52 protein-coding genes (1 of these 52 cut by a window edge) are annotated in these 56,698 nt (G+C 71.3%); 32 read left to right on the top strand and 20 right to left on the bottom strand.

Going from position 1 to position 56,698, the window contains the following annotated elements; translation table 11 throughout:
• From GY24_RS08035 to purF, 3 genes are all read left to right on the top strand, one after another.
• The coding region annotated (locus GY24_RS08035) for an HtaA domain-containing protein (RefSeq protein WP_193953536.1) crosses the window boundary (this coding region is incomplete at its 5' end): on the top strand, nt 1–102 show 102 of its 3,285 nt. 3,183 nt of the annotated region lie to the left of the window's left edge.
• Between the two features lie 124 nt (nt 103–226).
• Nucleotides 227–610 carry a hypothetical protein gene (locus tag GY24_RS08030; protein WP_133161146.1) on the top strand — a complete coding sequence of 128 codons (384 nt, stop codon included), beginning with the start codon at nt 227–229 and terminating at the stop codon, nt 608–610.
• Nucleotides 611–621: 11 nt separating this feature from the next.
• Nucleotides 622–2,181, top strand: coding sequence for an amidophosphoribosyltransferase (gene purF / locus GY24_RS08025; RefSeq protein ID WP_104475161.1), 1,560 nt, complete (start codon nt 622–624; stop codon nt 2,179–2,181).
• Between the two features lie 166 nt (nt 2,182–2,347).
• Here purF and GY24_RS08020 read toward each other — a convergent pair whose 3' ends face one another.
• A complete protein-coding gene (locus GY24_RS08020) occupies nt 2,348–3,079 on the bottom strand; it encodes a zinc-binding alcohol dehydrogenase (RefSeq protein ID WP_104475160.1) in 732 nt (243 codons plus the stop codon).
• Between the two features lie 132 nt (nt 3,080–3,211).
• On the opposite strand from GY24_RS08020, the gene purM reads away from it, so the two are divergent.
• Nucleotides 3,212–4,315: a phosphoribosylformylglycinamidine cyclo-ligase gene (purM, locus tag GY24_RS08015; protein ID WP_104475159.1), complete on the top strand. Its 1,104-nt coding sequence runs from the start codon at nt 3,212–3,214 to the stop codon at nt 4,313–4,315.
• Nucleotides 4,316–4,479: 164 nt separating this feature from the next.
• On the opposite strand, the gene GY24_RS08010 is transcribed toward purM, so the two are convergent.
• The gene (locus tag GY24_RS08010; RefSeq protein ID WP_083362832.1) at nt 4,480–4,704 is read right to left on the bottom strand and encodes a DUF3073 domain-containing protein; all 225 of its coding nucleotides are present in this window, start codon (nt 4,702–4,704) and stop codon (nt 4,480–4,482) included.
• 146 nt (nt 4,705–4,850) lie between these two features.
• Between GY24_RS08010 and GY24_RS08005 the strand changes: the two genes are divergently transcribed.
• A complete protein-coding gene (locus GY24_RS08005; RefSeq protein ID WP_104475158.1) occupies nt 4,851–5,921 on the top strand; it encodes an NAD(P)-binding domain-containing protein in 1,071 nt (356 codons plus the stop codon).
• Nucleotides 5,922–6,321: 400 nt separating this feature from the next.
• Here the strand turns inward: GY24_RS08005 and GY24_RS08000 are convergent, their stop codons facing one another.
• From GY24_RS08000 to GY24_RS07990, 3 genes are all read right to left on the bottom strand, one after another.
• A complete protein-coding gene (locus GY24_RS08000; protein ID WP_233279265.1) occupies nt 6,322–8,400 on the bottom strand; it encodes an APC family permease in 2,079 nt (692 codons plus the stop codon).
• 88 nt (nt 8,401–8,488) lie between these two features.
• Nucleotides 8,489–9,745, bottom strand: a complete 1,257-nt coding sequence (locus GY24_RS07995) for a glycoside hydrolase family 1 protein (protein WP_104475167.1) — start codon at nt 9,743–9,745, stop codon at nt 8,489–8,491.
• Nucleotides 9,746–9,826: 81 nt separating this feature from the next.
• Nucleotides 9,827–10,297 carry a MarR family winged helix-turn-helix transcriptional regulator gene (locus GY24_RS07990; protein WP_233279264.1) on the bottom strand — a complete coding sequence of 157 codons (471 nt, stop codon included), beginning with the start codon at nt 10,295–10,297 and terminating at the stop codon, nt 9,827–9,829.
• Nucleotides 10,298–10,378: 81 nt separating this feature from the next.
• Between GY24_RS07990 and GY24_RS07985 the strand changes: the two genes are divergently transcribed.
• Entirely contained in the window at nt 10,379–10,609 is a 231-nt protein-coding gene (locus GY24_RS07985) for a hypothetical protein (RefSeq protein WP_083362836.1), read from the top strand.
• 222 nt (nt 10,610–10,831) lie between these two features.
• On the opposite strand, the gene GY24_RS07980 is transcribed toward GY24_RS07985, so the two are convergent.
• Together GY24_RS07980 and GY24_RS07975 are read right to left on the bottom strand one after the other, a co-directional pair.
• Entirely contained in the window at nt 10,832–11,467 is a 636-nt protein-coding gene (locus tag GY24_RS07980) for a PadR family transcriptional regulator (RefSeq protein ID WP_083362837.1), read from the bottom strand.
• Nucleotides 11,464–12,330 (bottom strand): DUF4097 family beta strand repeat-containing protein, encoded by an 867-nt coding sequence (locus GY24_RS07975; protein ID WP_104475156.1) that lies wholly within the window; start codon nt 12,328–12,330, stop codon nt 11,464–11,466. The genes GY24_RS07980 and GY24_RS07975 overlap by 4 nt, the downstream gene beginning before the upstream one ends.
• A gap of 211 nt (nt 12,331–12,541) precedes the next feature.
• Between GY24_RS07975 and GY24_RS07970 the strand changes: the two genes are divergently transcribed.
• From GY24_RS07970 to GY24_RS07960, 3 genes are all read left to right on the top strand, one after another.
• Nucleotides 12,542–13,300: a MerR family transcriptional regulator gene (locus GY24_RS07970; RefSeq protein ID WP_104475155.1), complete on the top strand. Its 759-nt coding sequence runs from the start codon at nt 12,542–12,544 to the stop codon at nt 13,298–13,300.
• Between the two features lie 175 nt (nt 13,301–13,475).
• Nucleotides 13,476–14,222, top strand: coding sequence for a DUF4097 family beta strand repeat-containing protein (locus tag GY24_RS07965; RefSeq protein ID WP_161498708.1), 747 nt, complete (start codon nt 13,476–13,478; stop codon nt 14,220–14,222).
• Between the two features lie 430 nt (nt 14,223–14,652).
• Entirely contained in the window at nt 14,653–15,219 is a 567-nt protein-coding gene (locus GY24_RS07960; protein WP_233279263.1) for a GNAT family N-acetyltransferase, read from the top strand.
• Here the strand turns inward: GY24_RS07960 and GY24_RS18165 are convergent.
• Nucleotides 15,216–15,344, bottom strand: a complete 129-nt coding sequence (locus GY24_RS18165) for a hypothetical protein (RefSeq protein WP_267892608.1) — start codon at nt 15,342–15,344, stop codon at nt 15,216–15,218. The two genes, GY24_RS07960 and GY24_RS18165, sit on opposite strands and share 4 nt — an antisense overlap.
• A 54-nt stretch (nt 15,345–15,398) precedes the next feature.
• Nucleotides 15,399–16,061: a membrane protein YczE gene (gene yczE / locus GY24_RS07955; RefSeq protein ID WP_202972928.1), complete on the bottom strand. Its 663-nt coding sequence runs from the start codon at nt 16,059–16,061 to the stop codon at nt 15,399–15,401.
• A 61-nt stretch (nt 16,062–16,122) separates the two neighbouring features.
• On the opposite strand from yczE, the gene yczR reads away from it, so the two are divergent.
• The 7 genes from yczR to GY24_RS07920 all read left to right on the top strand — a co-directional run bounded on the left by yczR (nt 16,123) and on the right by GY24_RS07920 (nt 25,366).
• Nucleotides 16,123–17,595 carry a MocR-like transcription factor YczR gene (yczR, locus tag GY24_RS07950; RefSeq protein ID WP_104475152.1) on the top strand — a complete coding sequence of 491 codons (1,473 nt, stop codon included), beginning with the start codon at nt 16,123–16,125 and terminating at the stop codon, nt 17,593–17,595.
• A 75-nt stretch (nt 17,596–17,670) separates the two neighbouring features.
• Nucleotides 17,671–20,952 (top strand): efflux RND transporter permease subunit, encoded by a 3,282-nt coding sequence (locus GY24_RS07945; RefSeq protein WP_104475151.1) that lies wholly within the window; start codon nt 17,671–17,673, stop codon nt 20,950–20,952.
• A gap of 77 nt (nt 20,953–21,029) precedes the next feature.
• Nucleotides 21,030–21,710: a class I SAM-dependent methyltransferase gene (locus GY24_RS07940; protein WP_104475150.1), complete on the top strand. Its 681-nt coding sequence runs from the start codon at nt 21,030–21,032 to the stop codon at nt 21,708–21,710.
• 39 nt (nt 21,711–21,749) lie between these two features.
• Nucleotides 21,750–22,703, top strand: coding sequence for an L-lactate dehydrogenase (locus GY24_RS07935; RefSeq protein ID WP_104475149.1), 954 nt, complete (start codon nt 21,750–21,752; stop codon nt 22,701–22,703).
• A 9-nt stretch (nt 22,704–22,712) separates the two neighbouring features.
• Nucleotides 22,713–23,201, top strand: coding sequence for an NUDIX hydrolase (locus tag GY24_RS07930; RefSeq protein ID WP_104475148.1), 489 nt, complete (start codon nt 22,713–22,715; stop codon nt 23,199–23,201).
• Nucleotides 23,202–23,222: 21 nt separating this feature from the next.
• Complete coding sequence (locus tag GY24_RS07925) at nt 23,223–24,218, top strand: NAD-dependent epimerase/dehydratase family protein (protein WP_104475165.1); 996 nt, start codon at nt 23,223–23,225, stop codon at nt 24,216–24,218.
• A 287-nt stretch (nt 24,219–24,505) separates the two neighbouring features.
• Complete coding sequence (locus GY24_RS07920; protein ID WP_104475164.1) at nt 24,506–25,366, top strand: arginase family protein; 861 nt, start codon at nt 24,506–24,508, stop codon at nt 25,364–25,366.
• Nucleotides 25,367–25,373: 7 nt separating this feature from the next.
• Here GY24_RS07920 and GY24_RS07915 read toward each other — a convergent pair whose 3' ends face one another.
• Entirely contained in the window at nt 25,374–26,192 is an 819-nt protein-coding gene (locus GY24_RS07915; RefSeq protein ID WP_104475147.1) for a dienelactone hydrolase family protein, read from the bottom strand.
• A 270-nt stretch (nt 26,193–26,462) separates the two neighbouring features.
• Here GY24_RS07915 and GY24_RS07910 point away from each other — a divergent pair, with 270 nt between their 5' ends.
• On the top strand, nt 26,463–27,026 hold the full coding sequence (locus tag GY24_RS07910; protein WP_104475146.1) for a SixA phosphatase family protein: 564 nt from the start codon (nt 26,463–26,465) through the stop codon (nt 27,024–27,026).
• On the opposite strand, the gene hutI is transcribed toward GY24_RS07910, so the two are convergent.
• Both hutI and hutU read right to left on the bottom strand, forming a co-directional pair.
• A complete protein-coding gene (gene hutI / locus GY24_RS07905; RefSeq protein ID WP_104475145.1) occupies nt 27,023–28,225 on the bottom strand; it encodes an imidazolonepropionase in 1,203 nt (400 codons plus the stop codon). The genes GY24_RS07910 and hutI overlap by 4 nt on opposite strands.
• 4 nt (nt 28,226–28,229) lie before the next feature.
• Nucleotides 28,230–29,909, bottom strand: coding sequence for a urocanate hydratase (gene hutU, locus GY24_RS07900; RefSeq protein WP_104475144.1), 1,680 nt, complete (start codon nt 29,907–29,909; stop codon nt 28,230–28,232).
• Between the two features lie 213 nt (nt 29,910–30,122).
• Here hutU and GY24_RS07895 point away from each other — a divergent pair, with 213 nt between their 5' ends.
• Nucleotides 30,123–30,893 carry an IclR family transcriptional regulator gene (locus GY24_RS07895; RefSeq protein WP_104475143.1) on the top strand — a complete coding sequence of 257 codons (771 nt, stop codon included), beginning with the start codon at nt 30,123–30,125 and terminating at the stop codon, nt 30,891–30,893.
• A gap of 21 nt (nt 30,894–30,914) precedes the next feature.
• Here GY24_RS07895 and GY24_RS07890 read toward each other — a convergent pair whose 3' ends face one another.
• The 4 genes from GY24_RS07890 to GY24_RS07875 all read right to left on the bottom strand — a co-directional run bounded on the left by GY24_RS07890 (nt 30,915) and on the right by GY24_RS07875 (nt 35,560).
• Nucleotides 30,915–32,540: a M23 family metallopeptidase gene (locus GY24_RS07890; protein ID WP_104475142.1), complete on the bottom strand. Its 1,626-nt coding sequence runs from the start codon at nt 32,538–32,540 to the stop codon at nt 30,915–30,917.
• Nucleotides 32,541–32,687: 147 nt separating this feature from the next.
• On the bottom strand, nt 32,688–34,346 hold the full coding sequence (gene hutH / locus GY24_RS07885) for a histidine ammonia-lyase (RefSeq protein WP_104475141.1): 1,659 nt from the start codon (nt 34,344–34,346) through the stop codon (nt 32,688–32,690).
• 85 nt (nt 34,347–34,431) lie between these two features.
• Nucleotides 34,432–35,004: an antibiotic biosynthesis monooxygenase gene (locus tag GY24_RS07880; protein WP_104475140.1), complete on the bottom strand. Its 573-nt coding sequence runs from the start codon at nt 35,002–35,004 to the stop codon at nt 34,432–34,434.
• A 79-nt stretch (nt 35,005–35,083) separates the two neighbouring features.
• A complete protein-coding gene (locus GY24_RS07875; protein ID WP_104475139.1) occupies nt 35,084–35,560 on the bottom strand; it encodes a MarR family winged helix-turn-helix transcriptional regulator in 477 nt (158 codons plus the stop codon).
• Between the two features lie 150 nt (nt 35,561–35,710).
• Between GY24_RS07875 and GY24_RS07870 the strand changes: the two genes are divergently transcribed.
• On the top strand, nt 35,711–36,931 hold the full coding sequence (locus tag GY24_RS07870; RefSeq protein ID WP_104475163.1) for an MFS transporter: 1,221 nt from the start codon (nt 35,711–35,713) through the stop codon (nt 36,929–36,931).
• Between the two features lie 8 nt (nt 36,932–36,939).
• Entirely contained in the window at nt 36,940–37,785 is an 846-nt protein-coding gene (locus GY24_RS07865) for an aldo/keto reductase (protein ID WP_104475138.1), read from the top strand.
• On the opposite strand, the gene GY24_RS07860 is transcribed toward GY24_RS07865, so the two are convergent.
• Together GY24_RS07860 and GY24_RS07855 are read right to left on the bottom strand one after the other, a co-directional pair.
• Nucleotides 37,782–38,828, bottom strand: coding sequence for an alpha/beta hydrolase (locus GY24_RS07860; protein ID WP_161498707.1), 1,047 nt, complete (start codon nt 38,826–38,828; stop codon nt 37,782–37,784). The genes GY24_RS07865 and GY24_RS07860 overlap by 4 nt on opposite strands.
• 105 nt (nt 38,829–38,933) lie before the next feature.
• Entirely contained in the window at nt 38,934–39,461 is a 528-nt protein-coding gene (locus tag GY24_RS07855) for a GNAT family N-acetyltransferase (protein WP_104475136.1), read from the bottom strand.
• Between the two features lie 327 nt (nt 39,462–39,788).
• Here GY24_RS07855 and GY24_RS07850 point away from each other — a divergent pair, with 327 nt between their 5' ends.
• The 3 genes from GY24_RS07850 to GY24_RS07840 all read left to right on the top strand — a co-directional run bounded on the left by GY24_RS07850 (nt 39,789) and on the right by GY24_RS07840 (nt 43,702).
• Entirely contained in the window at nt 39,789–42,155 is a 2,367-nt protein-coding gene (locus GY24_RS07850; RefSeq protein WP_104475135.1) for a DEAD/DEAH box helicase, read from the top strand.
• Nucleotides 42,156–42,336: 181 nt separating this feature from the next.
• Nucleotides 42,337–43,062, top strand: a complete 726-nt coding sequence (locus tag GY24_RS07845) for a collagen-like protein (protein ID WP_133161145.1) — start codon at nt 42,337–42,339, stop codon at nt 43,060–43,062.
• A gap of 214 nt (nt 43,063–43,276) precedes the next feature.
• Nucleotides 43,277–43,702, top strand: coding sequence for an LbetaH domain-containing protein (locus GY24_RS07840; protein WP_083362870.1), 426 nt, complete (start codon nt 43,277–43,279; stop codon nt 43,700–43,702).
• Nucleotides 43,703–43,712: 10 nt separating this feature from the next.
• On the opposite strand, the gene GY24_RS07835 is transcribed toward GY24_RS07840, so the two are convergent.
• Complete coding sequence (locus GY24_RS07835) at nt 43,713–44,465, bottom strand: GntR family transcriptional regulator (protein WP_104475133.1); 753 nt, start codon at nt 44,463–44,465, stop codon at nt 43,713–43,715.
• Between the two features lie 229 nt (nt 44,466–44,694).
• Between GY24_RS07835 and GY24_RS07830 the strand changes: the two genes are divergently transcribed.
• Genes GY24_RS07830 through GY24_RS07790 form a run of 9 tightly spaced genes read left to right on the top strand, consistent with a single transcriptional unit; the run spans nt 44,695 to nt 55,704 of the window.
• Nucleotides 44,695–45,771 (top strand): substrate-binding domain-containing protein, encoded by a 1,077-nt coding sequence (locus GY24_RS07830; RefSeq protein ID WP_104475132.1) that lies wholly within the window; start codon nt 44,695–44,697, stop codon nt 45,769–45,771.
• Between the two features lie 32 nt (nt 45,772–45,803).
• Nucleotides 45,804–47,321, top strand: coding sequence for a sugar ABC transporter ATP-binding protein (locus GY24_RS07825; protein WP_104475131.1), 1,518 nt, complete (start codon nt 45,804–45,806; stop codon nt 47,319–47,321).
• A complete protein-coding gene (locus GY24_RS07820) occupies nt 47,318–48,295 on the top strand; it encodes an ABC transporter permease (RefSeq protein ID WP_104475130.1) in 978 nt (325 codons plus the stop codon). The genes GY24_RS07825 and GY24_RS07820 overlap by 4 nt, the downstream gene beginning before the upstream one ends.
• Nucleotides 48,292–49,341, top strand: coding sequence for an ABC transporter permease (locus GY24_RS07815; RefSeq protein ID WP_104475129.1), 1,050 nt, complete (start codon nt 48,292–48,294; stop codon nt 49,339–49,341). Before GY24_RS07820 ends, GY24_RS07815 begins: the two co-directional genes overlap by 4 nt.
• Nucleotides 49,334–50,209: a 3-hydroxy-5-phosphonooxypentane-2,4-dione thiolase gene (lsrF, locus tag GY24_RS07810; protein ID WP_104475128.1), complete on the top strand. Its 876-nt coding sequence runs from the start codon at nt 49,334–49,336 to the stop codon at nt 50,207–50,209. Before GY24_RS07815 ends, lsrF begins: the two co-directional genes overlap by 8 nt.
• A 55-nt stretch (nt 50,210–50,264) precedes the next feature.
• Nucleotides 50,265–51,911 carry a glycerol-3-phosphate dehydrogenase/oxidase gene (locus tag GY24_RS07805; protein ID WP_104475127.1) on the top strand — a complete coding sequence of 549 codons (1,647 nt, stop codon included), beginning with the start codon at nt 50,265–50,267 and terminating at the stop codon, nt 51,909–51,911.
• Nucleotides 51,912–51,924: 13 nt separating this feature from the next.
• A complete protein-coding gene (locus GY24_RS07800) occupies nt 51,925–53,424 on the top strand; it encodes an FGGY-family carbohydrate kinase (protein ID WP_104475126.1) in 1,500 nt (499 codons plus the stop codon).
• A complete protein-coding gene (locus GY24_RS07795; protein ID WP_104475162.1) occupies nt 53,421–55,349 on the top strand; it encodes an SDR family NAD(P)-dependent oxidoreductase in 1,929 nt (642 codons plus the stop codon). Before GY24_RS07800 ends, GY24_RS07795 begins: the two co-directional genes overlap by 4 nt.
• A 52-nt stretch (nt 55,350–55,401) precedes the next feature.
• Nucleotides 55,402–55,704 carry a putative quinol monooxygenase gene (locus GY24_RS07790; RefSeq protein ID WP_104475125.1) on the top strand — a complete coding sequence of 101 codons (303 nt, stop codon included), beginning with the start codon at nt 55,402–55,404 and terminating at the stop codon, nt 55,702–55,704.
• 17 nt (nt 55,705–55,721) lie between these two features.
• Here the strand turns inward: GY24_RS07790 and GY24_RS07785 are convergent.
• Nucleotides 55,722–56,698 (bottom strand): SbcC/MukB-like Walker B domain-containing protein (locus GY24_RS07785; protein WP_267892607.1); only part of this gene is annotated, 977 nt, incomplete at its 5' end.

The raw sequence follows: 56,698 nt of genomic DNA, 5'->3' as shown, positions 1-56,698 counted from the left end.
ATCGTCTGGGTTCTGGCCGCGGTGCTCGCCGCTGCCCTGGCTGTGATCGTGGTGCTGCTGGCCAAGCGGCGTCGAGCGGGGGCTGACGCCTCGGCCGAGTAACACGGCGATTGCATGATGCGGGGCCCTCACCGAGATCGGTGGGGGCCCCGTTCGTGTGCCCGGGATCTGGGCCCCGATCCCGCCGAGTTCGCCCGCACACAGAATGGTGCGCGACAATAGAAGGGTGAGTGAAACCGCCGCGTCAGAACCCGTCCAGCCCCGGCCCGAGACCGAGCCGGCCCAGGGTGCGCCTGTGCCGCACGAGCCGGTGGAGACCGTCGTCGCGCACGAGACGCTGCGCGTGCGACGCGCCCCCAAGGTGACCCGGTTCCTGGCGATCGGCGTCGGCGTCGGCGTCGTGGCCGCGCTGATCCTCACCATGATCTTCCCCGAGAACGACGACTACGACCGCGGCCAGGTCTTCGGTTTCCTGCTGCTCTTCTGCGGTGCGGTGGGCCTCGGCCTGGGCGCACTGACCGCCCTGATCCTCGACCGCCGCGCTGCCCGTCGATCCGTCACTGTCGTGGCCGATAGAATTGACGCGCACTCGGGCGACAACTCACAGTAAGGGGCCTCGACTTGGCCAGCGGCGACGGACTTCTCAACCATGATCTGCTCCCAGGCGAGAAGGGACCACAGGATGCCTGCGGTGTCTTCGGCGTCTGGGCTCCCGGCGAGGAGGTGGCCAAGCTCAGCTACTTCGGGCTCTACGCGCTGCAACACCGCGGCCAGGAATCAGCCGGCATCGCGACCAGCGACGGCAGCAAGATCCTCATCTACAAGGACATGGGCCTTGTCTCGCAGGTCTTCAACGAGACCGCGCTGAACACCCTCACCGGCCACATCGCCGTCGGGCACACGCGCTACTCGACCACCGGGTCCTCCAGCTGGCAGAACGCGCAGCCGACGCTCGGCCGCACCTCGACCGGCACCGTCGCCCTCGGCCACAACGGCAACCTCACCAACACGGCCGAGCTGCTCGACCTGGTGCACGAGCGCTACCCGGAGACCGACGGTGAGCTTCGCCGCGGCAACACGACCGACACCGCCGTCGTCACCGCGCTGCTGACCGGCGACACGAACCACACGCTCGAGCAGACCGCCCTCGAGGTGCTGCCGCGCCTGCGCGGCGCCTACTGCCTCGTCTTCATGGACGAGCACACCCTCTACGCCGCCCGCGACCCGCAGGGCGTGCGCCCGCTGGTGCTCGGTCGTCTCGACCGCGGCTGGGTCGTGGCATCCGAGACCGCCGCCCTCGACATCGTCGGCGCCGCCTTCGTGCGCGAGGTGGAGCCGGGCGAGCTGATCACCATCGACGAGGACGGCCTGCGCTCGCAGCGCTTCGCCGAGTCCAAGCCGGCCGGATGCGTGTTCGAGTACGTCTACCTGGCGCGCCCCGACACCGCGATCGCCGGCCGCGGCGTGCACGAGGCCCGCGTCGAGATGGGCCGCCGCCTCGCCGCGGAGCACCCCGTCGAGGCCGACCTCGTCATCCCCACCCCCGAGTCGGGAACCCCCGCCGCCATCGGCTACGCCCAGGCCAGCGGCATCCCGTTCGGCCAGGGCCTGGTCAAGAACTCCTACGTCGGCCGCACCTTCATCCAGCCGTCGCAGACCATCCGCCAGCGCGGCATCAAGCTCAAGCTGAACCCGCTGAAAGAGGTCATCAAGGGCAAGCGCCTCATCGTGGTGGACGACTCGATCGTGCGCGGCAACACGCAGCGCGCCCTCGTCTCGATGCTGCGCGAGGCCGGCGCCGCCGAGGTGCACGTGCGCATCTCCAGCCCGCCCATCACCTGGCCCTGCTTCTACGGCATCGACTTCGCCACCAAGGCCGAACTCGTCGCCTCCGGCCTCGGCGTCGACGAGGTGCGCCAGTCGATCGGCGCCGACTCGCTCGGCTACCTCTCCGAGGACGGCATGATCGAGGCCACCGAGCAGCCGCGCGAGCGCCTCTGCACCGCCTGCTTCACCGGCAAGTACCCGATCCCGCTGCCCGAGTCGCAGCACCTCGGCAAGAACCTGCTCGAGCGCCCCGTCGCCTCGAACGGCTGCGAGCCGGGCCCGGATGCCGAGTTCGAGAGCGTGCTCGAGGTGGGCATGCCCCTCGTCATCGGCGACCCGGGCCGCCAGGAATAGTAGTCCTTCCCGTCGGCTGAAGGAGCGCCCCGTCACGTCGGCTGAAGGAGCGCCAGCGACTGAAGCCCGGTTTCCAGCGTGAGAGATCGTTTCGCGAATCCGCTCAGGGCTTCGCTCGTTCCTCGCTCAGCCGACGGGGGAGGCGGCTCTGCCGGCCGGAGAGCGATCAGGCGAGCTCGGCGATGATGGGCCGCAGCGCCTCGGTGAACCCGGTCGGGTCGGTGCGCAGCGTGTCGGTGATGGCGACGCTCGTGCGCCCGATCCACCAGGCGCCGGATGCCGCGAGCGGCAGCAGCTGCACGGTGAGCTCGAACACGCGCGCCCGCCGGCCGTGCACCCGCTCGTTCTCGGCGATCAGCCCCGCGTAGGCGAGCTTCAGCGAGCCGCGCGGCTCGTGCTGGTAGTCGGCGAATCGCCGCGCCGCGGCATCCGACCACGCCACCGCCGCCTCGGCGTACGGGGTGATCGCCTCGAGCAGCAGCTCGGCGCCGCGCACGGGGAGGGCGACCAGGTCGCCGAAACCCGGTGCCAGCTCCAGCGGGATCGGTGACGGATAGCGCTCGGGCTCGACGGTGCTCGCCCACCAGAGCAGCCACTGCGTCTCGAGCCGGCTGCGCTCTGGCTCCGGGATCAGCTCGAAGGGCAGCGGCGCGGCCGGCTGGGCGTCGGCGGGTGGGGGAGTGAGCGCCGAGTGCTGGGGCTGCCGGAGCAGCCCGTGGTGCAGGGGGTGGCGCAGCTCACGCAACGCGGTTCCGTCGGAGACCCCGATGACGCCCTGCAGCCGCGGCAGCTCCACCGGGGCTTCGATGCCGATGCGGTCGCGCAGGTAGAGGGCGAGCAGCACCTGACGGCTCGCCTCTTCACGAACCGACCACCATGCCGCGCCGGAGCCCCACATAGGGTCAGTGTAGCCCGCGCGCCCGCGCCCGGCTCCTGAGATTTCCGTGGATTTCCGGGGATTGCCGGGGCGGGGCGATGCCGGGGCGGCGCCGTCGAATTCTGGCGCCCGCGCGCCCGGTACCCTATAAGGGTGACCGAGAATTCTTACGCCGCAGCAGGCGTCGACACAGCAGCCGGCGACCTTGCGGTCGAACTCATGAAGGCGGCCGTCTCCCAGACGCACGGCCCGAACGTCCTGGGTGGTGTCGGCGGTTTCGCCGGCCTCTTCGACGTGTCATTCCTCACCGCGTACAAGCGGCCCCTGCTGGCCACCTCGACCGACGGCGTCGGCACCAAGGTCGCCATCGCGCAGGCCCTCGATAAGCACGACACCATCGGCCAGGACCTGGTCGGCATGGTCGTCGACGACATCATCGTGGTGGGTGCCAAGCCCATATTCATGACCGACTACATCGCCTGCGGCAAGGTCGTCCCCGCCCGCATCGCCTCGATCGTCGAGGGCATTGCCAAGGCCTGCTCCGCCACCGGCACCGCGCTCGTCGGCGGCGAGACCGCCGAGCACCCCGGCCTCCTCGGCCCGGACGACTATGACGTGGCCGGCGCGGCCGTCGGCGTCGTCGAGGGTGACGCCGTGCTCGGCGCCGACCGGGTGCAGCACGGCGACGTCGTCATCGCCATGGCCTCCTCCGGCATCCACTCCAACGGCTTCTCGCTGGTGCGCCACATCCTCGCCCAGAACAAGATCGGCTACACCGACCACTCCAACGAGTTCGGCGGCGTCGTCGGTGAGGTGCTCCTCGAGCCGACCCGCCTCTACACCGGCCCGCTCGTCAGCGTGCTCGAAGACCCGGCCCTCGCCGGCAGCGTGCACTCCCTCAGCCACGTCACCGGCGGTGGCATCGCTGCCAACCTCGCCCGCGTGCTGCCTGTCGGCTCGTGGGTCGAGGTCGACCGCGCCAGCTGGTCGCCGAACAGCGTGTTCCGCGTGCTGAGCGACCTCGCCGGCACCAGTCTGGAGAGCGCCGAGGGCACCTGGAACCTCGGCATCGGCATGTTCGCCGTCGTGGCCGCGGATTCCGCCTCCAGCGTCATCGCCAAGCTCGAGTCCGAGGGCATCCACTCCTGGGTCGCCGGCCGTGTCTCGACGACGCCGCGCGACTTCACCGGTTTCGAGCAGGGCGCCAAGGGCGTCGACGGCGGCGCCGTGCGCCTCGTCGGCAGCTACGCCGCCTAGTCGGCCCGATCCAGAAGAGCTGGCTCCAGAAGAGCCCGTCGGTCACACCGTGGCCGGCGGGCTCTTTCTGTGCCCGCCCCGCGGCAACCCGAAAAATGGCATGCGAAAAGCCGTGAGCTCAGCGTCGAAACGCTGAGCTCACGGCATCCATTACGGAGAAAAGACTAAGCGCGCTTCTGCTCGTCTTCGGTCGCGTAGGTGTCCTCGTACGGTGTGGCCTCATACTCAGGCCACTTGGCGAGGTCTTCGTCGAGACGATCCCCACCAGGTCGAACATCACCACTATGCGTGAGTTCGCGTTCGAGAGCACCGTAGTTGGTGTCGGGGCTGAAGTACTTCAGCTCACGGGCTACCTTGGTGTGCTTTGCTTTTTGACGGCCGCGCCCCATGCGAGACCCCCTTACGATGACAGGCCGGTTGCTAATGATGCGCCCGGGATTTACCGATAAAAAGTATGAAAACTAACTGCCAGTTTAGCATGTAGGGTGCACAGTGCCGGTGGCCGCTTCAGAGACAGAGAATGGGACGAGGTTTGATGAGATTCGACCGTGATGTGCCGGTCGTTGTCATCGGATCTGGGCAGGCCGGGCTGGCCGTTTCCTACTATCTGCGCCGCTTCGAATTGGCGGCCGGGCAGGACTTCGTGGTGCTGGACCGGGGGCCGGGCGCCGGCGGCGCCTGGCAGCACCGGTGGCCGAGCCTGCGGCTCGGCTCCGCCCACCGCGTGCACGATCTGCCCGGGATGGCCGAGCTCGACCTGAGCTTCGACACCGCCGCGCGGGACGTGCCGGCCCGCGATATCGTCGCCGACTACTACCGGCGCTACGAGGAGCACTTCCAGCTGCACGTCGAGCGGCCCGTCACCGTGCGCTCGGTCGTGAACAGCGGGGCGGACCTGGTGGTGCACACCGACCGGGGCTCCATCGGCACGCGCTTCGTCGTGAACGCGACGGGCACCTGGGGCGCCCCGTTCATCCCGCACTACCCGGGGGTGATGGACTTCGCCGGGCGCCATTTGCACACCGCGGACTACGTCTCGGCCGAGGACTTCCGCGACAAGAACGTCATCGTGGTCGGCGGCGGCACCTCGGCGATCGGATTCATGCTCGAGCTGGAGGGGGTGGCGTCCGGCCTCACCTGGGTGGCTCGCCGGCCGATCGACTGGCTCGACAGCGAACAGCTCGACGTGGAGGGGGCGGCCGAGGCGGTCGCCGCGCAAGACAGGGCGGCGCGAGCGGGGCAGGCGCTGCCGAGCATCGTCAGCGGCACCGGCGTGCCCAAGACCCGGCGCATCGCGGCCGGCATCCACCGCGGCCTGCTCGTGGCCAAGCCGATGTTCAGCGTGCTCGAGCCCGGCGGCGCCCGCTGGGCAGACGGCAGCGTCGTCCCGGCCGACGCGATCATCTGGGCGACGGGCTTCCGGCCGGAACTGCGGCACCTCGCGCCGTTGAAGCTGCGCGAGGCCGCGGGCGGCGTGACAGTGGGCTCCGGGGCCTCGTGGACCGATCCGCGCATCTTCCTCGCCGGCTACGGCCCGCAGGCGTCCACGATCGGGGCCAGCAGGGCGGGCCGCACGATCGCCCGCCAGATCATGGCGCTGCTCTAGCCGTTCCCGGTGGCTCGCGCTTCCCGTTGGTTCGAGGGAGCGTGCGACCGAAGCCAACAGGCGGCCAACGCCCAAACCCGTGGGCTGGAGGGAGCGTGCGACCGAGGCCAACAGGCGGTCGACGCCCAAACCCGCTGGTTCGAGGGAGCGTGCGACCGAGGCCAACAGGCGGCCAACGCCCAAACCCGTTGGTCGAGTAGCGAGGAACGAGCGTATCGAGACCTCGTGCGTGGAACTGCTTCGTGTCGTGTCAGGGTCTCGATACGGCCCTGGCGGGCCTACTCGACCAGCGGGTGGCGCACCGCCGCTGGCGGGCCTACTCGACCAGCGGGTGGGGCACCGCCGCTGGCGGGCCTACCCGACCGGCGGGTGGGGCACCGCCGCCGGCCGGGCCGCTCGCTTACCGCTTGTTGCGGGGCGGCCGGTTGCGCGTCGAGGTGCCGGACGCCGGGGCGATCGGCTTGCGCTGCACCGGGCGCACGGGGCGCACCGGCTCGCCGCGCCGGTCCTGGCCGGGAACCGGGCGCGAGCGGCGTCCGTAAATCAGCTCGCTGGAGTCCAGCAGCCACGGCACCAGCGCAATCGTCACGCCGTGCACCAGCATCAGCTTCTGCCGCACCCGGCGCGCCTTGTGGTTGTGCAGCAGCCCCTCCCACCAGTGCCCGACGATGTACTGCGGCATGTAGATCGTGGTCACCTCGGAGCCGTGCTCCTCCCGCCGCGACTTCACGTACTGGATCAACGGGTGGCTGATGTCGCGGTACGGCGAGCTGATCACCCGCAGCGGCACCTGGATGTTCATGCGCACCCAGTCCTTCTTCAACTGCCTGGTCTGCTCGTCGTCGATCGAGACGTGCACCGCCTCCAGCGACTCGTGCCGAGCGGCGATCGCATAGTCGAGGGCCTTGAGCACCGGCTTCTGCATGTTGCCGACGAGCACGATGGCGTGGTCGCCCTGCGAGCCGAACATCGTGGTCGGGTCCACCTCGATCTCCCGCGCCACGTCGCGGTAGTAGCGGTTCACGCCGAGCATCAGCAGGAACAGCACCGGCATCATCAGGAAGACGAGCCAGGCGCCGTGGGTGAACTTGGTGATGGTCACGACCAGCAGCACCACCGCGGTCATCACGGCGCCGAGCGCATTGATGGTGAGGCCGCGCCAGATGGCGCCGCGGTCCGGTTTCGGTTGTTTCAGTGCGCGCAGCCAGTGCACCACCATGCCGGTCTGGCCGAGGGTGAACGAGACGAAGACGCCGATGATGTAGAGCTGGATGAGCACGGTGAGGTTCGCCTGGAACACGGCGAGGATGACGATCGCCGCCAGCGCCAGCAGCAGCACGCCGTTCGAGTAGATCAGGCGGTCGCCGCGGGTGCTCAGCGACTTCGGCGCGTAGCCGTCCTTGGCGAGCACCGAGCCGAGCAGCGGGAAGCCGTTGAAGGCCGTGTTGGCGGCGAGCAGCAGCACGAGGGCGGTGGCGGCCTGGATGATGAAGAACAAGATCGTGTTGTTGCCGAAGGTCGCGGCGGCCACCTGCGCCATCAGGCTGCGCTGTGGCTGGGTCTCGCAGTCGACGAAGCCGATCAGATTGCAGGCGCTCTCGGCGTAATGCACCTGGGTGATCAGGGCGAGGGTGGTGAGACCGGCGAACAGCGCGATCGCGATGCCGCCCATCAGCACGAGCGTGCGCTGGGCGTTCTTGATCTTGGGCGCCCGGAACGCCGGCACGCCGTTCGAGATGGCCTCCACGCCGGTGAGCGCGCTGCATCCGCTGGCGAAGGAGCGCAGCAGCAGCAGGATGACGGCGGCCTGAGTCAGCTGCTCGGCCTGCACGGCATAGCCGGCCGACTCGGCGACCGGGGCATCGCCCATCAGGGTGCGGGCGAGTCCGACGACGATCATCAACGCGACGCTGCTGATGAAGAGGTAGGTGGGGATGGCGAACGCCTTGCTCGACTCGCTGACACCGCGCAGGTTGACCGCGGCGAGGATGATGACGAACACGACCGCCAGCTCGACGCGGAACGGGTTGAGCTCTGGAATGGCCGAGATGATGTTGTCGACGCCGGATGCGACCGAGACCACGACGGTCATGACGTAGTCGACGAGCAGGGCGGATGCCACGACGAGGCCGGACTTCTCGCCGAGGTTGCGGCTGGCCACCTCGTAGTCGCCGCCGCCGGACGGGTACGCCTTGATCAGCTGGCGGTAGCTGGCGACGACGGTGACGAGCAGCACGACGACGGCGAGGGCCACCCAGGGGGCGAAGCTGAGGAAGGCGAGGCCGCCGATCATCAGGATCATCAGCAGCTCCTGCGGCGCGTAGGCCACGGAGGAGAGCGGGTCGCTGGCGAAGATCGGCAGGGCGAGGTGCTTGGGCAGCAGCTGTCCTTCGAGCTTCTCGCTGGGGAGAGGATCCCCGATGATCCAGTGTTTTGCGGAACGCGGCTCCGCAGGTATTGAGGGTACGTCTTTCGTCACGGCTGGTCAGCCTACGCCTGCGCGCGGGAAAGGCAAGCGGTCCTCACGGAATCCTCACGGGCGCTGGCGCGAGGGCACGCGGAATGGCCTACGAGGCGAGTGTGCGGGCCGCGATGATGTGGCGGTACTCCGAGCCGCTCCGCTTGAGTGTGCGCCGGCCGGACTCGTCCAGGTGCACGAGCCCAGAGCAGCCCTCGGCGCTCTGCACCGCCTCGGCCGTGTCGAGCAGCGAGCAATAGAAGTAGCCCCGCACGTCGACGCCGGCGGCTGCGGCATCCAGCACGGCGCCGAGGTGCGCGCGCAGGAACGCGGTGCGCTCGGCATCGTCCACGACGCCGTCGGGCTCGACGGTGTCGTCGGTGACGGCGCCGTTCTCGGTGACGAACAGCTCGACGCGGGCGGGACCGGTGTACTCGGCCTCGACCTGGACGAGGGTCTCCCGCAGTCCGTCGGGCCGCACCGCCCAGTCGATCGCGGTGAGCGGCGGCCACGGCAGCGGGGGCGACGGCATCCGGGTCGGGTCGCCGGGGGTGGGCGGCGCGCCCGCCGGCTCGCTCGCGGTCGCGCCGAGGTAGTAGTTGACGCCGAGCAGGTCGATCGGCTGCGCGATCTGCTCGAGGTCGCCGGGCTGCACATGCTGCTGCAGACGGATGCCGGCGGCATCCGCGAGGAAGTCCTCCGGGTAGCTGGCGCGGAAGATCGGGTCGAGGCTGGCCCGGTTGAACTGGGCGTCGACACGGCGGGCGGCGTCGAGGTCGCCTGCACTGCGCGGATCGGCCGGCAGTGCCGCGGTCAGGTTCAGCGTCACGCCCAGCCGGATCTCGGAATCCTGCTCGCGCAGCGCCTCGGCGGCCAGGCCGTGGGCGAGCAGCCGGTGGTGTGGCCCGGCCGGGCCCTCGGCGAGGTCGAGCCCGCCGGGCCCCCACGGTTCGCCCAGCGTCAGCCAGACGGGCACCCGGTCGCCGAGCGCCGCGTGCAGGCCGGACGCGTAGTCGGCGAAGCGGTGGGCGGTGTCGCGGTGTGCCCAGCCGCCCCGCTCCGCGAGCGGCTGGGGCAGCTCGCCGCGGTAGAGGGTCAGCCAGGGCGTGATGCCGGCGTTCAGCAGCTCGTCGACCAGCCGCGAGTAGGCGTCTATGTGCCGGGGCTCCGGCGGCCCGCCGCTGGGGCAGACGCGCGCCCACGAGGTGGAGAAGCGGTAGGCCTGCAGGCCGATCTCGCTCATCAGCGCAACGTCGTCGGCCGCGCCGTCGCTCTGCCCGGCGGCGGTCGCCGCGCCGAACAGGAAGTCGGCGGGGAAGTGGCGAGCCGCGCCGGCATCGCCCTGGGGAGCCCGGAGATTGCTCATGCCCTCATTGTTCGCCTGTTCCGGCGATTCGTACACCGCCTGACTCGGATTGAGTGCCCGAGCCGCGCGTGGCTCTGTGCGCTACTCCGCGCCGACGGCGGCGATCACGCGGGAGAGCGTCGTGCGCAGTTCGGCGAGCTCGTCCAGGCTCATGCCGAGGCGGGCGATGATCTGCGGCGGAATCTGCAGCGCCTGCTCGCGCAGGGCCAGGCCGGCATCCGTCAACGACACGTCGAGGGCGCGCTCGTCGTGTGGGTTGCGGGCGCGGGTGACGTAGCCGATGCCCTCCAGCCGCTTGAGCAGGGGGGAGAGAGTCGCCGGCTCCAGCTGCAGCGCCTCGCCGAGGTCGCGCACGGTGCGCGGGCTGGCCTGCCAGAGGGCGAGCATCACGAGGTACTGCGGGTGGGTGAGGCCGAGCGGCTCGAGGATGGGGCGGTAGGCGCCGATCACGCCGCGCGCGGCCACGGCCAGGCCGAAGCAGACCTGACTCTCGAGTGCGAGCAGGTCGACGGGGGCCGTCTCATCCTGAGTCTTCGCCGGTGTGCTGCTCACTCGTGTCGCCTGCCTTCGCATCTCCTGTGTGCCGGTCCCCACGGTTTGGGGACCCGGGAATCAGTTAGTACACTAACCATTATGGCACGAAGCAAAAATGACGGCGCGGGCGGAAAGCTCGCAGGGCTCTTCGATCGACTCAACCGGAAGCTCGTGCCCTACATCGGCCCGCCCCCGCTCGGGCCGTACAACGAGACCCCGCCGGCCGTGCCGGCGCCGCGGCTCTGCCCGCTCTGCGGCATCCCGATGGACGAGCACGAGATCGACCGCTCTGGCGAGCGCACCCAGCTGTACTGCCCGCGCCCCGAGTAGCCGCACCGCGCACGCGCACTCCGCACGCGCACCCCGAGCGCTCTGCGCCACTTCGTCGGCCGTACGCCACATGATGTGGCGCGGAGCCCGACGAAGTGGCGCAGAGCGCGTGCCGTGAGTCGCGGTCGGTGGCTGCGGCGACCGCGACCGCTGCGGCGACCGCGACCGCTGCGGAGACCGCTACCGCTGCGGCGCCCGCTGCCGCTGCGGTGTCCGCTGCCGCTACGGCGCGCGCAGCAGGCCGAGCACCTCCGCGCGCACGGCGTCCAGCCGCTCGCGCAGCACGGTCGCCGCCTCGATCGGCACGTTGGCCCGCGCCGCCTGCGTGCGCAGCTCTGTGCGCATCTCCTGCCGGAACTGGTTCAGCGTCAGCTCGGCGTCGTGCATGGCCCTGGCCGACTCCTGCATCGCCTGCGCGTTCGCGCCCGCTGAGGCCGCGGCCTTCGCCGACTCCGTCTTGCCGGCCTGCTTGGCGCTCCGCGCGGCGCTCGCCAGGTCGGCGCGGAGGCTCCGCATCGCGTCGTTGACGCCGGCCCGCACTTCGTCGGCGATGCGCCGCACCGAGTCGGTCATCGCCTCCTCGATCGAGTCGAGCTCGCCGCGGCGGGCCTCCAGCTCGGCCCGGCCGGCATCCGTGATCGAGTAGGTCGTCTTGCGCCCGTCGGTCTCCTTGCTGACCAGCCCCTCCTCCTCGAGCTTGGCCAGGCGCGGGTAGATCGTGCCGGCGCTCGGGATGTAGCTGCCGCCGAAGCGGTCGCTCAGGGCCTGGATCAGCTCGTAGCCGTGCCGCGGCTGCTCGGCGAGGAGGGCGAGCAGGTACAGTCGCAGGCTGCCGTGGGCGAACACCGGCGGGGTCATGCCGAGGCCTCGCCGTCGTGGGTGACCGTGAAGCCGGAGTCGGAGCCGGGGGTGGAGGCCCCGTGCCGGCGCACGATCGAGATGTTGCCGGAGACCGAGTTCGCCTGCAGGTCGAGCCAGCTGCCGGAGAGCTCGCCGATGACGCGCTCGAAGCCCTTGCCGAGGGTGCCCTTGAAGTTGGTGTCGTCGAGGAAGACGGTGCCGGCGACCGTGTTCACCCGGTAACGCTCGCCGCGGCCGGCGTCCATGCGCACGGTGAGGTCACCCGAGACGGTGTTGGTGTTGACCTCCGCCGGGGTGCCGACGACGTCGAGGATCATGTTGCCGGAGACGCCGTCGGCGCTGAATCGGGTGATCGCGCCGCTGGCGACGACATCGCCGGAGACGGTGTGGACGTCGATGCGCCCGGTGTGGTGACCGACGGAGATCTCGCCGTTGACCGTGTTGACGTCGAGGTCGCCGATCAGGTGGTCGACGACGACGTCGCCGGTCACGGTGCTGAGCTTGGCGTCGGAGACGAAGCCGGAGACGAGCGCGGATGCCGACACGACACCGAGCTTGATGGCGACATCGCGCGGAACGAGCACGCTCACCTCGGCCTTGGCGCTGCCGGTGAACCCCTTGAACACGTCCAGGAAGTTGTCCCAGCGCAGCTGGGGGTGGTCGATCTCGAGGCGGTCGCCGTCGATCTCCACCCTGAGCTCCTTGCCGGTCACCGAGTTGACCTCGACGCGGGCGCCGGGCTCGTCGTGGGCGAGCACGTCGATCTTTCCGCCGATCATGCCGACCTTGAGTTTGCGCACGAGTTCGAGGTCGATGACCTTGCTGTCGCCGGGCTGAATGAGCCACTTCTCGATTGCCATTGCGTTCTCCTTGTGTGGGCGGCGGATGCCGAACCGGTGCAGACGCGATATATCGCGTGTCTCTGAAATTCACGATATATCGCGTTTCCGCGGGCGTCAAGTGAAAGTTGCCGGGAGTTCTTGACATTGACGCAACGTCAACTTCTAGGCTCGAGTCATGCGGAGGCCGCACCGGCATCCGCCCGGGGAACCCGACACGGAAGGGGCGCACATGGACTGGTCGATCCAGGAGATCGCCAAGCTGGCCGGCACGACGAGCCGCACGCTGCGGCACTACGACGTGACCGGGCTGCTGGCGCCGAGCCGCGTCGGTGCCAACGGATACCGCCACTACGACCAGGCCGCGCTGGTGCGACTGCAGCGCATCCTGCTGCTGCGCGAGCTCGGCCTCGGCCTGCCCGCCATCGCCGAGGTGCTCGCCAACGAGCGCGACGAGGGGCAGGCGCTGCGCGGCCACCTGGACTGGCTGCAGCAGGAGCAACACCGGCTGGCGCGGCAGATCGCGTCGGTGCGGCAAACGATTCACACTCTGGAAGAAGGGAAGCAGCTCATGGCTGAGAACATGTTCGACGGCTTCGACAACTCGCAGTACAAAGACGAGGTCGAAGAGCGCTGGGGCAAGGCGGCGTACGCGACAGGCGACGTCTGGTGGAGCTCGATGAGCGAGGCAGAGAAGGGCGACTGGCAGGCGCGGCAGAAGCAACTCGCCGCCGAATGGGCGGATGCCGCGGCGCGCGGCGTCGACCCGGGCAGCGACGAGGCGCAGGCGCTCGCCCTCCGGCACTTCGAGTGGCTGCGGGGGATCCCGGGCACGCCGGGCGGCGGCACGAGCGGCCCGCCCCGCGACTACCTGCTCGGGCTGGCCGAGCTGTATGTGGCCGATGAGCGCTTCGCCGCGAACTACGGCGGCACCGCCGGCGCCGAGTTCGTGCGGGCCGCCCTCACCGTCTTCGCCGACCGCCAGCTCTAGCCGCCCGGTTGAGCCCGGTCGCGCCCACCCGCTGGCTCGAGGGAGCGTGCGACCGAGGCCACCACCCCGTCGGCTCCGGGGGATTGCCCCCGTGACGGTTCCGCGCCGCCCGCGTAACGTTGCACACGACGGACCGCGGCGCCCGCATGGGACGCCGCCACAGAGGAGAACGATCATGCGCACCACAGTTCGAGCAGTCACGGCCGCGGCCGGCATCGCCATTGCGGCGCTGGTCCTGAGCGGATGCTCCCTGCTGCCGGCCCACAAGACGACGGACACCGCGACGCTCACCGACTCGGTCAGCACGATCCACTTCGAGGCGAGCAGCGGCAGCATCTCGGTGCACGGCGTGGCGGGAGCCACCGACATCCGCATCGAGCGCGAGATCAACTACTGGGGCAACAAGCGAGAGTTCGGCGCGACGTACGAGGTCGGCGGCGGCGAGCTGCTGCTGAGCGGGTGCGGCAACCGCTGCAGCATCGACTACACGGTCGAGCTGCCCATCGGCGTCGACGTGAGTGGGGTCACGGAGAACGGGGCCATCGAGTTGGAGGGCGTGAACGACGTCGACGTGGCGACCAGCAACGGCCGCATCTCGCTCGAGGAGGTGGCAGGCAAGGTGGAGGCCTCCACCAGCAACGGGCGGATCGAGGGCAGCGAGCTGAACGGCTCGGGCATCCGGGTCAAGACCTCGAACGGCTCGATCGAGCTGGAACTCGAGAAGGCGCAGAACGTGCGCGCGAACACCTCCAACGGCTCCATCACGGTGCACGTGCCGAGCGGCTCGTTCCAGGTCGAGGCCGAGACGTCGCTCGGCTCCAGGAACATCAACATCCCCACCGATCCGAACGGCGCGTTCCTGCTTGAGCTCGGCACCTCGAACGGCTCCATCACGGTCCAGCCGCTGGACGCCGGCAACTAGCCGCGTCTCCCCGCGGGTCGAGCCTGTCGAGACTCCGTTGGTCGAGTAGCGAGGAACGAGCGTATCGAGACCTCGTGCGTGGCACGGTTTCGGGCTGGATGCTGCACCCTCCGCTGGTCGAGTAGCGAGGAACGAGCGTATCGAGACCTCGGGCGTGGCACGGTTTCGGGTTGGATACCGGGTCTCGATACGGCCCTAGCGGGCCTACTCGACCAGCGGGGAGGGGCGCCCTTCCCGTCTGCGTGCGGGAGCCTGCGGCCGAAGCCAACGCAGCGGGGAGCTGCGGTCGGCCCCACGAAAACTCGGGACCACGGCGCCACTGGCCTCGCAGACGACGTACCGGGCGGCTGGTCCTGAGTCTTTTGTCTGCCGTTCCCGCAGAACCCCGCGGGCACCGGGCACGTGGCCGGTGCCGTGCCACTATGGTCCTGTGAGCCGCCCCGACCAGCCCGACGTGCCGCTCATCCTGCCGCGCCTCGAAGGCGCAGCTCTCAGCCTGCGGGCGTTTCAGAGCGACGACGTCGATGCCATCCGAGACGCCGGCCGCGATCCACTGATCCCGCTGATGACCACGGTGCCCGCAGGCGCCGACGAGGAGCAGGCGCTGGCCTTCATACGACGGCAGCATGATCGGCTGCGCCAACGTGCGGGCTACTCCTTCGCCATCGCGGATGCCGACGACGTGGCCATCGGGCAGATCGGCCTCTGGCTGCGCGACGAGCGCCACGGGCGCGCCAGCATCGGCTACTGGCTCCGTCCCTCAGCGCGCGGACGCGGCCATGCCGCCGCCGCCCTCGCGGTGCTCCGTGACTGGGCGTGCACGCTGCCCCAGCTGAACCGCCTCGAGCTCTACGTCGAACCGTGGAACGAGGCATCCTGGCGCACCGCTGAGCGCGCCGGCTTCGTGCGCGAGGGCCTGATGCGCTCGTGGCAGATCGTGGATGGGACGCCGCGAGACATGTACATGTACTCGCTGCTCACGGCCACGCGGCGCTAGCGGGCTACGCGAAGCTCCGGGTGCCGGTCGGGCACTGCGCGGTAGCCGTCGCGAGCGGCGGTCACCACCGCCGCGATGACGGCCCAGGCGGCGAGGAGTGCGAGTGCGATCATGAGGAGAATCATGACGAGTGGTTCCTTTCTGTGCGTTGGATTCCGGGGGCAGAGCCCCGGATTCCGCTAACCCGCTGCCGGGTCGAGCGCGGGCGCCGCGGCATCCGTGGCCCGCGGCTTGATGGCGAAGAACGGGATGGCCCACTGGCAGAGCGGGCCGACGAGCACGGCGAACGCGGCCGTGCCGAGCCCGACGTTGCCGCCGAGGATCCAGCCGAGCGTGACGACCGTCAGCTCGATGCCGGTGCGCACCTTCCAGATCGCCCAGCCGGTGCGGGCGTTCAGCCCGGTCATCAGCCCGTCACGCGGGCCGGGGCCGAAGTGCGCGCCGATGTACAGCCCGGTCGCGACCGCCAGCACGAGCAGCCCGGCCACGAACAGCAGGATGCGCACCCAGAGGTCGAGCCCGGTCGGGATCAGCGCCAGGCCGATGTCGGCTGCGGGGCCGACGAGGAGGGCGTTCAGCACCGTGCCGATGCCGGGCTTCTGCCGCAACGGGATCCAGACCAACAGCACGACGGCGCTGGTCAGCACCGTGATGAGGCCGAAGCTCAGGCCGGTGTGCTTCGCGATGCCCTGCGTCAGCACGTCCCAGGGGGCGGCGCCGATCTCGCCGCGCACGATGAGCGCGATCCCGATCCCGTAGAGGAACAGACCGACGAGCAGCTGGGCGAAGCGCAGCGGAAGCCGGCCGGTCACGGGGGTCAGGGGTTGAGTCGAAGAAGCCACCTTGCAATCCAATTGCATAAGTGGCCTTCCCTCCAATAGCCAATTCGCCTAAAGTGGCCTCATGGTTACCGCCTTGTCCACCGTGCTCAGCAGCGGCGCGCGCACCCTCAGCGCCCGAGCCCTGGCCCCGCTGCTCGGCGAGTGGCGGGATGCCGGCCCCGCCTACGGCGCGCTCGCCGACCGCATCCGCCTGCTCGTCATCGACGGCCGCATCCCCGTCGAGACCCGGCTGCCCGCCGAGCGCGAGCTCGCCGAGCACCTCGAGCTCAGCCGCACCACCGTCACCGCCGCCTACCGGCAGCTGCGCGAGCTCGGGTTCCTGCAGAGCGTGCGTGGCTCCGGCAGCATCACCTGCCTGAACGGCAGCCCCGGCATGCTCTCCGTTCCCGGCGACGGCGGCTACCTCGACCTCAGCAAGGCGGCCATGCCTGCGCTGCCCTGGCTCACCGACGCGAGCCGCCGCGCCGTCGACGAGCTGCCGCGCCACCTCGGCGACGCAGGCTACGACCCCGTCGGCATCCCCGAGCTGCGCGCCGCCATCGCCGAGCGCTACTCCGCACGCGGGCTGCCCACCCGGCCAGAGCAGATCATGGTCACGATCGGCGCCCAGCACGCCATCGCCCTGCTCTCCCGGGCGCTCATCGGCCGCGGCGACCGCGCCCTGATCGAGCAGCCGACCTACCCGCACGCCTACGAGGCGCTGCGGGCGGCCGGCGCGCGGCTGGTGCCGGTGAGCGCCACGCCGCATTCTCCGAGACCGGATGCCGGCGAGCGCGGCGTCGAGACCGCCGGCTTCGAGCAGGCGATCCGGCAGTCCAACCCCGCCATGGGCTACCTCATGCCCGACTTCCACAACCCGACCGGGCGCTCCCTCGACGCCGTCCAGCGGGAGCGGATCCTGGCCGCCGCCGCCAAGCAGGGCACCGTCATCGTGGCCGATGAGACCACGGCCGAACTCGACATCGACCGGCCGGACGCCGCGCTGCCGATGGCCGCCTACGGCGACGCCGTGCTCGTCGGCTCGCTCGGCAAGACGGTGTGGGGCGGCATCCGCATCGGCTGGATCCGCGCCGAGAAGCCGCTGATCCGCAAGCTCATCGGGCTGCGCGCGCCGGGCGACCTGGGCACCCCGATCCTGGAGCAGCTCATCGCGACCGAGCTGCTGCCGGACATGCCGCGCATCCTCGCGTTGCGCAGCGCCCAGCTCCGCGCGGGACGCGACCACCTCGAGCAGCTGCTCGCCGAGCGGTTCCCGCAGTGGACCGTGCCGCACGTGCACGGCGGCCTGGCCACCTGGGTCAACCTCGGCTCCCCGGTCAGCTCGCAGCTCGCCCTCGCCGCCCGCAACCACGGGCTGCTCATCGCCGCCGGGCCGCGCTTCGGCATCGACGGTGCGTTCGAGCGCTTCCTCCGGCTGCCGATCAGCTACTCGGCGGAGGAGACGACGCGGGCCGTCGACGCGCTCGGCCTCGCCTGGGGCTCGCTGCTGCGGCATCCGGTGCCGGATGCCGGCTACCTCGCCGACGTCGTCTAACGCGCGAAAGCCCCGGCCGAACAACACCATCCAGCGGATGACGCCGCGCCTGCCGCGCCCTGCAAGAATGGCGCAATGCACCTTCTCGCTGCGCTCTCCATGAAGAACCGCGCGCTGATCGCACTGACCACGGTGGTCGTGATGATCTTCGGCGGTCTCGCCCTCACCAGCCTCAAGCAGGAGCTCGCGCCGTCGATCGCCTTCCCGCAGCTGGCGATCATGACGACGTACCCCGGCGCATCGCCCGACGTGGTGAACACCGACGTGTCCACGCCGATCGAGACCGCGATTCAGGGGGTCACCGGCCTGGAGTCCACGTCGACCACCAGCGAGACGGGCGTCTCCATCGTCAGCGCCTCCTTCACCTACGGCACCGACATGGCCTTCGCCGAGCAGAAGTTGCTCAGCGCGATCAACCGCATCTCCAGCCAGCTGCCCTCCGGCGCCGAGCCGCAGGTGCTCGCGCTCAGCCTCGACGACTTCCCCGTCATCCAGGTGGCCGTCACCGGCTCGGATGACGTCAGCGCCCTCTCCGACGAGATCTCCCGCACCACCCTGGGCGAGCTGCAGGACATCGACGGCGTGCGCGAGGCGAGCATCGTCGGCAAGGTCGGCCAGCGGGTCACCATCACGCCGAACCCGGCCGAGCTCACCGCCCGCGGCATCTCGGTCACCGCCATCACCGACGCCCTCTCGCAGAACGGCGTGCTGCTGCCCGGCGGCACCATCACCGAGGACGACAAGACCTTCTCCGTGCAGACCGGCACGCGCATCACGACCCTCGACGAGCTCGCCGCGCTGCCCGTGCTGGGCGCGACCCAGGCCGCCCCGGTCGACGCCGATGCGTTCCCGGATGCCGGCAGCGGCGCGCTCGGCGGCGACGCAGGAGCGCAGGCGCAGGCGCAGGCCCAGACCCAGACGCAGGCTCAGGCCGCCGCCCAGGCCGCGCGCACCCCGCTGCCCACGACGATCGCCGACGTGGCGTCCGTCGCCCTCGAGGACAACCCGGCCACGAGCATCTCCCGCGTCGACGGCCAGCCGGCGCTGACCATCGCGATCACCAAGCTCCCCGCGGCCAACACCGTCGACGTGTCCAACGCCGTGCGCGACCTGCTGCCGTCGCTGCAGAGCTCGCTGGACACCACGAACCCCGGAGCCACCTTCACGGTCGTCTTCGACCAGGCGCCGTTCATCGAGCAGTCGATCGAGTCGCTCGCCGTCGAGGGCGCGCTCGGCCTCGTCTTCGCCGTGCTCGTCATCCTGCTGTTCCTGCTCTCGGTGCGGGCCACCTTGGTCACCGCGATCTCCATCCCGACCTCGGTGATGATCACCTTCATCGGGCTGCAGGCCGCCGACTACACCCTCAACATCCTCACCCTCGGCGCGCTCACCATCGCGATCGGGCGCGTCGTCGACGACTCCATCGTTGTCATCGAGAACATCAAGCGGCACCTCGTCGCCGGGCCGGACAAGGCCACGACCATCGTCAGGGCCGTCAAGGAGGTGGCCGGCGCCATCACCGCGTCGACCATCACCACGGTGGCCGTGTTCGTGCCGATCGCGCTCGTCGAGGGCGTCACCGGCGAGCTGTTCCGGCCGTTCTCGCTCACCGTGACGATCGCGCTGCTCGCCTCCCTGCTCGTCTCCCTCACCATCGTGCCGGTGCTCGCCTACTGGCTGCTCAAGCCCTCCGAGGCGCACAAGCACGCGGGCACCTCGACCGAGGCGCTTGCCGAGGAGACCGGCATCGACGAGCTGGAGCACCCCTCCCGCCTGCAGAAGGGCTACCTGCCCATCATTCGCTGGACCCTGAACCACGGCGTCGCCACCCTGCTGGTGGCCGTGCTCATCCTCGGTGGCACCATCGCGATGCTGCCGCTGATGAAGACGAACTTCCTCGGCGACTCCGGCCAGAACACCTTCCAGGTCAGCCAGGAGCTGCCCGTCGGCACCAGCCTGGCCGCGCTCGACTCCGCCTCGACCGAGGTCGAGCAGGTTCTGCGCGACACCGACGGCGTCGAGATCGTGCAGACCTCGATCGGCGGCGGCACCGGGCTGCGGGCCGTCTTCGGCGGCGGCAGCTCCACCATCACCTACTCGATCACCACCGCCGACGGCGCAGACAACGCGGCGATCCAGGCCGAGGTGCGCACCGAGCTCGACAAGCTGACGAATGTCGGCGACGTGACCATCGCCGCCTCCAGCGGCTTCGGCGCCTCCAGCGACATCGAGGTCGACATCACCGCCTCCAACGCGGCCGACCTCCAGCAGGCGACGGACACCATCGAGTCCGCGCTCAGCAAGCTGGACGCCGTCTCGCAGACCAGCACCAACCTCTCCGAGTCGCGCACCTACATCGCGGTGCAGGTCAACCGCGACGAGGCGGCCGCGGCCGGCTACAGCGAGGTTGCGCTCGGCAGCGTGGTGTCCCAGGCGATGCAGCCGCGCCAGGCCGGCTCGATCGTGATCGACGAGAACACGCTCACCATCTACATCGCCTCGGCGAACCCACCGAGCACGATCGAGGCGCTGGCCGCGCTCGAGATCCCGACGGTGACCGGGCCGGTGCGCCTGGACTCGCTGGCGAGCGTCGCCCAGGCCGAGGGGCCGGCATCCATCACCACCGTGCGGGGACTGCGCAGCGCGACCGTCACCGCCACCCCGAACAGCGACGACCTCGGCACCGCCAGCGCCGAGGTCTCCCAGGCTGTCGACGCGGCCGACATCCCGGCCGGCACGACGGCGTCGATCGGCGGAGTCACGGCCGACCAGGCCGACGCCTTCTCGCAGCTCGGCCTGGCGCTGCTCGTGGCGATCCTGATCGTCTACATCGTCATGGTGGCGACGTTCCGCTCGCTGCTGCAGCCGCTGCTGCTGCTCGTGTCCGTGCCGTTCGCGGCGACCGGCGCGATCGCGCTGCAGGTGATCTCCGGTGTGCCGCTCGGTGTCGCCTCGCTGATCGGCGTGCTCATGCTGATCGGCATCGTCGTGACCAACGCCATCGTGCTCGTCGACCTCGTGAACCAGTACCGCGACCGGGGCATGCGTGTGCGCGACGCCCTCGAGCACGGCGCCTCCCGGCGTCTGCGCCCGATCCTGATGACCGCGCTGGCCACGATCTTCGCGCTGCTGCCGATGGCGCTCGGCATCACCGGCCACGGCGGCTTCATCTCGCAGCCGCTCGCGATCGTCGTCATCGGCGGCCTCGTCTCGTCGACCCTGCTGACGCTCGTGGTGCTGCCCGTGCTCTACTCGCTCGTCGAGGGCGGGCGCGAGAGGCGCAAGCTGCGCAAGGCCGAGGCGGATGCCGCGGCCGGAGGCCCCGCCGCCGAGCCGGAGCCGGTCCCCGCCGCCTAGCCCGCGCCGCGCCGCTCCCCGGGCACCCGCCCGCGGCAGCGGGTGACCGGGCAGGCGCCGGCAGCGATACTGGAGGGATGACGCACGACTTCGACAAGGCGTACTGGGAGCAGAAGCACCAGGACGAGAGCCACGCCAGCGAGTCGACCGGCACCGGCGAGACGCCGCCGCATCCCTACCTCGCCACGGAGATTGCCGGTCTGACCCCCGGCACGGCGCTGGACGCCGGGTGCGGCACCGGCGCCGAGGCGGTCTGGCTGGCCGCCAACGGCTGGCAGGTCACCGGCGCCGATATCTCGGACACGGCGCTCGCCCGGGCGACGGCGCGGGCGGATGCCGCGGGCTTCACCGACGCGTTGGACTGGGTCCTGGCCGACCTCACCGCGTGGGAGCCCGAGCGGACGTTCGAGCTGGTCACCAGCAGCTACGCCCACCCGAACATCCCGCAGCTCGACTTCTACGAGCACATCGCCCGCTGGGTCGCGCCCGGCGGCACGCTGTTGATCATTGGGCACCTGCACGACGACGCCGCGGGCCACGGGCACGGCCACGGCACTGAGCCCGCCGCCCACGAGCACGGCGGCCACGGCGAGAACCCGCCAGCCGAGGCGACGGTCACCCTCGCCGACATCCGTCAGCGCCTGGCATCCGCCGGCTGGATCATCGAAACGGCCGAGGAGCACGACCGCACGCTGACGAGCCCGGGCGGCCGGGCGGTCTCGCTGCGCGATGTCGTGGTGCGCGCCCGCCGCGCCTAAACACTCGCGCGGCATCCGCTGCGAGGCAATACTGGGAGCATGACGCTCGCACGCAGCACCAAGCTCACCGTTGTCGGAGCCGGCAGTGTCGGCTCCTCGCTGGCCTACGCGGCCCTCATCCGCGGCTCGGCCCGCGAGGTCGTGCTCTACGACATCGCCACCGCTCGCGTCGAAGCCGAGGTGCTCGACCTCGCGCACGGCACGCCGTTCACGGGCGCCTCCCGTATCACAGGGGGAAGCGACATCGAGGTGACCGCCGAGTCGGATGTCGTCGTCATCACCGCCGGCGCCAAGCAGCGGCCGGGGCAGACCCGGCTGGAGCTGGCCGGCGTCAACGTGGGGATCCTCGAGCAGATGATGCCGCGGCTGGCCGAGCTCTCGCCGAACGCGGTGTTCGTGCTGGTGACCAACCCGTGCGACGTGCTGACCGCCGTCGCCGAGCGCATCACGGACCTGCCGCCGGGGCGCATCTTCAGCTCGGGCACCGTGCTCGACTCCGCCCGGCTGCGCTGGCTCGTGGCCGAGTCGGCGGGCGTCGCCCCGCAGAGCGTGCACGCGCTGATCGTCGGCGAGCACGGTGACACCGAGTTCCCGCTGTGGTCCACGGCGACCATCGGACAGACCCCGCTGAGCGAATGGACGGATGCCGCTGGCGCCCTGCTGTTCCCGCGCGAGCGGCTCGAGATGCTCACCCACGACGTCGTCAACGCCGCGTACAAGATCATCGAGGGCAAGGGGGCGACGAACTACGCGATCGGCCTCTCCGGCGCCCGCATCGTGGAGGCCGTGCTCAAGGACGAGCGCCGAATCCTCCCCGTCTCCAGCGTGCTGCACGGCTTCCGGGGCATCGACGGCGTCGCCCTCAGCCTGCCGTCCATCGTCGGGGCGGGCGGCGTGCACCGTGTGCTCGACATGCCGCTCGACGCCCGCGAGGAGCAGCTGCTGCAGAACTCGGCGGAGGCCCTGCGCGCGTCCATCGCGCTCTTCTCCTAGGCTGCTGGAATGGCCACCCCCGACTTCGTGCTCACCCTCCGCGAGAAGATCGGCACCGCGCCACTCTGGTTGAGCGGGGCGACCGCCGTCGTGCTCCGCGGCGAAGCCGCATCCGGCAGCCAGCAGGTGCTGCTGGTGCGCCGCGCCGACAACGGCGCCTGGACGCCGGTGACCGGCATCATCGACCCCGCGGAGGAGCCGGCGGATGCCGCGGCGCGCGAGGTGCTCGAAGAGGCGGGCGTCGTCGCCGCGGTGGAGCGGCTCGCCTGGGTGCAGGCGCTGCCCGAGCGCGCCTACACGAACGGCGACCGGGCGGCCTACCTGGACCTGGTGTTCCGCTGCCGCTGGGTGAGCGGCGAGCCGCACCCCGCCGACGGCGAGAACACCGAGGCGGCCTGGTTCGCGCTCGACGCGCTGCCGGAGATGTCGGCGAACATGCGGCAGCGCATCGCCGAGGCACTGCAGCCCGACGGCCCCACCCGATTCAACCGCAGCTGACCCGGCCGACAGGTGGACCCGATGCGCATCCTGATCCTGGGCGGCACCGCCTGGCTCGGCCGCGAGATCGCCGGGCAGGCCCTGGCGCGCGGGCACGCGGTGGCGTGCCTGGCCCGCGGCGAATCCGGCGCGGTGCCCGATGGCGCGGAGCTGATCGTGGCCGATCGCGCGCTCCCCGGCGCATACGGAGCCGTTGCGGCCCGGCCGTGGGACGCCGTGGTCGAGCTCTCCTGGCAGCCCGGGTTCGTACGCTCAGCCCTCGCCGCGCTGGGCGGGCAGGCCACCCACTGGACGCTCATCTCCTCGACCAGCGTCTACTCCTCGTCCGCCGAGCCCGACGCGGACGAGTCGGCCGAGCCGCTGGCAGCGCTCCACGGGGATTGCGCCACGCGGGCCGAGTACGGCGAGGCCAAAGCGGCGGCGGAACTCGCCTCCCGCGCCGCGCTGGAGGACCGCCTGCACATCGTGCGGCCGGGGGTGATCGGCGGGCCCGGCGACGAGACCGGGCGCAGCGGCGCCTGGGCGGCCCGTGCCGCACGGGCGCCCGACGAGCCGATGCTCGTCGCCGCAGAGTCCTCACTGCCGACCCAGGTCGTCGACGTGCGCGACCTCGCCGCCTTCCTCCTCGACGCGGCGGAGCGCGGGAGCGCCGGGACCGTCAACGCTGTGGGCCCGGTCGTGCCGCTGGGGGAGTGGGTCGACCTCAGCCGTCGGGCCGGCGGGCACCGCGCCGGCACGGTCGCGGCGTCATCCGCGTGGCTCCGCGCGCAGGGCGTCGAGCAGTTCATGGGCGAGGAATCGCTGGCGCTCTGGCTGGCCGACCCCGACTTCGTCGGCTTCTCCGCCCGCTCCGGCCAAGCGGCCGTCGCCGCCGGGCTCCGCCACCGCCCCCGCGCCGAGATGCTGGCCGACGTGCTGCGCTGGGAGCGCGAGCAGGGGCTCGGCCGCCCGCGCCGGGCCGGGCTGAGTGCCGCGCGCGAAACCGAGCTGCTGCGCCTGCTCGCCGCCGAACGCTGAGGTCCCACGCTTCCCGCGCCGTATCGACTACGCGAAAAGTGCGCCACGATGCGGGCCTTGGCGCACTTTTCGCGTAGTCGATTCCCGTATCCCTCCGCCCGCGCGCCGGGCCGGCCCGCCGTCTGGCCGCACAGACAGCGCGCCGCGCGGATGCCTGTCGCGCCGGCATCCGAATTGCTAGCGTCGAGGCTGTGACGACGTTGACACCGCACCCCGACCACCAGCCCGTTCTGCCGCACGACCCGCTCTGGCCGCGCCTCGGCGGCTGGCCGGCGCCGGAGGCGCTCATGCCCGGCGCGCACATCGACCTGGCGATCGTCGGGCTGCCGGCCTGGCGCACCTCGCTGTCCACCACGAACGCGGGGGAGACGCCCGACGCGATCCGCGCCGTGCTGCCGCGCTACTCCGACGCGCTCATCGCCGACCGGGGCGTGCGCGGGGAGCCCCGCAGCATCGCCGACCTCACGATCGTCGACCTGGGCAACGTGCACGAGCCGGACGGCCCGGCGGGGGAGAAGCGCGCGCTGGCCGCGCTCGCCCGGGCCGCCGGGCTGGCCGACATGGTGGTCGCCCTCGGCGGCGACAACTCCGTGACTGTCTCCGCTGCGCTCGGCGTCTGGGGTGAGCAGCTGCCGAGCGCCGGGCTCATCACGCTGGACGCCCACTACGACCTGCGCGACGGCGTGAACAACGGCTCGCCCGTGCGGCGGCTGGTGGAGGCGGGCCTGGCCGGCACCCGGATCGTGCAGATCGGCATCGCCGACTTCGCGAACTCGCGCCGCTACGCCGAGCGGGCCCGCGACTACGGCATCACCGTCGTGCACCGCGACGAGTTGCACCGCCGCCCGATGGCCGACGTCATGGCCGAGGCGCTCGACATCGCCGGCGCGGCCGGCGGCCCCGTGCACGTCGACCTGGACGTGGACGTCTGCGACCGCTCCGTGGCGCCGGGCTGCCCGGCCTCCGTGCCCGGCGGCATCTCGGCCTACGAGCTGCGCCAGGCGGCCCGCGCGGCCGGCGCCGACGCCCGGGTGCGTTCCGTCGACATCGCCGAGGTCGACGCGACGGCGGATGCCGCGGACGGCCGCACCGTGCGCCTGGCCGCGCTCTGCGTGCTCGAGGTCGCAGCCGGGCTCGCCTTGCGCTGAGGCGGTCTCAGCCGCCCGTGGGCGTGAGCCGCTCGCGCAGGAACGCGACGACTCGCTCTCGGGCGAGCAGCGCCGGGTGGCCCGGCGTCTCGCGCAGCTCGGTGGTGAGCACCGAGTGCGCGCTGCTCGGGAACCCCGTGGGGTTGCCCGGCGAGGAGTCGAGGGTGATCACCTCGAAGGCGTCGCCAAGGCGCTGCTTCAGCGTGCGGAATCGGGCGCCCCGCGAGACGGCGTCGTTGCTGAAGCGCAGGCCCAGGGCGCAGAGCTCGCCGGATGCCGCGCGCTCGGCCACCCGGTCGAACTCGGCCGCGCTCATCCCCGGGTCGGCGCGCCGCCGAGCTCCGATGGGGAATGGCACAGACGGCTGGCTGGCGACCGCGGCCAGCACGGTGTCGTCGACGGCGGCGGCCAGCGCGAAGCCCCCGCTGAAGCACATGCCGATCACGCCGACCCCGCTGCCCGGGGTCCGGGCCGCGAGCTCGGCCGCCACCGCGCGCAGGTAGCCCGTGATCGGGCGCTGGGCGTTCACCGCGAAGGCGCGGAACTCGGCAGAGACGCACAGCCGCGCCGCGATCGGAAGCACGGTGCCCGTCGTCGCGGCCCGGCCCGGCTCGCCGAACGGCGACGGCACGACGACCGTGAAACCCTCGCCGACGAGGTGCTCGGCCAGGCCCAGCACCTCGGGGGTGATGCCGGGAATCTCGGGGATCAGCACGACGCCAGGGCCGACGCCCTTCTCGAAGCAGTCGTGGCTGAGGCCGGCGCCCGAGAACGGGCGTTTCACCCAGCCGTCGAGCGTGGCGGTCGGTGCATGCTGTGACGTCATCGGGCTCCTCGGCGGGACGGGACGTGCGGGGCAGGGCGGCAGCGGCCGGCTGCGCCGCTCCGACACAGTCTGGCCCGTCCCGGCCTGTCGAGCGACGAGTGGCGCGGTGTCGGCAGAAAAAACAGGAGCAGACGGGAGCGGCGCGGATATGCGGCCCCGCTCCGCTCTCCTCCTGTTTTTTCGCAGCACCAATTCACAGCGGAGCGCGCCGATTGTGGGGTGACGGGGCGCGACTGGCTGTGTAGTCTCGGCGGTGGAAGCGGGGCCATCATGAAGACGCTCATACTTGTTCGACACGCCAAATCGAGCTGGGACGAACCCAGCCTCGTCGATGAGGCCCGCCCGTTGAACAAACGGGGCCGCCACGACGCGCCGGAGATGGGCCGCCGACTGCTCGCCCGGGGCGTCGTCCCCGAGACCATCCTGGCCAGCCCCGCCGTCCGCGCCCGCACAACCGCCGAGCTGATCGCCCTCGAGCTCGGCGCCGAGGACGCCGTCGTCATCGACCACCGGCTCTACGCGACGAGCGCCTCCGGCATGCTCGAGGTCATCCGCGAGCAGGATGACGCGATCGACAGCCTGATGGTGGTCGGCCACGATCCGGAGATGAGCGATCTGGCCCACCGCTTCTCGCCGCTGTCACCGCCGATGGTCACCTGCGCCGTGCTCGAGCTGCAGTTCGACCGGGACAGCTGGACGGGCATTGAGCCGGCCGGCCTCAGCTCCAAGCACTTCGACTCACCGAAGGCGGGAGAGAAGGCCGTGGCGGGCGCAGCGGCACACGCCGGGGCGGGTGCCGAGCAGGCACCGCGGCCCGGCTCCCGCGCCGATTAGGCGACGAGCACGCCGTCCTTCCACACCCGCTCGACCAGCGGGACGCCGGGCCGGTAGGCGAGGTGCACGTAGCTCGGCGCGCGCAGCTGCACCACGTCGGCCCGCGCGCCGACGCTGAGCCGGCCGACATCCGTGCGCCGCAGGGCCGCGGCCCCGCCGGCCGTCGCCGCCCACAGTGCCTCGGCCGGGGTCAGGCCCATGTCGCGCACGGCGACCGCGATGCAGAACGGCATCGAGGAGGTGAAACTCGAGCCGGGGTTGGTGTCGCAGGCGATGGCGACCGTCACGCCGGCGTCGAGCAGCCGGCGGCCGCTCGGGTACGGCTGCCTGGTCGAGAATTCGACGCCGGGCAGCAGGGTCGCGACCGTGCTCGAGCCGGCCAGTGCGGCGACGTCCTCGTCGCTCAGGTAGGTGCAGTGGTCGACGGATGCCGCCCCCAGCTCGATCGCGAGACGCACCCCGTCGCCCGGCCCCAGCTGGCTGGCGTGCACCCGCGGCAGCAGCCCGGCGGCGATGCCAGCCGAAAGGACGCGGCGGCTCTGCTCCACCGTGAACGCGCCCGTCTCGCAGAACACGTCCACCCACTTCGCGTTCGGCGCGCAGGCGGCCAGCATCGGGCCGACGACCAGATCCACGTACTCGTCGGAGCGGCCGGCGTACTCGGCCGGCACGACGTGCGCGCCGAGGAAGGTGACCTCGTCGGTGGCCTCGGCGGCCAACCGGACGAGCCGCTCCTCGCTCTCGACCGAGAGGCCGTAGCCGCTCTTGATCTCCACGGTAGTCGTGCCCTGCGCCCGCAGCTCGGCGAGGAAGCCGGCCAGGCGGGCGCGCAGCTCGTCGTCGGTGGCTGCCCGGGTCGCGGCGACCGTCGAGCGGATGCCGCCGGCCTCATACCTCCGGCCGGCCATCCGAGCCTCGAACTCGGCGGCCCGGTCCCCGCCGAACACGAGGTGGCTGTGGCTGTCGACGAACCCCGGGATCACGCAGGCGCCGCCCGCGCTCAGCCGTGCGACAGACGACAGCGGGCCGAGGCCGAGCTCGGCGATGGCGGCGGCCGCGTCGACGGCCGCCCCGACCCAGGCCACTCGGCCGTCGGTCACGAGCAGGGCGGCATCCGTCAGCTCGCCGGTCGGGCCGGTGCCGAGGCTCTGATCGTTCGTGACCAGCAGGCCGATGTCGCTGAGCAGTGTCGTCGTCATGGCCCTAGCCTTCCAGCATGGGCACGCGGAGGCCCCGCTCCGCGGCCACCTCGACGGCGCGCGGGTAGCCGGCGTCGACGTGGCGCATCACCCCGGTGCCCGGGTCGTTCACCAGCACGCGGGCGATCTTCTCCGCGGCGAGGTCTGTGCCGTCGGCGACGATCACCTGGCCGGCGTGGATGGAGCGGCCGATGCCGACGCCGCCGCCGTGGTGGATCGACACCCAGGTGGCCCCGGACGCCGTGTTCAGCAGCGCGTTCAGCAGGGGCCAGTCTGCGATGGCGTCCGAGCCGTCGGCCATGGCCTCGGTCTCGCGATACGGCGAGGCGACGGAACCGGAGTCGAGGTGGTCGCGGCCGATCACGAGCGGTGCGCTCAGCTCGCCCGAGGCGACCATCTCGTTGAACTTGAGCCCGGCCAGGTGCCGCTCCTTGTAGCCGAGCCAGCAGATGCGGGCGGGCAGGCCCTCGAACTGCACCTTCTCTCCGGCGGCGGTGATCCAGCGCTTCAGGTGCTCGTCCGCCGGGAACAGCTCGAGGATCGCCCGGTCGGTCGCGGCGATGTCGGCCGGGTCGCCGGAGAGCGCCGCCCAGCGGAACGGTCCCTTGCCCTCGGCGAACAGCGGGCGGATGTAGGCCGGCACGAATCCGGGGAAGGCGAAGGCGCGCTCGTAGCCGCCGAGCTCGGCCTCCGCGCGGATCGAGTTGCCGTAGTCGAAGACCTCGGCGCCGGCATCCTGGAACTCGACCATCGCCTGCACCTGCTTGGCCATCGACGCCCGGGCGCGGGTGGTGAACCCCTCGGGGGCGGATGCCGCCAGCTCCCGCCAGTCGTCGACGGAGACGCCCTCCGGCAGGTAGGCGAGCGGGTCGTGCGCGCTGGTCTGGTCGGTGACGATGTCGATCGGCACCTTGCGCGCCAGCAGCTCGGCGAACACGGTCGCCGCATTGCCGACGAGGCCGACGCTCAGCGCGCGGCGCTCGGACTTGGCGGCGAGCACCCGGGCGATGGCATCGTCGATGTCGGCGGTCATCTCGTCGAGATAGCCCTTGGCGACGCGGCGCTGCAGCCGGGTGGCGTCGACGTCCACGATCAGCACGACGCCCTCGTTCATGGTGACGGCGAGCGGCTGTGCGCCGCCCATCCCGCCGCAGCCGCCGGTCAAAGTGAGCGTGCCGGCGAGGCTGCTGGCGTGCGGGTCGTCGCCGCGGGCCGCCGCGAGCTTGGCCGCGATCGCCGCGAACGTCTCGTAGGTGCCCTGCAGGATGCCCTGGGTGCCGATGTAGATCCAGCTGCCGGCCGTCATCTGTCCGTACATGGTCAGGCCGAGCGCCTCGAGACGGCGGAACTCCGGCCACGTCGCCCAGTCTCCGACGAGGTTGGAGTTGGCGATGAGCACCCGCGGGGCCCACTCGTGCGTGCGGAACACCCCGACCGGCTTGCCGGACTGCACCAGCAGCGTCTCGTCGGAGTCGAGGGTCTCGAGCGTGCGCACGATGGCGTCGTAGGCCTCCCAGCTGCGCGCCGCCTTGCCGGTGCCGCCGTAGACGACGAGCTCGTCCGGGTGCTCGGCGACCTCGGGGTCGAGGTTGTTCATCAGCATCCGCAGCGGCCCCTCGGTCTGCCAGCTCTTGGCGCTGAGGGTCGTGCCGCGGGCGGCGCGGACGGTACGGGGTCCTGACATGGTGCACTCCTTCGTGGTGGGGCGGCCGTGGTTGAGTCGGGCCGTCCCGTTGCCTGGGCCGTGCTCTCCCGCTGGTTGAGCCTGTCGAAACCCCTCACCACTGATTCGACACCGAACGGATGCCGCGTACAACGCGCACCGGCTAGCCTGTGTCTGTAATCACAGACGTGTTGCGACGCAGACGCGCGGGCCCCGGCCCGCGGAAGGAGCCCGATGGTCTCGAGCAAGGTGCCCGCCGCCGATCACACGCTGCGGATCCTCTCGTTCCTCTCGACGCAGCGCGGCCCCGTTGCCGCGGCGACGATCGCCGCCGCCCTCGACATCCCGCGCTCGAGCATCTACCACCTGCTGGCCGTGCTCACCCAGCACGGCTTCGTGCTGCACCTGCCGGAGGCCAAGCGCTACGGTCTCGGGCCGGCCGCGTTCGAGCTGAGTGGCGGCTTCTCCCGCCAGGAACCACTCACCCGCATCGGCCAGCCGCTGCTGGCCGGTCTCGTAGACCGGGTGGGCGAGAGCGGGCACCTCGTGGTGCTGCACGGCCGCGACGTGCTCTACATCGCCGAGGAGCGCGCGCCGCGCCGCCCCCGACTCGTCACCGACGTCGGCATCCGCCTGCCCGCCCACCTCACCGCCAGCGGGCGGGCCATGCTCGCCACCCTGCCGCCGGCGCAGCTGCGCGCCCTGTACCCGGATGCCGCGGCATTCGTCGACCGCAACGGGCAGCCGCCGCACAGCTACGGCGAGCTCAAGCAGCTGCTGCACGCCGTGCGCGAGCGCGGGTACGCCATCGAGGACAGCGCCGTCACCCCGGACTTCGCCTCGATCGCCGTCGCCGTGCGTGACCACGTCGGCTGGCCGGCAGCCGGGATCGCGCTCACCTTTCCAGAGGATGCCGTCGCGCCGGGGCGCTGGCCGGAGCTCGCCGCGCAGATCGGCGAGGTCGCGGACGAGCTGGCCCGCCGCATCCGCGGCTCCGCCCGCTGACCCCGAGCGCTGACGCCGGGGTCAGCCGACGGTGACGCCGCGAGCGGCGAGGAACGGGATGGGGTCGGTGCGCACGCCGTCGATGGCGACCTCGAAGTGCAGGTGGCAGCCGGTGGAGACTCCCGTGCTGCCGGACAAGCCGATGGCCTCGCCGGCCGTAACGGCCTGGCCGACTCCCACGGCGATGCCGCCGTCGACGAGGTGCGCGTAGGTGGTGGTGACGCCGTTGCCGTGGTCGATCACGATGCGGTTGCCGAGCCCGGAGAAGGCGCCGGCGGCGCTGACCGTGCCAGCTGATGCCGCGACGATCCACGCGTTGCAGCCGGTGCCGATGTCGACGGCGTAGTGGAACGGGCCGGCGCCGGCCGGCCTCTCGGGCCGCGGGCCAAAGGTGTCGGTGATCGGGCCGGAACCCGGCGCGGTCCATGCCGCGTCGATCAGCCGGCCGTCGTCGAGGGGCGCCGGCGGCAGCGCAGCGACCTGCGTGGCCGCGGCTCCGGCCACCCGGAGTGCGGCGACGGCGGCCGTCGCGGCCGTGACAGCGGCCTCGGCCGCAGCCAGCTCGGTGCGCGCCTCGTCGAGCGGGAGCTGCCCAGCGGCGGTGAAGGCCTGGTCTGCGTGGGCACGGGCGGCCACGGCGCGGTCGTGGTCGCGGTCGGCCCGGGCCGCGAGCACCTCGGGGTCGACGCTCTGGCTGTTGAGCCGTTCGACCGTGGAGAGTTCGCCCAGGAGCGCCTCTTCCGAGGAGTCACCGAAGAGCACATCGAGCGGGCTCACGCCCTGCCGGGGGGAGCCGGTCGGCCGCATCGCCTGCACCAGGAGCCGGGTGGAGGTGTCTGCCACGGACTCCGCCGTCGTCGCGGCATCAGCCAGGGCGGTGGCGGCCAGCAGCGCCGCGTCGTACTCGGACTGCACGAAGTCATAGCGGGCTTGGGCCCTCGTCAGCTCCGCCTTGCTCTTCGCGAGCACCAGCGAGGCGCGGCTCATCGCGGCCGAAGTGCGTGTCGCCGCGAGGCGGGCGACGGCCAGGCCGGTGTTCGCGGGCGTCGTCACGGTGAGCCGGGGCGGTGTCGGTCGAACGCCGGGTGCCGGGCGCGGGGTCGTTGTCGGTGTCGTCGTCGGGGTCGCCGTGGGAGTGGGCGTCGGCGTCACCGTGGGCGTCGGCGTCGGCGTCGCGGTGGGCGTCGGCGTGGGGGTCGGCGTCACCGACGGCGTGGGAGTGGGAGTGGGCGAGGGGGTCGGGGTCGGCGTGGCCGTGGGTGTCGGAGTCACGGTCGGTGTCGGCACGGGCGTCACCGTCGGCGTGGGCGTCACGGTCGGAGTCGTGACCGGAATCGGTGCTGGCGTGGCTGTCGGGTCCGGCGTGGCCGCAGGAGGGGGCGTGGCCGCGGGGGTCGCCGTCGGATCCACAGCCGCGGGCGTGGGCCCCGGATCTGTCGCGGCCGGGCCGGCCGGATCGCTGACCGCGGCGCTCTCCTGGCTGGCCGCGAGATCGGCAGCCTCCAGGGACTGGTCGTCGGCGCTCGCCGTTGACGACGCGCCGGCGATCGCGAGGGCCATCGTCAGCGTGAGCGCGATGGCTGACCGGTGCCGCCGCCAGGGGCGGCCCGGGTCCAATCCAGGGTCGTTCGCGAAGCGCAGTGTCATGACAGAAACCATCCACATTCGGGTTATGGACAGCCGGCCGAGAGGTCAGCCCCGTCAGTCTGTCACCCAGATGGGGCGCGCACAATGGCTTGGCGCAATTGTCGTCGTGCGCGGGTGAGCGGGCGCAGACCCCGCCAGCATGCCGATCTAGGCGAGCGGGCCGGTCACCGCGCTCGCGGAATCCAGCACGCGCCCGCTCTGCACCAGCTCGACGACGGCCTCGATTTCGGGGGACAGGTAGCGGTCCTGGCCGGGGCCGCCCGAGGCGGCGTTGACGAGCAGGGTCACGGCGCCGGTCGCGGCACCGGGGGTGAGCGGGGCGCGCAGGGCGAGGCCGCGCGCCGCGGTGAGCAGCTCAATGGCGAGCACCCGGCCGAGCCCGTCGATGGAGCGTCGCAGCTTGCGGGCGGCGGCCCAGCCCATCGACACGTGGTCCTCCTGCATGGCCGAGCTCGGGATCGAGTCCACGGATGCCGGCACGGCCAGCCTCTTCATCTCGCTCACGATGCCGGCCGCGGTGTACTGGGCGATCATGAGGCCGGAGTCGACGCCGACCTCGTGCGCGAGGAACGGCGGGAGGCCCTGGTTGCGGGCCCGGTCGAGGAAGCGGTCGGTGCGGCGCTCGCTCATGCTGGCCACGTCGGCGGCCGCGATGGCAAGGAAGTCGAGCACATAGGCGACGGGGGCGCCGTGGAAGTTGCCGTTGGACTCCACCCGGCCGTCGAGGGTGAGCACCGGGTTGTCCACGGCGCTGGCCAGCTCGGCGTGCGCGACGTTCGTGGCGTGGGCGACCGTGTCGCGGGCCGCGCCGTGCACGATCGGGGCGCAGCGCAGCGAGTAGGCGTCCTGCACGCGCGTGCACTCCGGCCCCTTGTGGCTCGCGACGATCGGAGAGCCCGCCAGGATCGTGCGGAAGTTCGCGGCGGAGAGGGCCTGCCCGGCCTGCGGCCGGAGCTTGTGCAGATCGGCGGCGAAGACGGCATCCGTGCCCATCAGCCCCTCGACGCTCATCGAGGCGGCGATGTCGGCGGTCTGCAGCAGCGCGCCGAGATCGTGGATCGCGAGCGAGAGCATGCCGAGCATGCCGTCGGTGCCGTTGATGAGGGCCAGGCCCTCCTTCTCGCCCAGCTGCAGCGGGGCGATGCCGGCCAGGGCGAGGGCGGATGCCGCGCTCATCAGAGTTTCGTCGTCTGAGTCGTCGCCCGCCGACGCGATGGTGGGGGCCGCGATTCCCGTTGTTGAGATTGCCTGATTCTGGGCTGCCGCCGTGCGAAGGCGAGATTCGCTGGCGCGAATCTCGCCTTCGCCCATCGCCACCAGTGCGCAGTGCGCGAGCGGGGCGAGGTCGCCGGAGCAGCCGAGCGAGCCGTACTCGCGCACGACCGGGGTGATGCCGGCGTTCAGGATGGCGGCGTAGGTCTCGGCGGTGACCCGGCGCACGCCGGTGCGGCCGGTCATCAGGGTGCTGAGGCGCAACAGCATGAGCGCCCGCACGACCTCCCGCTCGACCTCGGCGCCGGAGCCGGCCGCGTGCGAGCGGACGAGGCTGACCTGAAGCTGGGCGCGCCGGTCGGCCTCGATGTACGTCGTGGCGAGGGCGCCGAAGCCGGTCGAGATGCCGTAGTGCGCGGCCGGGTCGGCGGCCAGGTCGTCGATGATGGCGCGGCTGGCGGCGACGGCGTCCAGCGCGGCCGGGTCGAGCACGATCTGCGCGTCGTGCCGGGCGACGGCCACGACCTCCGCGATGCTGAGCGGCCCCTGGCCGACGGTCACGGTGCTGGCGGCGGAGGGCGCTGAGATGCTCATGCTTCCAGTGCACAGCACGCGGCTCGGCCCGGCAACGCGCGACGGGGTACTGCCGTCTGTAATGCCAGACAGGCGGGCGCGCCCCTTAGCGCCGCGGCTCCAGCCAGCGCCGGAGCAGCCGGGTCACGGCCGGGAGCATCAGGTACGTCATGATCGGCGTGAGGCAGAGCGTCGTGATGAGCGCGCGCAGGGCAAGGGGGAGGTCGTCCCAGCCGGGAATCAGCCAGGCGGTCAGATAGGCGAAGACGACGTTCAGAGGGAAGAAGCCGAGCCAGATGGTCGTGGCCTGCTTCCAACGCGGCGGTACGGGCGTGCTGCCGCCCGCGTGCTCGACGGTGACCACGGTGGGCTCGTCGAACCAGCCCTCGATGCCGGTGCGCCGCTCGGTCTTCTGCTCGTGCGCGAAGCCGCTGCCGCTCTCCAGCCACCAGGCGCGCTCGGGGGATTGTTCCCAGCGCAGCAGCGCGGCGTCATCCGCGAATCGGTAGAGCATGTGCCAAGTCGTGGAGTTCGCTCCGGCGCGCACCCAGCCGGAGCCGAGGAAGCCGGGGTACTGGGTGGCGAGATTGATGCCGGTCTGCATCCACGCCGTCGCCTCCGCGATGCGCGCCGGGTCGACGGTGCGCTCGATTGAGACGGTGATGGGGGTTGTGGTCATGAACCAAGCTCAACACACTCATGTGTCGGCGATGTGACGGGGCGGCGCGCTGGGCGGCCGGGCCCGGGCGACGACGGCCTCAGGCGAGGACGATCTCTGCCGACGGGTCGAGCGCAGGATAGAGGGCGTCGAGCGCGTCGACGAGCGGCGCGAGCTCCGGCACCTGCCTGGCCTCCTCGACGGCGGCGTGGAGGGTCGCGTCGTGGGTGGGGCGTGCCTTCTCGAGCAGCGCCTGGCCGGCCGCGGTGAGCTCGGTGTAGATGCCCCGGCGGTCGTCGGCGCAGAGGATCCGCGTGAGCAGCCCGCGGTCTTCGAGGCGGGTGACCAGTCGGGTGGTCGCACTGCTGGAGAGCGCGGTCGCCCGGGCGAGCTGCTGCATGCGCATGTGCCAGCCATCCTGGCGGCTCAGTGCGTCGAGCACGGTGAACTCAACGACCGAGAGCTGGTGCTCACCCTGGAGCGCCTTCTCGAGCGCGGATTCAATGATTCCGTGCACCGCGGCGAGCGCGCGCCACCCCTGGGCGCGAATCTCAACGGCGTCGTCGGCGATGCCCATCGGTGCTCCTTCCTGGTGCGGTCACTGCGTATACGAAAACTATACCAGCTTGCGCAGATATAACGCGTGTGCAAGCATTTAGCGAGCGTCTGCAACTACTGCGCACGCAGATAGTTGCAGACGCATCAATTAATGAAGGAGAACCATCTCGTGCCCCTCGCGCTGTATGCACTGGCCATCGGCGGCTTCGCCATCGGGCTCACCGAGTTCGTGATCATGGGGCTCCTGCCCGAGGTCGCCGCGGACTTCGCCGTGTCCGAGACTGCCGCCGGATACCTCATCTCGGGCTACGCGCTGAGCGTGGCGCTGGGCGCCATCGCCCTCACCGCCGTGCTGACCAGGGTCGACCGCAAGGCGGCCCTCCTCGGGCTAATGGTCCTGTTCATCGCCGGCAACCTGCTCTCGGCGCTCGCCCCCGACTACACCACGATGATGACCGGGCGCATCGTCGCCGCGCTCTGCCACGGGGCGTTCTTCGGAATCGGCGCGGTCGTCGCCGCGCAGCTCGTCGCCCCGAACAAGCGAGCGGCCGCCCTCTCGATCATGTTCGCCGGCCTCACCATCGCCAACGTCATGCGCGTGCCGCTCGGCACCCTGCTCGGTCAGGCGGCCGGCTGGCGGTCGACGTTCTGGGCCATCACACTCATGGGCGTCCTCTCCTTCGCCGCGATCGCGCTGCTCGTGCCCGCGCGAACAGGGGCGGATGCCGCGCGCAACCCCGACGGGCTGCGCGGGGAGTTCCGGGTGTTCCGCAGCCCGCAGGTCTGGCTGTCCATCGGCATCACCGTGCTCGGCTACGGCGGAATGTTCGGCGCGTTCACCTACATCGCCTTCACTCTCACCGAGGTGAGTGGCTTCGCCGCTGCCAGCGTGCCCTGGTTGCTGATGCTCTTCGGCGCCGGACTCTTCGTCGGCAACATCATCGGGGGCCGCCTGGCGGACAAGAACCTCGGGCTCACCCTGCTCGTCCTGCTCGTTGCGCTCACCGTGGTGCTCGCCGTGTTCGCCCTGACGGCCGGCAACCAGGCCATGACGTTGCTCTCGCTCGTGCTGATGGGCGGCTTCGGTTTCGCCACCGTCCCCGGACTGCAGATGCGCGTCATGGCGCACGCCGCCGAGGCCCCGACGCTGGCATCCTCCGCCAACATCGCCGCCTTCAACGTCGGCAACGCGCTCGGCGCCTGGATCGGCGGGCTGACGCTCGCGGCCGGCCTCGGCTTCACCTCGCCCATCTGGGCCGGTGCCGTCGTGACCGTCGGCGGGCTCGCCGTCCTCCTCGTCGCGGCCTTCGCGCCGGGTGGCGAGTTCAGACGGCCGGCACGCGCGCCCCACGGCACCCCCACCCTGACCACCCCCGTTCCCACCCACTAGGAGAAACCATGCCCGCAACGACAACACTCGTGCCCACGCTCACACTGAACAACGGCGTCGGGATTCCGCAGATTGGCTTCGGCGTCTTCCAAGTGCCGGATGACGCCACAGAGGCCGCGGTCAGCGCAGCGCTCGAGGCCGGCTACCGCAGCATCGACACCGCCTCGATCTACGGCAACGAGAAGGGTGTGGGGCGGGCGCTCGCCGCATCCGGAATCGCCCGCGACGAGCTCTTCGTCACCAGCAAGCTCTGGAACAGCGACCAGGGCGCCCCGGCCGCCGCGGCATTCGAGCGGAGCCTGGACGCGCTCGGCCTCGATCGGCTCGACCTCTTCCTCATCCACTGGCCGGCCCCGGCCAACGACCTCTATCTGCAGAGCTGGGAGGCCCTCGAATTGCTCGCGGCGAGCGGCCGGAGCCGCGCGATCGGCGTCTCCAACTTCCTGCCGGAGCACCTCGAGCGCGTGATAGCGCTCGGCGGCACCGTGCCGGCCGTCAACCAGATCGAGCTGCACCCCGCGCTCCGACAGCGGGAGACCGCGGCGTTCAACGCGGCGCACGGAATCGCAACGGAGGCGTGGAGCCCACTCGCCCAGGGCGGGTTGCTGGCAGACCCGGAGATCGTCGGGCTCGCTCGGGCACTCGGGCGCACCCCGGCGCAGCTCATCCTGCGCTGGCACCTGCAGCAGGGGCGCATCGCCATCCCCAAGTCGGTGACGCCCGCGCGTATCGCCGAGAACCTCGCCGTGTTCGACTTCGAGCTGGATGACGCGGCCATGGGCGCGATCGACGCGCTCGAGCCGGAGGGCGGGGCCGGACGCGTCGGGCCGCACCCGGCCGAGTTCAACGGCTAGATCCCGGGGCCGGCCTCACGGCTGAGCGCTGCACGCTGGGGCGCCGCCGCGCCGAGCGCGTCGTGGAAGAACGCCGCGACGCGCTCGCGCATCGCCGCGTCGAGGATGCCGATGGAGTGGTCGTCGCCGGGGGCGGTGACGAGCTCCGCGCCGACGCCGGCGGCGGCCAGGGCGGCGGCGAAATTCTGTGACTGGGCCAGCGGAATGAACTCCGCGTCGGCGTGACCGATGAGGAACGGCGGGTCGCTCGGGTCGATGAACGTCGAAGGGGAGGCGTCCTCCGCCTGCGGGCAGAGCGCCCACTCCGCGCAGCCGAGGTACCGGCTGATGATGTCCTGCACGAGAGCATTGCCGCCATCGCGCACCACGGCGGCCCGGCGCAGGTCGATCGGCGCCGAGAGCTCGGCGACCGCCGCGACCCGGCTGCCGCGGTCGAGCGGCCCGGTGCCACGGGTGCCGAGCAGCGCGGCCAGGTTGCCGCCGGCCGAGCCGCCGAAGGCGCCCAGCCGTGCCGGGTCGATGCCGAAGCGCTCCGCATTGGCGGGGGCGCGCACCCAGCGGGCGGCGAGCTCGACGTCGTCGATCGCCGCGGGGAACAGGCTCTCCGGCACCAGCCGGTAGTTCAGCGAGTAGGCCACGAAGCCCTCGCTGGCCAGCCACTGGCAGACCGCGCGCCAGTCGGCGTTGGCCTTGTCGCCGCGCGCCCAGCTGCCGCCGTGAATGGAGAGCACCGCGGGCCGCTCGATGCCGGCCTCGGCCGGCGCGCAGACGTCGAGGGTGAGCAGGGTGCCGTCGGCCCGCGTGCCGTACACCACGTCCTCGGTGACCCGGATGTCGGTCGGGGTGGTGAAGGTGCGGATCCCGATGATCTCCGGCGTGACGAGCTCCGACGTCGTCGTGCCCGATTCCGGCTGGATCTCGTGCACCCCGATGTGGAAACCGCTGAGCAGGGCGGTGGAAAGCAGGCCGGTGCAGGCCGCGGCGAGCACGGCGAACACCCGTGTGCGGCGCGAGCGGCCGACGAGGACGGGCTTCGATTTCACTGATGCTCCGGGTGCGCAACGGTGCGAGGGGTGGTGGTGCGAGTGAGACGAGCGTAGGGCACCGGCGGGGGCGGCGCGAATCTGCCGCCGGGCCCGCTGTTTCGGCTACTCGCCGGCAAGCGGCTTCGCCAGGCAGATGCTGTGCGCCTCGCCGATGTATTGCCCGAACTGCGGGATCTCCCGGTAGCCGTGCTTGCCGTAGAGCGCGAGGGCAGAGGCGTGCAGATCGCCCGTCTCCAGCACCAGGCGGCGGATGCCGCGCTCCGCCGCATCCGCCTCGATCCGGCGAAGCAGGGCGCCGGCCACGCCCAGGCCGCGGGCGCGCTCGCCGACGAACATGCGCTTCAGCTCGGCGTCGCCGGGCCGGCTGCCGTCGGCCTCCGGCTCCAGCGCCACGAGCGCCGAGAGGCCGAGCGCACAGCCGCCCTCGTCGCGGGCGACATATACGCGCACACTCGAACGCTCCAGCGCGTCGACGTCGAGCAGGAAGTTGCTCTCCGGCGGGTAGCCGAGGCTCCGGGCGTAGGCAGTGCTCTGCTCGAGCAGCCCCAGCAGCTCGTCCTGGCGCGGTGCCTCGATGTCGATGCTGAGGGCGGGCCTGGTTGCGGTCGGGCGGAGTTCTGCTGTCGTCATGGCGCGAGCCTAAGGGCGAGACGTTTCGGCGGCGTTTCGGGGCGATTGCTGGGCGGCCCGGGCCCGGCCCGGCCGGCAGGGTGCGCTGTTCAGGGCGACTTCTCAGCCGGCATCCGGTAATGTAGACAAGTCGGCTCTAGACACCGCATGTGTAATGCGGATGGGTTTGTAAGTCTGGTGGGCCGGTTTCGCAACAATTCTGTTGGCGAAAAATCACAATGTATGTGAACGGCCCCGGTCATTACTCCCCGGGTTCTCAGTTGCGGTGCGCTCGTTGGAGCGCAGCGCTGTTCTGCCATGTACTCGAACAAAACCCAGGAAATCTCTATGTCGAATAACCACAATTCTTCGGGTCGCACGGCCAAGAACTACGATCCTTCCTACGCCAAGGGCGGCAGCAAGGGCGGACCCAAGGCTCCCGGCTCTCGCGCACCCGGCCACCGCGGCCACCGTCCGGAAGAGGGCGGCCCCAAGAAGGCTCGCTGGAACGCCGACGAGCGCGCAGCCCGCGCCGGCGGAAACGACCGCCCCGCATACGGCAACGACCGCCCGGCCCGCGGCAACGACCGCCCGTCCTACGGCAGCGACCGTGGCGCGCGCTCCGAGCGCCCGTCCTACGGCGACCGCGCCCCGCGCACCGACCGCCCGGCCTACAACAACGACCGCGGCAACGACCGCGGCGAGCGTCCCTCCTACGGCGCCCGCTCCGAGCGCCCCTCGTACGGTGCCGACCGCGGTGCTCGCAGCGAGCGTCCCTCCTACGGCGACCGTCCGCAGCGCGGCAACGACCGCCCGTCCTACGGCAGCGACCGCGGTGCACGCTCCGAGCGCCCCGCGTACAACAACGACCGTGGCAACGACCGCGGTGCACGCCCGGCCTACGGCCAGGGCAGCGAGCGTCCCGCCTACGGTGACCGTCCGCAGCGCGGCAACGACCGCCCGTCCTACGGCAGCGACCGCGGTGCACGCTCCGAGCGCCCCGCGTACAACAACGACCGCGGTGCACGCTCCGAGCGCCCCGCGTACAACAACGACCGCGGTGCACGCCCGGCCTACGGCCAGGGCAGCGAGCGTCCCGCCTACGGTGACCGCCCGCAGCGCGGCAACGACCGCCCGTCCTACGGCAGCGACCGCGGCGCGCGCTCCGAGCGCCCCGCATACGACGCCAGCCGCAACGACCGTGGCGACCGCCCGGCCTACGGCCAGCGCCCCTCTTACAACGACCGCCCGCAGCGTCCGGAGCGCACCGAACGCCCCGCGTACAACGCCGCCGACCGCGCACCGCGCAAGGACTTCGCCGACCGCGCCGACCGCCCGCGTCGCAACTTCGACGAGCGCCCCCCGCGCCGCGACAACTTCGACCGCCCCGGCTTCCAGAAGTCGGACCGCAGCGACTCGAGCTTCTACCCGAAGCGCGACTTCTCCGGAACCGCGGGCAAGGGCCACTTCACCCCGCAGGATGACGTCGTGCTCGAGCGCCTCGAGGCCGAGGCCATTCAGGCCTCCGACGTCGTCGGCATGAGCTTCGGCGACCTGGGCCTCGGCGGCAACATCGTTGCTGCCCTCGCCGAGCTCGGCGCACCGAGCCCGTTCCCGATCCAGGCTGCGACCATCCCCGACGTTCTCGCCGGCAAGGATGTCCTCGGCCGCGGCAAGACCGGCTCGGGCAAGACCATCGCCTTCGGCGCACCGCTCGTCGAGAAGCTGATGGAGAACGGCGGCGGCAAGAAGCGCGCCATGTCGCGCAAGCCCCGCGCCCTGATCCTCGCCCCGACCCGCGAGCTCGCCCTGCAGATCGACCGCACGGTACAGCCCATCGCGCGCTCCGTCGGCCTGTTCACCACGCAGATCTACGGCGGCGTTCCGCAGCACCGCCAGGTGGGCGCGCTGCAGCGCGGCGTCGACATCATCGTCGGCACCCCTGGCCGCATCGAGGACCTGATCAACCAGGGCCGCCTCGACCTCAGCCAGGTCACCATCACGGTGCTCGACGAGGCCGATCACATGTGCGACCTCGGCTTCCTGGAGCCGGTGCAGCGCATCCTCCGCGAGACCGCAGACGGCGGCCAGAAGCTGCTGTTCTCGGCCACGCTCGACAAGGGCGTCGCCGCCCTCGTCAAGGAGTTCCTGCCCTCCCCGTCGGTGCACGAGGTTGCCGGTGAAGACCAGGCCTCCTCGACCATCGACCACCGCGTGCTCCTCATCGAGCAGCGCGACAAGACCCGGATCATCGAGCAGCTGGCCGACCGCGACGGCAAGACCCTGGTCTTCGCCCGCACCCGCGCCTTCGCCGAGCAGCTCGCCGACCAGCTCGACGACGCCGGCATCCCGGCTGTCTCGCTGCACGGCGACCTCAACCAGGCCCGCCGCACCCGCAACCTGGCGCAGCTGACCAGCGGCCGCGTCAGCGTGTTGGTGGCCACGGATGTCGCGGCTCGCGGCATCCACGTCGACGACATCGACCTGGTGATCCAGGCCGACGCCCCCGACGAGTACAAGACGTACCTGCACCGCGCCGGCCGCACCGGCCGCGCCGGCAAGCAGGGCACCGTCGTGACGCTCATCCCCAAGCAGCGCCAGCGCCGCATGGCCGAGCTGCTCGAGCGCGCCGAGATCGAGGCCGACTTCGTTCAGGCCTTCCCCGGCGACGCACTCGTGTCGCAGATCGCCGGCCACGCGCCGGCCAACGCGTAGTCACACGCAGCACCCCTGGGCCCGCTCGACCTTCCGGTCGGGCGGGCCCTTCTGCATGCCCGGGGCACCGCCGGGTGCGGGCCCGCACCCCGAGCGGGTGGGCCCGATGCGCGCTCGCCTCTCGCACTCGGCCGGTGCGCGCCGCTAAGCTCTGCGGCAACCGCGTGCGAAGGAGCCCACCGTGACCGAAGCCAACGATCGACCCGACTCCACCTCAGGACCCGTGCCCGCCGGCACCCCGGGGTCGGCGCCCGCCGGCGCGCCCGCCGGCGACCCGGTCGGCAAGCCAGCCGCGGCGGTCACCAGGGCCACGCTGCTCTGGATCGGGGCCGGCGTCGTGCTGCTCGCCTTCGTCGCCTCCTTCCTCGGATCCAGCATGGCCGCGGCGACAGCGGAGCCCGCCCCGGCGCCCACCGTCTATGTGACGGCGACGCCCGAGCCGAGCGCGGAGACGCCCGAGCCGAGCGAGCCGCCGCTGGACCAGGCCGCCCTCGACGCGATGATCGCCGAGTTGATGCCAACGGGCTCGATCGTGCGGGCCGGCGTCGGGGCCCCGTCGGTGGACGCCGGCTTCGACGGCGACCTCTATATCGACCTGCAGAGCGCCAACGTGTACCTGCGCCAGGACGGTGTGTGGACCTCCGTCGGCAACATCAAGCAGAACGCCGCAGAGAACCTGGCCGGCGAGCAGGGCGAACAGGGGGAGACCGGCGCGACCGGCGCCCAGGGCGAGCCGGGCAAGCCAGGCAAGCCGGGCGAGCCCGGGGTCGCCGGCACGCAGGTGTCGCTCGGCACGGGCAGCCCGGACCCGGCGGCCGCGTGCGGCGCGGACGGCGACATCTACCTCGACACCGCCAGCATGGCCTTCTACACCTGCTCCGCGGGGGCGTGGGTCGCGCAGCAGTAGCGCGGTGGGCCGCCCGGCGCGGGGGGAATGCCAGCCGCATCCGCCGTGTTATGTCAACAGTGGATCGGGACAGTCACGGCGTGGGCGCAGCCAACACGCAGCGTGCACGCAGCGGCGGGTGTTCTGATCGCAGAGAAGTGCCAACGATGTCGCGCCGCGCCGGCCGGGCCGCGCGCAGGGCGAGATCGATCCCGTAGAGCAGAGAGGGGCCGCGATGAGCACCAACTACGTGGACATTGAAGACAGCGCCGGCGTGCTGCGCCGGTACCGTCACCACGCGAACGGCCGCGGCTTCGTCTCGGCCGAGGCCACGGTGCACCGCACCGCCTACATCGCGCGGGGGAGCTACGTCGACCCCGGGGCCGAGGTGCATGCCGAGGCTCAGATCGGCCCGGACAGCTGGATCGAGCCGGGCGCGATCGTCGGAGCCGAGGCACGCCTGGGGGCGCGGGCCCACCTCGCGCCACACGCCGTCGTCGGGGTGCGGGCGCGGCTCGGCAACCGGGTCACCGTCGGCAAGGGCGCACGCATCGGCGAGGGCGCCCGCGTGGGCGACGACGAGACGATCCCGGCCGGGGCGACCATCCCGGGCACCCGACCGGTCGCACCGAGCCGAGCCCACCTGGGGCTCGCCGCCTAGGGCGACGCCCCTAGCGAATGCCGAGGTAGAACCGCGACTCGTCCGTGCGGTGCAGTGCGCGGTAGTACTCGAAGGGGATCTCGTCTGCACCCCACGCGATCGACTCGATGTGCAGGACGGGGGAGCCGCCCGGCAGTTCCAAGAGTGCGGCGTCCTCGGCAGAGGGGATGACGGCCTGGATCCACCGGTCAGCGCCGACCGGTGCGACCCCGTAGTGCCGGCGCAGGTGCTCGTAGAGTGAGCGATTCTCCAGGTTGCTCCGCAGCAGACCGCTGAACGGTTCCTTGGGGAGCGTCGTCTGCACCAGAAGTGCCGGTGTCCCGTCGACCGAGCGCAGGCGCCGGAGGCGGATGACGGGTGCTCCCTCCGAGATGCGGAGGGCGCCGGCCTCTGCGCTGTCCGCACTGCCCTCGGCGAGGGCGAGGACACGCGTGGACGAGCTGCGGCCTGCGGCCAGCAGGTCGTCTGAGGAGCCGAGGGTCGAGCCGATGAATCCGAGATCGCGGCGCGGAGGCGACACGAAGGACCCCTTGGCGCGGATCTTGTAGATCAGTCCTCGTTGCACGAGGTCGGCCAGGGCCTCGCGCACGACGGTGCGGGAAACACCGAAGCGGTCGATGAGCTCGGCCTCGGACGGCAGCGCCTGGTCCGCGCTGAGCTGCCCGTTCTCGATGGCCCCCCGGATGACGCCGGAAAGCTGCACCCAGAGTGGGTCCCTTGATGCGCGATCGAGCTGCTGATCGCGCAGAGATGCGCCGCTCATGAGTCCCCCTTCATGCGAGACGCCATCTATGACGATCCCGAGACTACCGTTCGCCGCCTGTTTGACAGCGCCGGTGTGTGTCCCTATATTCATATCACTACCAACTTGTCATTACGAGTTAGGGACTACAAGTAAGCGCGGGATTGACAGATTTTCCCGTCGATCACGAGGCACCACCGCACCCCCTGCACCACGCGCAAAGACGCGAATCCACTAATGGAGGACAACAATGTCGTTTAGATCCCTTCGGCGAGTCAGCATCGCTGCCGCGGCCATCGCCGCACTCACACTCACTGGATGCGCGGCAGGCGCCGACACCGGCTCGGCTCCGGCCGGCGACGGAGACGGCATCTCGATCGCCCTCAGCAACGGCTTCGTCAACGGATGGCGCCTCACCCTCATCAACAAGTTCGAGGAGGAGGCAGCCAAGCTCAAGGCCGACGGCGTCGTCTCCGAGTTCTCGACCGTGAACGCCCCCGGCGAGAACAGCGCCACCGAGCAGGCCTCCCAGATTCGCAGCCTCGTGCTGCAGAACCCTGACGTGCTGCTGGTCATCCCGGCGTCCTCCACCGCGCTGATCCCCGCTGTTGAAGAAGCCTGCGACGCCGGCATCACCGTTGTCGTCCTCGACGCCGACATGGACGCCCCCTGCGCCCACGTCGTGCGCAACGCCTATGACATGTGGGGCGAGGTCTCGATTCAGCCAGCGCTCGACGCGATCGGCGGCGAGGGCAACATCATCATCAACCGCGGTGTCATCGGCTCCCAGCCGGAGGAGGCGTTCCACGCCCGCCAGCTGGAGATCCTGAAGGGCTACCCCAAGGTCAACGTGGCAGCCGAGATCAACGGTTTCTGCGACAGCAGCACCGCGCAGAAGGAAATCGTCTCCGTGCTCGGCTCGCTGCCCGAGATCGCCGCAGCGCCCGGCTGCATCGGCGGCATGGGCATTGTCCAGGCGTTCGAGTCGGCCGGGCGGGAAGCCCCTGTCGTCGTGTTCGACACCGACGGCAAGTCGCTCACCTTCTGGAAGGACAAGGGCATCGACAACGGCTCCTTCGCCGCCCTCACCGACCCCGGCCAGGTCATCGCGGCCATCTACGTCGCGCTCGCAGTGCTGGACGGCCAGGACGTCCCGCGCGAGGTCGTCCTCCCGCTGCTCGAGATCTCGCAGGCCGACCTCGACTACTGGGTCGAGAAGCTGGGCTCCGACGAGTACGCCGCCAACCAGTGGGACAAGGCGAGCGTTGACGCCGCCATCGCCGCCATCGTGGCGGGCGAGGACGTCCTCGCCCCCGCCATCAAGTAACCCAGAGTGAACGGCGAGTCCGAGGAATAACCATGTCAGACACAGCACTCAGCGAATCGGCCACGGCGGTGCCCAGCACCCCGAGCACCGCGCCGACCATCGTCGCGCGGGGCGTGACGAAGAGCTACGGCAAGACCCGCGCGCTTCGGGGCGTCGATCTGCGACTGGAGCATGGTGAGATCCTCGGACTCGTCGGACACAACGGTGCGGGGAAGAGCACACTCATGCGGATGCTCGCCGGCATCGAGCAGCCAGATGACGGCGCCGTCGATGCGCGGGAGCGCCGCGCCGGCGCCGCCTGGAACGCGGACTCCGCCGCGGCATCCGGGGTACGCATGGTCTATCAGGAGCTTGCGCTCTGCGACGACCTGACCGTGGCGGAGAACGCCGCGCTCTCTGACCCGCGCCCGACAGGGCTCTGGGGCTGGCGGGGGCGCGCCGAACAGCGGATCGGCACCGCGTTGGACACGGTCTTCCCCGGGCACGGCATCTCCGTGCTGCGCCGCACCGGCGAACTGGCCATGGCGGAGCGGCAGATGGTCGAGATCGCCCGCGCGCTCTGCACCGACGCGCTCAGCATGCTCATCCTCGACGAGCCGACTGAGTCACTCGGCGTGGACGCCACCGCCCAGCTCTACGCGCACCTGCGCACCCTCACCCGCCGCGGAGTGAGCGTGCTGCTCATCTCGCACCGGATGCAGGAGGTGCTCGCCAACAGCGACCGCATCGCCGTGATGAAGGACGGCACCGTCGTGGAGACGTTTGCCGCCGCCGCCACCTCCGAGAGCGAGCTGCTCGTGGCGATGGGCGGCGAGGTCCGGGCCGCCGGTGCCGATGTGACCGCCCCGCGCGCCGCGGACCTGACCGCTGAGCGCGGCGCGATCGTCGCGACCGTGCGGGCGGCCTCCGGCATCTCCTTCGAGGCGCGCGCCGGGGAACTCATCGGGCTCGCCGGCCTCGCCGGGCAGGGCCAGGAGCAGCTGCTGAACAAGCTGTGGGGCGCGGGCGCACTGAGCCGCGGCGTCACCGTCCCGCGACGCCGGGCCTACGTGCCTGGAGACCGCCAGACGTCGGGAATCCTGCCGCTGTGGAGCGTTGCGGAGAACCTCACCATCTCGGCCATGCGCGGCATCAGCCGCCTCGGCATCATCAACGGCCGGGCCAAGCGGGAGCTCGCCGCCGAGTGGATTGGCGCCCTCAAGGTGCGCGGGGACGCGGCCACGCCCATCACCGCGCTCAGCGGCGGCAACCAGCAGAAGGTCCTCGTCGCGCGCGCATTCGCCGCCGACGCCCAGATGGTGCTGCTCGACGACCCCTTCCGCGGCGTCGACGTTGCCACCAAGAACGAGCTCTACGCCCTGATGAAAGCCGAGGCCGCCGCCGGGCGATGCATCGTCTGGTACTCGACGGAGAACAGCGAGATGGCGCACTGCGACCGGGTCTACGTCTTCCGCGCGAACCGGCTGGTCTCGGAGCTCAGCGGCGAATCCAACACGGAGGAGCGGATCATCGCCGACTCCTTTGACGAGAACACCGGAGACCAGCGATGACGACGACAATCCAGGCCAGCGCCCGGCCGGGCCTCGCGGGCCGTGCCCGCGTGAGCGCCGTCCACGGCTTCCCCGCGCTTCTCTCACTGGTCGCCCTCGTGGTGATCTTCGGGATCTCCGTGGTCAACCAGCCCGGCATCCTGAGCGTCTCGGGCCTGACCCTCATGCTCATGTCCGCGGTGCCGCTCGTCTTCGCCGCCCAGGCCCAGATGCTCATCATGTCCGTCGGCGACATCGACCTGGGCATCGGTGCGCTGATCGGGCTCGTCACGGTGATCGCGGCGACCCTCCTAGCCGAGAGCCCACTCCTCGGCTGGGGGCTGCTCGTTGCAATCGTCGGCGTGTACGCGCTGCTCGGGCTGATCGTGCAGAAGCGCGGGGTGCCCTCCATCATCATCACGCTCGGCATGTCCTTCGTCTGGATCGGGCTCGGCCTGCAGATCCTGCCAACCCCCGGAGGAGCGACCCCCGACTGGCTGACCGCCATCGGCCGCTGGCGCCCCGACAGTGTTCCTGCACCCCTCGTCTTCATCGTGGTCGCCACCCTGATCGGCTGGTATCTCGCCAGGCAGAGCCGCATCGGGTCCAGGATGCGGGCGCTCGGCAGCAGCGCCCCGACCCTGCAGAAGGCCGGCTGGTCGCTCGCCGGAACCAGGGTTACGGCCTACGTGCTCGCAGCCGTCCTGATCGTCGTCTCCGGCCTCCTGCTGGCGTCGCAGACCCGCTCTGGCGATATCAACTCCGCCAGCAACTTCACGCTGATGACGATCGCCGCGGTGATCCTCGGCGGCGGCACCTTCTCGGGAGGGCGCGCCCTCCCCATCGGCGCCACCCTCGGCGCGGTCACCCTCGGCCTGATCACGGTCCTCCTCAGCCTCATGAGCTTGTCCTCCAGCCTGCAATCCGCGGCGCAGGGAATCATCGTCCTCGCCGTTCTCGCCGGCCGCATCATCACAGAGAGGTTCACCCGATGAGCGCCACGCTTTCCACCGCCCCGCTGACGAGTCCAGACGCTTCGCCCCGACGCCGGCGGCTCAGCTGGCCGGCCTGGGGCTGGTCGCTCATCGGAGTGCTGGCCGTCTGGGCGCTGATCGTGGTCGTGCGCCCCGGCGCGCCATTCGACCCGCTCGCCCAAGCGCTCACGCTCGCGCCTTTCCTGGTGCTCGTCGCACTCGGCCAGATGCTCGTCATCACGCTGGGCCCCGGCAATATCGATGTCTCCGTCGGCACGATCATCTCGATGGCCTCCTACGTGTCCGTCGCGGTGGGCGCAGCTGCGGGCCCCACTGCCGGTGTCCTCGCCGCCGTCGGAGCCGGCATCGCGGCCGCCGTCTGCAGCGTGATCGCGATCCTGCTCCTGCGGGTGCCGCCGATCATCGCGACCCTGGCGACGAGCCTCATCGTCTCCTCGGCCACCCTGCTCCTTGCCGACGCGAGCAGGCACTCGGCGGATGCCGGCCTGCGGGCGTTCGTGAACGCCAAGATCCTCGGCGTCCCGCTGATCGCGCTGCTCGTCCTGGCCGTGACGATCGTGGTCGCGCTGATGCTCCGGCACACCCGCTTCGGGCTCTCGATCATCGCGGTGGGCCAGAGCGCCCGCGCGGCCGAGCGGGCCGGCATCAAGGTGTGGGCGATCACCGCGCTCGCCTACCTGCTCTGCGGAGCGTTCGCCGGCCTCGCCGGCGGCCTGCTCGCCGCGTTCATCTCGCCGAGCACGGTGCTCGGCACCTCCTACATGCTCGACTCGATCGCCGTCGTGGTGATCGGCGGCACCCTCATCTCCGGCGGTCGGGCGGTGGCGGCCGGTGCCTGGACCGGTGCCCTCTTCTTCGTGCTGCTCTCCGGCCTGCTCAACCTCGTCGGCTGGAGCATCGGCGCCCAGAACATCCTCAAGGGCGTCCTCGTCGTCGCCGTCGTGGTTGTCTCGGCCGCCGCCACGGGAACCGGACGATCCTCTCTTGCGCGACTGCGCGACACCCTCCAGATCAGAAACAAGAACAAGGAGACCACACATGGCTGACCTCGACGACCTCCGCGAAGGCACCGACTTCGGCGGCGCGACCGCCGGCGCCACTGGCGCCTTCCACCTCAAGGGCTTGGGCGGGCAGGACTGGGGCATGCGCGCCCGTCTGTCGCGCATCTTCGACCCGGCCGACGGCAAGACCGTCATGCTTGCCTTCGACCACGGCTATTTCCAGGGCCCCACCTCCGGTCTGGAGCGCCTCGACCGCTCGATCGTCCCCCTGATCCCGCAGGCCGACGCGTTGATGCTCACCCGGGGCGCGCTGCGCACGACGATCCCCGCCGAGAGCGGAAAGGGCATCGTCCTGCGGGCCAGCGGCGGCCCCAGCGTGCTGACCGACCTCTCCAACGAGGAGCTCGCCGTCAGCATCGACGACGCCGTGCGCGTGGATGCCGCAGCGTTGGCCGTGCAGGTCTTCGTCGGCAGCGAGAACGAGACCAAGTCGATCAAGAACCTCACCACCCTGGTCGACCAGGGCCAGGCCACCGGCATCCCGGTGCTCGCCGTCACGGCCGTCGGCCGGGACATGGTCCGCGACGCCCGCTACTTCCGGCTCGCGACCCGCATGTCGGCCGAGCTCGGCGCCGCCTTCGTGAAGACCTACTACGTGGAGGAGGGCTTCGAGACGATCACCTCCGCCTGCCCGGTGCCGATCATCATCGCCGGTGGAAAGAAGGTCGAGGAGAAGGAGGCCCTCACGGTGGCCTACCGCGCCATGCAGGAGGGCGCCGCGGGCGTCGACATGGGGCGCAACGTCTTCCAGTCGGAGCACCCCTCGGCGATGCTCGCCGCCGTCCGCGCCGTCGTGCACGAGAACCTCAGCCCCGACGAGGCCTTCGCGCTGTACGAGGAACTCTCCCACTGATCGGAGGGCGCGGGAGGGCAACCATCCCGCGCCCCTGTTGTTTCTAAGGACCACCATGCCCGCTCTGTCGAGCTATGCACGCAATGTAGCCCCCGTCGACGTCGCCGTGATCGGCGCAGGAATCAACGGCCTCGCGGTCGCCCGTGAGGCGGCGCGACGCGGCCTCAGCGTCGTCCTCATCGACCAGGACGACATCGGGGCGCGCACCTCCGCCATCTCGACCCGTCTCATCCACGGCGGGCTGAAGTACCTCGAACGCCTCGAACTGCACCTCGTGTACGAGTCGATTCGCGAGCGCAACATCCTGCTCAAGCGTGCCCCCCACCTGGTGCACCACTACCCCATGCTGGTGCCGTTCGTGAAGGGGCAGAGCCGGCCGGGCTGGCTGGTCGCCTGCGGGCTCATGCTCCACGACGTGCTCGCCATCGGCAAGCCGCTGCCGTTCAATCGGATCGTCTTCGGCGCCCGGATGCGCCGCGACTGGCCGGAACTGGCCGAGGGCGGCGTCAAGTGGGGCGGGCTCTTTCATGACGCGCACGTCCCGCTCACCGAGCGCCTGAGCCTCGAGCTCGCCGTCGACGCGCACGAGCACGGCGCCACGCTGCTGACGCACTCCAAGGTCGAGTCGCTCGTGCGCAGCGGCGGCCGCATCAGCGGCATCCAGTACCGCGACCGGCTCGACGGCGGCCTCAAGCAGATCGACGCCAAGCTCGTCGTCAACGCCGCGGGCCCGTGGGTCGACGAGGTGCTCGCGCTGGCCGGCGGCCACGATCGGAAGATGGGCCCGACCAAGGGCAGCCACCTCGTCGTCGACCCCTTCGACGGCGCGCCGGACAGCTGCATCTTCTTCGAGTCCCCGGATGACGCACGACCGATGTTCGTGCTGCCGTGGAACGGCAGGTACATGATCGGGACGACCGACATCCCCTACAACGACTCCATCGACTCGATCGTCATCGACGGTGACGAGAGCGCCTACCTGCTCAACGCCGTCAACCGGCTGATCCCGCGGGCCAGGCTGAGCACGGAGGACGTGCTGTGGTCGTACTCCGGGGTACGCCCCCTGCCGTATGTGGGCGAGCTGGACGACCCGTCCAAGGTCAGCCGCGACCACGAGATCCTCGTGCACAGCGGCTCGAGCGCCGGCCTCATCACGCTCATCGGCGGCAAGCTGACGACCCACCGAGCCCTCGGAGAACTGGTTGCGAAGAAGATCGAGCGCGCCCTCGGACGCAAACCCGGCGCCTCCCCGACGCGCAACGCGGCGCTCCCCGGAGCGCCGACGGGTGAGTGGGCCGAGTACCGCGAGGGCTTCATCGGGCGCACCTCGCTGCCCGCCGCGGCCGCGGCCCGCCTCGTCGACACCTACGGGGTCGCTGCGGAGTCCGTCGCCCGGCTGATCGACGAGTCGCCGGAGCTGGCCCGGGTCGTTGACCCGGACAGCGGCGCCCTGGCCGCCGAGGCCGTGCACGCCGTCGTCAACGAGGGGGCGTTCACGCTGGAGGATGTCGTGCTGCGCCGCATGGTCGTCGCCCTGAACGGGGACGTCGGCCTCGCCGCCGCCCCCGCCATCGCCGCCGTGCTGGTGGAGCACGCCGGCTGGACCCGCGAGCGCGCCGACAGCGAGCTCGACCGCTATCGTCAGTCGATGCGCCGTTTCATGCCGCGGGTCGTCCGCGCTGAGAACGCGGCCGGCAACTAGCAAGGAAGCAACAGTGTCAGTCAAGCAGTGCTACATCGGGATCGACGTCGGTCTCACCTCGGCCAAGGCCGCCGCGTTCGACGCGGACGGCCAGGAACTCCGCAGCTACTCGGCCCCCAACCCGCGGGTCGCCGTCTCCGCCGACCGCCAAGAGATCGACATGGCCGCCCTGTGGGAGGTCGTGGCCGATGTGCTCGGGCTGCTCACCGGGTGGCTGGACGCGAACGGCTGGACGGTGCAGGCGCTGGGCGCCACCGGTCACGGCAACGGGCTCTATCTGGTCGATGAGGCTCTCGCACCCGTTCGCAGCGCCTTCGCCTCGACCGACACCCGGAGCGAGAATCTCGTGGCCGGCCTCGACGCGGCCGAGGTGGAGCGGATCCGCACCGTCACCGGCTCGGTGCCGTGGGCCGGGCAGCCCGGTGTGCTGCTGCGCTGGATGCACGACAACGAGCCGGAGACGCTCGCCAGGGCACGCTGGGCGCTCACCTGCAAAGACTGGATCACCGCGTGCCTCACGGGGCAGGCGAACGCCGACTACTCCGACGCCTCGGGTTGCGGGCTGGTCGACCTGGCTTCGCGCGACTACGAACCAGAGGTGTTCGACATGCTCGGGGTGCCGCGCGAGCTCATGCGCCTGCAGCCTCCGCTCTCCAACTCCGACGCTGTGATCGGCGAGGTGACGGCCGTGGCGGCTGCGCGCACCGGGCTCCGGGCCGGTGTTCCGGTCGTCGCGGGATGCATGGACTGCGTCGCAAGCCCCATCGGCGCCGGTTCGACCGAACGCGGTGACGTCACGGTGATCGTCGGAACCTGGGCGATCAACTCTGTTGTGGTGCCCGTTCGCGATGCGCCGCCGCGCGTCACGCTCAACGCGCTGCTGCCGGACCCGGAGTTGATGCTGGCGCAGGAGGTCGCCCCGACCTCCGCCGCCAGCATCGAGTGGTACTCCTCGCTCATGTCGACGCTGTCCGCCGACGCCGTCTCGCCGCAACAGCTCCTCGCGGCGGCAGCCTCCGTGCCAGCGGGGGCCGACGGCCTGCTGTTCCTGCCGTTCGTGCACGGGGCTCCCGAGCACCTGGGCGCCACCGGCACCCTGATCGGCGCCAAGGGCAGCCACGGCCACCGCGAGATCGCCCGGGCCGTCGCGGAGGGCATCACGCAGTACCACCGCGTGCAGCTCGAGAAGCTGCGCTCGAGCGGCGCACACGTCTCCGCTGAGCCCTGGACCCTCGCCGGCGGCGGGGCCAAGAACCCGCTGTGGGCACAGATCTTCGCCGATGTCATCGGCCACCCGGTGCGCCGGCAGCTCGGTACAGAGCTGGGCGCTCGCGGCGCCGCCTCGCTGGCCGCGAACGGCATCGGCCGGGACACGAGCACCTGGCGGGTCAGCCCTGACCCCGCCCTCGTGGTGTCGCCAGGGGCGGACCGCGAGAGCTATCAACGACAGGGCGAGCGCTTCGACCGGGTGCTCGCCGCCATGAAACAGGTATGGACGGAGGCCGCGCGATGACGGCTGTGAACGACGCACTCGCGAGTGCACTCGATGAGATCGTGCGCGTGTCGAGGCTGCTCGGCAGCGACCCCGCGCTCGTGCTGCACGGCGGCGGGAACACCTCGATCAAGGCGCGCAGTGAGGACGTGACCGGTGCGCAGCTCGAGCTCGTCCTCGTCAAGGGCAGCGGCTGGGATCTCGGCACCATCGAGGCGCCGGGCTTCGCACCGCTCCGGCGCCGGCGCCTGCTCGAGCTGCTGCAGCTCGAGGCACTGAGCGACTCCGCAATGGTCAACGAGTTGCGGCAGGCATCGCTCTCCGCCACCGCCCCGACGGCGTCGATCGAGGCGCTGCTGCACGCCCACCTGCCCGCCCGCGTGGTGCTGCACTCGCACGCCGACGCGATCGTCGCGCTCACCGACCAGCCGGATGGCCTGCGCCGGGCCGCAGAGGTCCTCGGCGAGCGGGTCGTCGTGCTGCCCTACGTCATGCCGGGCTTCGACCTCGCCCGCATGGTCGCCTCGACGGAACTGGGCGACGCCGACGCGATCGTGCTGGCCAACCACGGCCTGTTCACCTTCGCAGACGACGCGGATGCCGCGCTCAACCGTCACCGCGCGCTTGTGGCCGCCGCATCCGCGGCGCTCGGCGTCGAGAGCTGGGGTGCGGAGGGCGCGCGCGTCGAGCGTGCCGGGGCACCGGCCCAGCTCGCCGCACTCCGGCGCGACATCGCACGCGCGGCCGGGCGCCCGCTGCTGGTGCGCCAGTCGGCCTCCGAGCGCGCACTGCGATTCGCGGGGCGGGACGACCTGGCCGGTGTCACCGCGCGCGGCACGGCGACGCCGGAGCACGTGATCCGCACCAAGCGGGTGCCCCTGCTCGGCACCGACGTCGCGGCCTACGCCGACGACTACCTGCGCTACGTCGCCGAGAACCGGGGCGACGGCGAGTACACGGTGCTCGACCCGGCCCCGCGCGTCGTGCTCGACCCCGAGCTCGGCCTGCTCACGGTCGGCGCGACGCCCGCCGCCGCCGACGCGGTGCATGACATCTACCTGCACACCATGGATATCATCGACGCCGCGGACCGGGACGGCGGCTACGCCTCGCTGGACGAGGCGCAGAGCTTCGAGATCGAGTACTGGGAGCTGGAGCAGGCCCGCATCCGCTCGGCCGGAGGCGGGCGTGACTTGGAGGGCGAGGTGGCGCTCGTCACCGGTGCGGCCTCGGGGATCGGGCGCGCCTGCGCCGCCGCCCTGCTCGCCCGCGGCGCGAGCGTCGTCGGCCTCGACCTCAACGAGGCCGTGCTCTCCAGCTTCCCCGGGCGCGCCTGGCGAGGCGTCGTCGGGGACGTGAGCGACGGTGCGGTGCTCGACTCGGCGATCGATCTGGCCGCCCGCGAGTTCGGCGGCGTCGACATGCTCGTCATCGCGGCCGGGATCTTCCCGGAGAGCGCGCCGCTCTCCGCCCTCGACGACGCGCTCTGGGACCGCTCGCTCCGGGTGAATGCGACCGCGGTCGCCCGGGTGCTGCGCGCCGCCCACCCGCTGCTCGCGCTCTCGCCGCGTGGCGGGCGCGCCGTGTTGGTGTCGACCAAGAACGTGGCTGCCCCCGGCCCCGGTGCTGCGGCGTACTCCGCGAGCAAGACGGCCGCGGCGCAGCTCGCCCGGGTCGCGGCGCTGGAGTGGGCGGCGGACCGGATCCGCGTCAACCATGTCGAGCCCGATGCGGTCTTCGACACGGCGATCTGGACCCCGGAGCTGCTCGCGGAGCGTGCATCCCGGTACGGCCTGAGCGTTGAGGAGTACCGCACCCGCAACCTGCTGGGCGTCGAGGTGACGAGCGCCACGGTGGCGGACGCCGTCGTCGCGCTCTGTGCCGGGTTCCCGGCCACCACGGGAGCCCACATCACCGTCGACGGCGGGAACGACCGCGTCGTCTAGCCGCCCAGGCCCCACCCCGCCATCCGCCCCCTCACATCAAGGAACACCACCCGTGCCAGAGAGCTTCTTCCAGGTCATCGCCCGCTACCAGCCGAGAGAGGGGCAGCTGGAGACCGTGCTCGGGCTTCTGGCCGAACTGACCGCTGCCACGCGCCGCGAGCCGGCGTGCCTGAGCTTCGAGTACTTCCGCAACGTTGAGAACCCCGAGGAGATCGTCATCGTGGAGTGCTTCGTCGACGCGGCCGGCTTCGCGGCGCACCGCGAGGCGGAGCACTTCACCCGCATCGGGGTCGAGCAGATCGTGCCGCTGCTGCAGGCGCGCTCCTCGAGCAAGGTCGTGGCGACGCCTGTGTAGCCGGTCGGACGCGCGGCCTATCCCGCCTGCTGGCTGATCGTGCTCCACCCCTGTTCGCTGACGGCCACCTGCAGCGAGGCGTGAATCTGCTCCTTCATCGCCTCGACGTGGCTGATCAGCCCGATGGTGCGGCCTCCCGTGCGCAGCCCGTCGAGTGTCGTCATCGCGATCTCGAGCGTCTCGGCGTCCAACGACCCGAATCCCTCGTCGATGAAGAGGGTGTCGAGAGTGATGCCGCCGGCCCGTCCGGTGACGACCTCGGCCAGGCCGAGCGCCAGGGCGAGGGACGCCAGGAACGTCTCGCCGCCAGAGAGCGAGTGCGTCGGCCGCTGCGCCCCGGTGTGGCTGTCGAGGATCGCCAGACCGAGGCCGGACTGCGTGGAGCGGTAGCCGACGGCGTCGTCGTGCTCGAGCAGGTAGCGGCCGCCGCTCATCTGGTGCAGTCTGGCGTTCGCCGCGGCCACGATCTCCTCGAGCTCCGCGGCGAGCACGAAGCTCTCCAAGCGCATCCTCCGGTCGTTCGGGGCGTCACCCTTCACCGTCGCGGCCAGGCGGGCCACGACCTCGTGACGGCCGATCAGCTCCGCGGATGCCGCCAACGCCGTCGCGACGGTGTCGACGAGCTCGCTCAGGCTGGCCGCGTGCGCGGTGAGCGTCGCCCGCCGGGCGAGGGCCTCGTCGCGGGCCGCGCGGGCGAGCTGCACGGCCGCCTCCGACTCCTCGAGCTCGACCTCTTCGCTCGGCAGCCCGGCGAGTTCGGGCTCGGAGAGCGTCGCCGTTGCCGCCGCGACCGCGTCATCGTGCGCCCGGAGGCCCGCCTCCATCGCCGTGCGCCGCTCGGCGTCGAGGTGCGCGGCCACGACGGCCGCGGCACTCTCGAAGCCCTGCTCGTCCAGCCGCTCGCGCTGTTCGGTGTCGGCGGCGGTGGCAGCAGAATCGGCCGCCGAGACGGCGTTCTGGGCTGCGGCGAGGGCACGCGCCGCCGCCAAGGTGA

Source organism: Microterricola pindariensis (assembly GCF_002936985.1).
In the GTDB taxonomy this organism is placed as follows: domain Bacteria; phylum Actinomycetota; class Actinomycetes; order Actinomycetales; family Microbacteriaceae; genus Microterricola; species Microterricola pindariensis.
This window is presented reverse-complemented; position numbering and strand designations above follow the sequence as displayed.

What these genes read in the sequence shown, in the direction of transcription:
- GY24_RS08010 (WP_083362832.1), bottom strand. Translation starts at nt 4,704, where the DNA reads ATGGGGCGCGGCCGTCAAAAAGCAAAGCACACCAAGGTAGCCCGTGAG.
- GY24_RS07975 (WP_104475156.1), bottom strand. Translation starts at nt 12,330, where the DNA reads ATGGCAATCGAGAAGTGGCTCATTCAGCCCGGCGACAGCAAGGTCATC.
- hutU (WP_104475144.1), bottom strand. Translation starts at nt 29,909, where the DNA reads ATGTCAGGACCCCGTACCGTCCGCGCCGCCCGCGGCACGACCCTCAGC.
- GY24_RS07980 (WP_083362837.1), bottom strand. Translation starts at nt 11,467, where the DNA reads ATGACCCCGCCGGTGTTCGCCCACGGCAGCCTGCGACTGTACCTGCTC.
- GY24_RS07795 (WP_104475162.1), top strand. Translation starts at nt 53,421, where the DNA reads ATGACGGCTGTGAACGACGCACTCGCGAGTGCACTCGATGAGATCGTG.
- GY24_RS07985 (WP_083362836.1), top strand. Translation starts at nt 10,379, where the DNA reads ATGGCACGAAGCAAAAATGACGGCGCGGGCGGAAAGCTCGCAGGGCTC.
- hutI (WP_104475145.1), bottom strand. Translation starts at nt 28,225, where the DNA reads ATGACGACGACACTGCTCAGCGACATCGGCCTGCTGGTCACGAACGAT.
- GY24_RS07880 (WP_104475140.1), bottom strand. Translation starts at nt 35,004, where the DNA reads ATGACCACAACCCCCATCACCGTCTCAATCGAGCGCACCGTCGACCCG.
- GY24_RS08020 (WP_104475160.1), bottom strand. Translation starts at nt 3,079, where the DNA reads ATGTGGGGCTCCGGCGCGGCATGGTGGTCGGTTCGTGAAGAGGCGAGC.
- GY24_RS07945 (WP_104475151.1), top strand. Translation starts at nt 17,671, where the DNA reads ATGCACCTTCTCGCTGCGCTCTCCATGAAGAACCGCGCGCTGATCGCA.
- GY24_RS07825 (WP_104475131.1), top strand. Translation starts at nt 45,804, where the DNA reads ATGTCAGACACAGCACTCAGCGAATCGGCCACGGCGGTGCCCAGCACC.
- yczR (WP_104475152.1), top strand. Translation starts at nt 16,123, where the DNA reads ATGGTTACCGCCTTGTCCACCGTGCTCAGCAGCGGCGCGCGCACCCTC.
- lsrF (WP_104475128.1), top strand. Translation starts at nt 49,334, where the DNA reads ATGGCTGACCTCGACGACCTCCGCGAAGGCACCGACTTCGGCGGCGCG.
- GY24_RS07920 (WP_104475164.1), top strand. Translation starts at nt 24,506, where the DNA reads ATGCCCGGCGCGCACATCGACCTGGCGATCGTCGGGCTGCCGGCCTGG.
- GY24_RS07835 (WP_104475133.1), bottom strand. Translation starts at nt 44,465, where the DNA reads ATGAGCGGCGCATCTCTGCGCGATCAGCAGCTCGATCGCGCATCAAGG.
- GY24_RS07865 (WP_104475138.1), top strand. Translation starts at nt 36,940, where the DNA reads ATGCCCGCAACGACAACACTCGTGCCCACGCTCACACTGAACAACGGC.
- GY24_RS07935 (WP_104475149.1), top strand. Translation starts at nt 21,750, where the DNA reads ATGACGCTCGCACGCAGCACCAAGCTCACCGTTGTCGGAGCCGGCAGT.
- GY24_RS07915 (WP_104475147.1), bottom strand. Translation starts at nt 26,192, where the DNA reads ATGACGTCACAGCATGCACCGACCGCCACGCTCGACGGCTGGGTGAAA.
- GY24_RS07930 (WP_104475148.1), top strand. Translation starts at nt 22,713, where the DNA reads ATGGCCACCCCCGACTTCGTGCTCACCCTCCGCGAGAAGATCGGCACC.
- GY24_RS07910 (WP_104475146.1), top strand. Translation starts at nt 26,463, where the DNA reads ATGAAGACGCTCATACTTGTTCGACACGCCAAATCGAGCTGGGACGAA.
- hutH (WP_104475141.1), bottom strand. Translation starts at nt 34,346, where the DNA reads ATGAGCATCTCAGCGCCCTCCGCCGCCAGCACCGTGACCGTCGGCCAG.
- GY24_RS07965 (WP_161498708.1), top strand. Translation starts at nt 13,476, where the DNA reads ATGCGCACCACAGTTCGAGCAGTCACGGCCGCGGCCGGCATCGCCATT.
- GY24_RS07925 (WP_104475165.1), top strand. Translation starts at nt 23,223, where the DNA reads ATGCGCATCCTGATCCTGGGCGGCACCGCCTGGCTCGGCCGCGAGATC.
- GY24_RS18165 (WP_267892608.1), bottom strand. Translation starts at nt 15,344, where the DNA reads ATGATTCTCCTCATGATCGCACTCGCACTCCTCGCCGCCTGGGCCGTC.
- GY24_RS07820 (WP_104475130.1), top strand. Translation starts at nt 47,318, where the DNA reads ATGACGACGACAATCCAGGCCAGCGCCCGGCCGGGCCTCGCGGGCCGT.
- GY24_RS07855 (WP_104475136.1), bottom strand. Translation starts at nt 39,461, where the DNA reads ATGACGACAGCAGAACTCCGCCCGACCGCAACCAGGCCCGCCCTCAGC.
- GY24_RS07840 (WP_083362870.1), top strand. Translation starts at nt 43,277, where the DNA reads ATGAGCACCAACTACGTGGACATTGAAGACAGCGCCGGCGTGCTGCGC.
- GY24_RS07850 (WP_104475135.1), top strand. Translation starts at nt 39,789, where the DNA reads ATGTCGAATAACCACAATTCTTCGGGTCGCACGGCCAAGAACTACGAT.
- GY24_RS07815 (WP_104475129.1), top strand. Translation starts at nt 48,292, where the DNA reads ATGAGCGCCACGCTTTCCACCGCCCCGCTGACGAGTCCAGACGCTTCG.
- GY24_RS08005 (WP_104475158.1), top strand. Translation starts at nt 4,851, where the DNA reads ATGAGATTCGACCGTGATGTGCCGGTCGTTGTCATCGGATCTGGGCAG.
- GY24_RS07970 (WP_104475155.1), top strand. Translation starts at nt 12,542, where the DNA reads ATGGACTGGTCGATCCAGGAGATCGCCAAGCTGGCCGGCACGACGAGC.
- GY24_RS07890 (WP_104475142.1), bottom strand. Translation starts at nt 32,540, where the DNA reads ATGACACTGCGCTTCGCGAACGACCCTGGATTGGACCCGGGCCGCCCC.
- GY24_RS07940 (WP_104475150.1), top strand. Translation starts at nt 21,030, where the DNA reads ATGACGCACGACTTCGACAAGGCGTACTGGGAGCAGAAGCACCAGGAC.
- GY24_RS07805 (WP_104475127.1), top strand. Translation starts at nt 50,265, where the DNA reads ATGCCCGCTCTGTCGAGCTATGCACGCAATGTAGCCCCCGTCGACGTC.
- GY24_RS07895 (WP_104475143.1), top strand. Translation starts at nt 30,123, where the DNA reads ATGGTCTCGAGCAAGGTGCCCGCCGCCGATCACACGCTGCGGATCCTC.
- GY24_RS07875 (WP_104475139.1), bottom strand. Translation starts at nt 35,560, where the DNA reads ATGGGCATCGCCGACGACGCCGTTGAGATTCGCGCCCAGGGGTGGCGC.
- GY24_RS07995 (WP_104475167.1), bottom strand. Translation starts at nt 9,745, where the DNA reads ATGAGCAATCTCCGGGCTCCCCAGGGCGATGCCGGCGCGGCTCGCCAC.
- GY24_RS07830 (WP_104475132.1), top strand. Translation starts at nt 44,695, where the DNA reads ATGTCGTTTAGATCCCTTCGGCGAGTCAGCATCGCTGCCGCGGCCATC.